General features: G+C 70.0%; 58 protein-coding genes and 1 riboswitch (2 of these 59 running past the window's edge). Of the genes, 31 read left to right on the top strand and 27 right to left on the bottom strand.

What is annotated here, in order from left to right; genetic code table 11:
• Positions 1-341, top strand: the 3' portion of a protein-coding gene (locus CRP27_RS11100) for a GNAT family N-acetyltransferase (RefSeq protein ID WP_097180716.1). Its footprint begins 184 nt before the window's first position; the window shows 341 of its 525 coding nt (coding positions 185-525); its start codon lies off the left edge, out of view; it ends in the stop codon at positions 339-341.
• Positions 342-372: 31 nt separating this feature from the next.
• Positions 373-840, top strand: a complete 468-nt coding sequence (locus CRP27_RS11095) for a phage tail protein (protein ID WP_097180715.1) — start codon at positions 373-375, stop codon at positions 838-840.
• Between the two features lie 18 nt (positions 841-858).
• Here CRP27_RS11095 and CRP27_RS18380 read toward each other — a convergent pair whose 3' ends face one another.
• On the bottom strand, positions 859-1,590 hold the full coding sequence (locus tag CRP27_RS18380) for a tyrosine-type recombinase/integrase (protein ID WP_255257547.1): 732 nt from the start codon (positions 1,588-1,590) through the stop codon (positions 859-861).
• Here CRP27_RS18380 and CRP27_RS11085 point away from each other — a divergent pair.
• The gene (locus CRP27_RS11085) at positions 1,571-2,503 is read left to right on the top strand and encodes a hypothetical protein (RefSeq protein ID WP_141399743.1); all 933 of its coding nucleotides are present in this window, start codon (positions 1,571-1,573) and stop codon (positions 2,501-2,503) included. The two genes, CRP27_RS18380 and CRP27_RS11085, sit on opposite strands and share 20 nt — an antisense overlap.
• A gap of 175 nt (positions 2,504-2,678) precedes the next feature.
• Positions 2,679-2,999: a hypothetical protein gene (locus tag CRP27_RS11080; protein ID WP_097180713.1), complete on the top strand. Its 321-nt coding sequence runs from the start codon at positions 2,679-2,681 to the stop codon at positions 2,997-2,999.
• 62 nt (positions 3,000-3,061) lie between these two features.
• On the opposite strand, the gene CRP27_RS11075 is transcribed toward CRP27_RS11080, so the two are convergent.
• Together CRP27_RS11075 and CRP27_RS11065 are read right to left on the bottom strand one after the other, a co-directional pair.
• Positions 3,062-3,550, bottom strand: a complete 489-nt coding sequence (locus tag CRP27_RS11075) for a hypothetical protein (RefSeq protein WP_097180712.1) — start codon at positions 3,548-3,550, stop codon at positions 3,062-3,064.
• A 725-nt stretch (positions 3,551-4,275) separates the two neighbouring features.
• A complete protein-coding gene (locus tag CRP27_RS11065; protein WP_097180710.1) occupies positions 4,276-4,593 on the bottom strand; it encodes a hypothetical protein in 318 nt (105 codons plus the stop codon).
• A 551-nt stretch (positions 4,594-5,144) separates the two neighbouring features.
• On the opposite strand from CRP27_RS11065, the gene CRP27_RS11060 reads away from it, so the two are divergent.
• A complete protein-coding gene (locus tag CRP27_RS11060; protein ID WP_097180709.1) occupies positions 5,145-6,629 on the top strand; it encodes a HEPN domain-containing protein in 1,485 nt (494 codons plus the stop codon).
• An 82-nt stretch (positions 6,630-6,711) separates the two neighbouring features.
• Here CRP27_RS11060 and CRP27_RS18250 read toward each other — a convergent pair whose 3' ends face one another.
• Together CRP27_RS18250 and CRP27_RS11055 are read right to left on the bottom strand one after the other, a co-directional pair.
• The gene (locus tag CRP27_RS18250; protein ID WP_176505560.1) at positions 6,712-6,855 is read right to left on the bottom strand and encodes a HepT-like ribonuclease domain-containing protein; all 144 of its coding nucleotides are present in this window, start codon (positions 6,853-6,855) and stop codon (positions 6,712-6,714) included.
• A 236-nt stretch (positions 6,856-7,091) separates the two neighbouring features.
• On the bottom strand, positions 7,092-7,556 hold the full coding sequence (locus CRP27_RS11055) for an XRE family transcriptional regulator (RefSeq protein ID WP_097180708.1): 465 nt from the start codon (positions 7,554-7,556) through the stop codon (positions 7,092-7,094).
• 106 nt (positions 7,557-7,662) lie between these two features.
• On the opposite strand from CRP27_RS11055, the gene CRP27_RS11050 reads away from it, so the two are divergent.
• Complete coding sequence (locus tag CRP27_RS11050; RefSeq protein WP_097180707.1) at positions 7,663-8,034, top strand: hypothetical protein; 372 nt, start codon at positions 7,663-7,665, stop codon at positions 8,032-8,034.
• Between the two features lie 55 nt (positions 8,035-8,089).
• Here the strand turns inward: CRP27_RS11050 and CRP27_RS11045 are convergent, their stop codons facing one another.
• Both CRP27_RS11045 and CRP27_RS11040 read right to left on the bottom strand, forming a co-directional pair.
• Entirely contained in the window at positions 8,090-8,377 is a 288-nt protein-coding gene (locus CRP27_RS11045) for a hypothetical protein (RefSeq protein ID WP_097180706.1), read from the bottom strand.
• 230 nt (positions 8,378-8,607) lie between these two features.
• The gene (locus CRP27_RS11040; protein ID WP_097180705.1) at positions 8,608-9,234 is read right to left on the bottom strand and encodes an HD domain-containing protein; all 627 of its coding nucleotides are present in this window, start codon (positions 9,232-9,234) and stop codon (positions 8,608-8,610) included.
• 251 nt (positions 9,235-9,485) lie between these two features.
• Between CRP27_RS11040 and CRP27_RS11035 the strand changes: the two genes are divergently transcribed.
• Entirely contained in the window at positions 9,486-11,126 is a 1,641-nt protein-coding gene (locus CRP27_RS11035) for a cell wall-binding repeat-containing protein (protein ID WP_176505559.1), read from the top strand.
• Positions 11,127-11,190: 64 nt separating this feature from the next.
• Here CRP27_RS11035 and CRP27_RS11030 read toward each other — a convergent pair whose 3' ends face one another.
• Entirely contained in the window at positions 11,191-11,967 is a 777-nt protein-coding gene (locus CRP27_RS11030) for an isocitrate lyase/phosphoenolpyruvate mutase family protein (protein WP_097180703.1), read from the bottom strand.
• Positions 11,968-12,079: 112 nt separating this feature from the next.
• Between CRP27_RS11030 and CRP27_RS11025 the strand changes: the two genes are divergently transcribed.
• Positions 12,080-13,267, top strand: coding sequence for a MalY/PatB family protein (locus CRP27_RS11025; RefSeq protein ID WP_255257546.1), 1,188 nt, complete (start codon positions 12,080-12,082; stop codon positions 13,265-13,267).
• A gap of 195 nt (positions 13,268-13,462) precedes the next feature.
• Here the strand turns inward: CRP27_RS11025 and CRP27_RS11020 are convergent, their stop codons facing one another.
• The 3 genes from CRP27_RS11020 to CRP27_RS11010 all read right to left on the bottom strand — a co-directional run bounded on the left by CRP27_RS11020 (position 13,463) and on the right by CRP27_RS11010 (position 14,729).
• On the bottom strand, positions 13,463-13,651 hold the full coding sequence (locus CRP27_RS11020) for a hypothetical protein (RefSeq protein WP_079238408.1): 189 nt from the start codon (positions 13,649-13,651) through the stop codon (positions 13,463-13,465).
• A 17-nt stretch (positions 13,652-13,668) separates the two neighbouring features.
• On the bottom strand, positions 13,669-14,124 hold the full coding sequence (locus tag CRP27_RS11015; protein ID WP_097180701.1) for a GNAT family N-acetyltransferase: 456 nt from the start codon (positions 14,122-14,124) through the stop codon (positions 13,669-13,671).
• A 104-nt stretch (positions 14,125-14,228) separates the two neighbouring features.
• Positions 14,229-14,729, bottom strand: a complete 501-nt coding sequence (locus CRP27_RS11010; RefSeq protein ID WP_097180700.1) for a GNAT family N-acetyltransferase — start codon at positions 14,727-14,729, stop codon at positions 14,229-14,231.
• A 68-nt stretch (positions 14,730-14,797) separates the two neighbouring features.
• Here CRP27_RS11010 and CRP27_RS11005 point away from each other — a divergent pair, with 68 nt between their 5' ends.
• The 3 genes from CRP27_RS11005 to CRP27_RS10995 are packed head-to-tail and all read left to right on the top strand — an operon-like array spanning position 14,798 to position 16,602.
• Positions 14,798-15,685, top strand: coding sequence for a LysR substrate-binding domain-containing protein (locus CRP27_RS11005; protein ID WP_097180699.1), 888 nt, complete (start codon positions 14,798-14,800; stop codon positions 15,683-15,685).
• Positions 15,686-15,727: 42 nt separating this feature from the next.
• Complete coding sequence (locus CRP27_RS11000; protein WP_097180698.1) at positions 15,728-15,895, top strand: CopG family transcriptional regulator; 168 nt, start codon at positions 15,728-15,730, stop codon at positions 15,893-15,895.
• Positions 15,892-16,602 (top strand): hypothetical protein, encoded by a 711-nt coding sequence (locus tag CRP27_RS10995; RefSeq protein WP_097180697.1) that lies wholly within the window; start codon positions 15,892-15,894, stop codon positions 16,600-16,602. Before CRP27_RS11000 ends, CRP27_RS10995 begins: the two co-directional genes overlap by 4 nt.
• 6 nt (positions 16,603-16,608) lie before the next feature.
• Here the strand turns inward: CRP27_RS10995 and CRP27_RS10990 are convergent, their stop codons facing one another.
• From CRP27_RS10990 to CRP27_RS10975, 4 genes are read right to left on the bottom strand one after another with little or no spacing between them, the layout of a single operon-like run.
• On the bottom strand, positions 16,609-16,863 hold the full coding sequence (locus tag CRP27_RS10990; protein ID WP_079238412.1) for a hypothetical protein: 255 nt from the start codon (positions 16,861-16,863) through the stop codon (positions 16,609-16,611).
• Positions 16,860-17,342 carry an FBP domain-containing protein gene (locus CRP27_RS10985; protein ID WP_079238413.1) on the bottom strand — a complete coding sequence of 161 codons (483 nt, stop codon included), beginning with the start codon at positions 17,340-17,342 and terminating at the stop codon, positions 16,860-16,862. Before CRP27_RS10985 ends, CRP27_RS10990 begins: the two co-directional genes overlap by 4 nt.
• 39 nt (positions 17,343-17,381) lie before the next feature.
• Positions 17,382-18,119, bottom strand: coding sequence for a M56 family metallopeptidase (locus CRP27_RS18375; protein WP_097180696.1), 738 nt, complete (start codon positions 18,117-18,119; stop codon positions 17,382-17,384).
• A 13-nt stretch (positions 18,120-18,132) separates the two neighbouring features.
• Entirely contained in the window at positions 18,133-18,507 is a 375-nt protein-coding gene (locus CRP27_RS10975; RefSeq protein WP_097180695.1) for a BlaI/MecI/CopY family transcriptional regulator, read from the bottom strand.
• A 193-nt stretch (positions 18,508-18,700) separates the two neighbouring features.
• A riboswitch (glycine riboswitch) is annotated at positions 18,701-18,806 on the top strand.
• A gap of 49 nt (positions 18,807-18,855) precedes the next feature.
• Here CRP27_RS10975 and gcvT point away from each other — a divergent pair.
• Genes gcvT through gcvP form a run of 3 tightly spaced genes read left to right on the top strand, consistent with a single transcriptional unit; the run spans position 18,856 to position 23,277 of the window.
• Positions 18,856-19,974, top strand: a complete 1,119-nt coding sequence (gene gcvT, locus CRP27_RS10970) for a glycine cleavage system aminomethyltransferase GcvT (RefSeq protein ID WP_097180694.1) — start codon at positions 18,856-18,858, stop codon at positions 19,972-19,974.
• Positions 19,975-19,978: 4 nt separating this feature from the next.
• On the top strand, positions 19,979-20,356 hold the full coding sequence (gene gcvH, locus CRP27_RS10965) for a glycine cleavage system protein GcvH (RefSeq protein ID WP_079238417.1): 378 nt from the start codon (positions 19,979-19,981) through the stop codon (positions 20,354-20,356).
• Positions 20,353-23,277, top strand: coding sequence for an aminomethyl-transferring glycine dehydrogenase (gene gcvP / locus CRP27_RS10960; RefSeq protein WP_097180693.1), 2,925 nt, complete (start codon positions 20,353-20,355; stop codon positions 23,275-23,277). The genes gcvH and gcvP overlap by 4 nt, the downstream gene beginning before the upstream one ends.
• An 82-nt stretch (positions 23,278-23,359) precedes the next feature.
• Here the strand turns inward: gcvP and CRP27_RS10955 are convergent, their stop codons facing one another.
• The gene (locus tag CRP27_RS10955; RefSeq protein ID WP_097180692.1) at positions 23,360-25,357 is read right to left on the bottom strand and encodes a S9 family peptidase; all 1,998 of its coding nucleotides are present in this window, start codon (positions 25,355-25,357) and stop codon (positions 23,360-23,362) included.
• Between the two features lie 319 nt (positions 25,358-25,676).
• Here CRP27_RS10955 and CRP27_RS10950 point away from each other — a divergent pair, with 319 nt between their 5' ends.
• The 3 genes from CRP27_RS10950 to CRP27_RS10940 all read left to right on the top strand — a co-directional run bounded on the left by CRP27_RS10950 (position 25,677) and on the right by CRP27_RS10940 (position 30,261).
• Positions 25,677-27,437 (top strand): ABC transporter family substrate-binding protein, encoded by a 1,761-nt coding sequence (locus CRP27_RS10950; protein ID WP_097180691.1) that lies wholly within the window; start codon positions 25,677-25,679, stop codon positions 27,435-27,437.
• A 237-nt stretch (positions 27,438-27,674) separates the two neighbouring features.
• Positions 27,675-29,198 carry an ABC transporter permease gene (locus CRP27_RS10945; protein ID WP_097180690.1) on the top strand — a complete coding sequence of 508 codons (1,524 nt, stop codon included), beginning with the start codon at positions 27,675-27,677 and terminating at the stop codon, positions 29,196-29,198.
• A gap of 46 nt (positions 29,199-29,244) precedes the next feature.
• Positions 29,245-30,261 (top strand): ABC transporter permease, encoded by a 1,017-nt coding sequence (locus tag CRP27_RS10940; protein ID WP_097180689.1) that lies wholly within the window; start codon positions 29,245-29,247, stop codon positions 30,259-30,261.
• A 14-nt stretch (positions 30,262-30,275) separates the two neighbouring features.
• Here CRP27_RS10940 and CRP27_RS10935 read toward each other — a convergent pair whose 3' ends face one another.
• Entirely contained in the window at positions 30,276-30,905 is a 630-nt protein-coding gene (locus CRP27_RS10935; RefSeq protein WP_097180688.1) for a PH domain-containing protein, read from the bottom strand.
• 116 nt (positions 30,906-31,021) lie between these two features.
• Here CRP27_RS10935 and CRP27_RS10930 point away from each other — a divergent pair, with 116 nt between their 5' ends.
• Positions 31,022-32,806 (top strand): ABC transporter ATP-binding protein, encoded by a 1,785-nt coding sequence (locus CRP27_RS10930; protein ID WP_097180687.1) that lies wholly within the window; start codon positions 31,022-31,024, stop codon positions 32,804-32,806.
• A gap of 527 nt (positions 32,807-33,333) precedes the next feature.
• Here CRP27_RS10930 and CRP27_RS10925 read toward each other — a convergent pair.
• The 3 genes from CRP27_RS10925 to CRP27_RS10915 all read right to left on the bottom strand — a co-directional run bounded on the left by CRP27_RS10925 (position 33,334) and on the right by CRP27_RS10915 (position 35,423).
• On the bottom strand, positions 33,334-33,882 hold the full coding sequence (locus tag CRP27_RS10925) for a hypothetical protein (RefSeq protein WP_097180686.1): 549 nt from the start codon (positions 33,880-33,882) through the stop codon (positions 33,334-33,336).
• A 244-nt stretch (positions 33,883-34,126) separates the two neighbouring features.
• Entirely contained in the window at positions 34,127-34,606 is a 480-nt protein-coding gene (locus CRP27_RS10920; RefSeq protein ID WP_097180685.1) for a peroxiredoxin, read from the bottom strand.
• Between the two features lie 67 nt (positions 34,607-34,673).
• Positions 34,674-35,423 carry a CPBP family intramembrane glutamic endopeptidase gene (locus CRP27_RS10915; protein WP_097180684.1) on the bottom strand — a complete coding sequence of 250 codons (750 nt, stop codon included), beginning with the start codon at positions 35,421-35,423 and terminating at the stop codon, positions 34,674-34,676.
• A gap of 119 nt (positions 35,424-35,542) precedes the next feature.
• Between CRP27_RS10915 and typA the strand changes: the two genes are divergently transcribed.
• The 7 genes from typA (at position 35,543) to CRP27_RS10880 (ending at position 43,567) form a co-directional block, all read left to right on the top strand.
• Positions 35,543-37,465 carry a translational GTPase TypA gene (typA, locus tag CRP27_RS10910; RefSeq protein ID WP_097180683.1) on the top strand — a complete coding sequence of 641 codons (1,923 nt, stop codon included), beginning with the start codon at positions 35,543-35,545 and terminating at the stop codon, positions 37,463-37,465.
• 55 nt (positions 37,466-37,520) lie between these two features.
• Positions 37,521-38,714 carry an amidohydrolase gene (locus CRP27_RS10905; protein WP_217990729.1) on the top strand — a complete coding sequence of 398 codons (1,194 nt, stop codon included), beginning with the start codon at positions 37,521-37,523 and terminating at the stop codon, positions 38,712-38,714.
• 113 nt (positions 38,715-38,827) lie between these two features.
• Positions 38,828-39,370: a hypothetical protein gene (locus tag CRP27_RS10900; RefSeq protein ID WP_097180681.1), complete on the top strand. Its 543-nt coding sequence runs from the start codon at positions 38,828-38,830 to the stop codon at positions 39,368-39,370.
• A gap of 26 nt (positions 39,371-39,396) precedes the next feature.
• Complete coding sequence (locus tag CRP27_RS10895) at positions 39,397-40,629, top strand: PIG-L family deacetylase (protein ID WP_097180680.1); 1,233 nt, start codon at positions 39,397-39,399, stop codon at positions 40,627-40,629.
• Between the two features lie 37 nt (positions 40,630-40,666).
• Positions 40,667-40,984, top strand: a complete 318-nt coding sequence (gene fdxA, locus CRP27_RS10890; protein ID WP_058728223.1) for a ferredoxin — start codon at positions 40,667-40,669, stop codon at positions 40,982-40,984.
• 14 nt (positions 40,985-40,998) lie between these two features.
• The gene (gene dapC, locus CRP27_RS10885; protein ID WP_097180679.1) at positions 40,999-42,117 is read left to right on the top strand and encodes a succinyldiaminopimelate transaminase; all 1,119 of its coding nucleotides are present in this window, start codon (positions 40,999-41,001) and stop codon (positions 42,115-42,117) included.
• Between the two features lie 151 nt (positions 42,118-42,268).
• Positions 42,269-43,567: a citrate synthase gene (locus CRP27_RS10880; RefSeq protein WP_097180678.1), complete on the top strand. Its 1,299-nt coding sequence runs from the start codon at positions 42,269-42,271 to the stop codon at positions 43,565-43,567.
• A gap of 128 nt (positions 43,568-43,695) precedes the next feature.
• Here the strand turns inward: CRP27_RS10880 and dapD are convergent, their stop codons facing one another.
• Entirely contained in the window at positions 43,696-44,664 is a 969-nt protein-coding gene (gene dapD, locus CRP27_RS10875) for a 2,3,4,5-tetrahydropyridine-2,6-dicarboxylate N-succinyltransferase (RefSeq protein ID WP_097180677.1), read from the bottom strand.
• A gap of 176 nt (positions 44,665-44,840) precedes the next feature.
• On the opposite strand from dapD, the gene dapE reads away from it, so the two are divergent.
• Together dapE and CRP27_RS10865 are read left to right on the top strand one after the other, a co-directional pair.
• Positions 44,841-45,923, top strand: a complete 1,083-nt coding sequence (gene dapE, locus CRP27_RS10870; protein ID WP_097180676.1) for a succinyl-diaminopimelate desuccinylase — start codon at positions 44,841-44,843, stop codon at positions 45,921-45,923.
• A complete protein-coding gene (locus CRP27_RS10865) occupies positions 45,908-47,152 on the top strand; it encodes a hypothetical protein (RefSeq protein ID WP_097180675.1) in 1,245 nt (414 codons plus the stop codon). The genes dapE and CRP27_RS10865 overlap by 16 nt, the downstream gene beginning before the upstream one ends.
• On the opposite strand, the gene CRP27_RS10860 is transcribed toward CRP27_RS10865, so the two are convergent.
• Entirely contained in the window at positions 47,131-48,306 is a 1,176-nt protein-coding gene (locus CRP27_RS10860) for an AI-2E family transporter (RefSeq protein WP_097180674.1), read from the bottom strand. The genes CRP27_RS10865 and CRP27_RS10860 overlap by 22 nt on opposite strands.
• A 127-nt stretch (positions 48,307-48,433) precedes the next feature.
• Here CRP27_RS10860 and CRP27_RS10855 point away from each other — a divergent pair, with 127 nt between their 5' ends.
• Entirely contained in the window at positions 48,434-48,604 is a 171-nt protein-coding gene (locus CRP27_RS10855) for a DUF3117 domain-containing protein (protein WP_017887054.1), read from the top strand.
• A 98-nt stretch (positions 48,605-48,702) separates the two neighbouring features.
• Positions 48,703-49,425, top strand: a complete 723-nt coding sequence (locus CRP27_RS10850) for an AAA family ATPase (RefSeq protein ID WP_097180673.1) — start codon at positions 48,703-48,705, stop codon at positions 49,423-49,425.
• Positions 49,426-49,429: 4 nt separating this feature from the next.
• Here CRP27_RS10850 and CRP27_RS10845 read toward each other — a convergent pair whose 3' ends face one another.
• Complete coding sequence (locus CRP27_RS10845; RefSeq protein ID WP_097180672.1) at positions 49,430-50,062, bottom strand: O-methyltransferase; 633 nt, start codon at positions 50,060-50,062, stop codon at positions 49,430-49,432.
• A gap of 64 nt (positions 50,063-50,126) precedes the next feature.
• Between CRP27_RS10845 and CRP27_RS10840 the strand changes: the two genes are divergently transcribed.
• Positions 50,127-50,495 (top strand): twin-arginine translocase TatA/TatE family subunit, encoded by a 369-nt coding sequence (locus tag CRP27_RS10840; RefSeq protein WP_079238437.1) that lies wholly within the window; start codon positions 50,127-50,129, stop codon positions 50,493-50,495.
• A gap of 92 nt (positions 50,496-50,587) precedes the next feature.
• Here the strand turns inward: CRP27_RS10840 and CRP27_RS18590 are convergent, their stop codons facing one another.
• From CRP27_RS18590 to CRP27_RS10820, 4 genes are all read right to left on the bottom strand, one after another.
• Positions 50,588-51,877 (bottom strand): carbohydrate-binding protein, encoded by a 1,290-nt coding sequence (locus CRP27_RS18590; protein WP_217990728.1) that lies wholly within the window; start codon positions 51,875-51,877, stop codon positions 50,588-50,590.
• A gap of 316 nt (positions 51,878-52,193) precedes the next feature.
• Entirely contained in the window at positions 52,194-53,354 is a 1,161-nt protein-coding gene (locus CRP27_RS10830) for an Mrp/NBP35 family ATP-binding protein (protein ID WP_097180670.1), read from the bottom strand.
• Complete coding sequence (locus CRP27_RS10825; protein WP_176505557.1) at positions 53,347-53,898, bottom strand: DUF1003 domain-containing protein; 552 nt, start codon at positions 53,896-53,898, stop codon at positions 53,347-53,349. Before CRP27_RS10825 ends, CRP27_RS10830 begins: the two co-directional genes overlap by 8 nt.
• The gene (locus tag CRP27_RS10820) at positions 53,882-55,201 is read right to left on the bottom strand and encodes a CBS domain-containing protein (RefSeq protein WP_097180669.1); all 1,320 of its coding nucleotides are present in this window, start codon (positions 55,199-55,201) and stop codon (positions 53,882-53,884) included. The genes CRP27_RS10825 and CRP27_RS10820 overlap by 17 nt, the downstream gene beginning before the upstream one ends.
• Before the next feature lie 84 nt (positions 55,202-55,285).
• Here CRP27_RS10820 and CRP27_RS10815 point away from each other — a divergent pair, with 84 nt between their 5' ends.
• Positions 55,286-55,438, top strand: partial view of a general stress protein gene (locus tag CRP27_RS10815; RefSeq protein ID WP_097180668.1) — the start only. 777 nt of this gene lie beyond the right edge of the window; 153 of the gene's 930 nt are visible here — the first part of the coding sequence; its start codon is at positions 55,286-55,288; the stop codon falls past the right edge of the window.

Here is a 55,438-nt window from a genome sequence, read left to right as displayed (position 1 = left end):
TCGCGGCCAGCTCGCTCCAGTCGGCGGGCGTTCCGGGTTCGTTGCGGCGGAACATGCCCGATCCGATCCCCGTCGTCCTCATCGGTCGGCTTGCGGTGGATCTGGCCTTCCAGGGTCTAGGGCTCGGCGCAAGTCTGCTGCAGGACGCGCTCGTCAAGAGCATCGAGGCCTCGAGGCTCGTCGGCGCGCGCGCTGTGATCGTGAACGCGATCGACGACGAGGCTGCTGCGTTCTACGAGCGATTCGGGTTCGCCGTGATCCCGGAGACATCGCGTTGCATGTACCTGCTGGTCGCGGACGCTGAAGCGACCATCGTCGCCGCGAATGCCACGGCGCGGTAGGTTCACGACGAGCGGAGCACCAGGAGGCCCCATGTCGTACGTCGTCGACTTCGTGAACGTGTCCACCACCGGGTTGGAGTCCTCGCCGGTCGCCGACGCCCTCGCGGGGCTCCGTGCCAACGAGGCCCGGTACTTCAAAAACAAGTACGACCACGTGTTCACGACCCATCCGGCCGCCGACGTCCCCGACCTGGTCGACTACGTCGGACGGGTGCTCCAGGAGGAGCGCGGTCTCGTGATCGCATCGCCGCCGCTCGAGGCGACCGAGGCCCTGGTGGACGGCGTCCGCTGGACGTACGTGTTCTACGAATCCGGGCTCGCGGTCAACGTGCTCTACACACTGGAGCCCGGCGGGAAGCGGGCGGTCGGCTTCAAGCTGTCCGACGGCATGGAGGTGCCGGACGAGCTCGCGGACAAGTTCAAGTTCGCGCGACAGAAGTCGAAGCTCGCCGGCACGATCCGGGGGTCGTTCTTCGTCGTCAAGGGCGAACACCCCTGAGTTGATGCGGATCGGGTCCTAGTTGGCCCGGTCAGTCCGCGAGGAGTCCGCAGAACGGAGAGACGAGCGCATGAGGTTGGCCGCGGCCGCGCGCGTGCGGTCCTCAGCGTCCGCCCACAGGTGGCTGTAGGTGCTCAGCGTCGTCGCGGCGTTCGCGTGTCCCAGGGCTCGCTGGACCGTCACGACGTCCGCTCCATTCGCAATGAGGCCCGATGCGTAGTAGTGCCTGAGGTCGTGCGGCGTGTGGCCTGCCGGGAAGGGTGAGGTCATCGTCCAGGTGACAGCACCGTCGGGATCCCGTGCGAACCCGGCCAACCTGTGGATCGACATCACGCCCGATGCGAACGGAAACCCGAAGAACACGCCGAACCGGTACAACCCGGACACGGCGAAGTGGGAGCCGATCACTGAGCAGAAGGTCCTGGACGCGGCCGCCATCGCTGCGCAGGCTGCAGCCGACGGGAAGCCCCTGATCCTGTTCTCGACCTCGGCACCCTCGGGTACCGCGCCGACGGGGTCGATCTGGTTTCTGTGGGACTCGGCGAAGAACGTCGCCGGGCAGTGGCTGCAGAAGGGCACGCTAGCCGCTCCGGTGTGGACGCCGCAGCAGATCCGGTCCGAGGTCATCGCGAACCTCGGCGTCGCGAAGCTCACCGCCGGGTCCGCGGCGATCGCGGACCCGGTGGCGCAGAAGATCGCCGCGTCGACGGCGAACTTCCAGACCGCGAACGTGTCGAACCTGTTCGTCACATCCGGCGCGACCATGTCGCAGGCAGTCATCGACTTCCTCTTCGCCAACGTCGTGCAGGCGAAGAAGATCACCGCAGGCATGATCGACGCGACCACTTTCACCGGCATCACTTTCACCGGCGCGATCGTGCAGACAGCGGCCACCGGAAAGCGAGTCGTGCTCTCCAACAACCGGATGAACTTCTACGGCGTGGACGGCTCGACAGCCGTCACCGCCGGCATCATCGAGGGCGTCCCGAACGGCGCGGGAGGCGGACTCGTCAGCATCGGTTCCGGCACCGGAGGTGACGTGTTCGCGCAATTCGGCAACCAGGCGTTGCCGACCGCGGGGAGCTGTACGTTCCGCGCGTATGGAGTCGCGTGGTTCGACGACGTCTACGCAGGCGCAGGGACGATGACCGCCCGCCTGTTCCGTGCACCCGCCACGAGCGATGCGAGCATGACCAGCACGTTCCACGCGTTCCAGATTGGGGACGACGCCGGGGCGAACCTGATCATGGACGACAACGAGCTCATGGTCCGGAACAACGGCGCGCCCACCTCGCTATACATCAACGGCGACGGTGGGAACGTCGGCCTCGGCGATTCGAGCAGCACGGTGTCCATCCCCGGGACGATCAACAACCCGTCCATTGCCGCGCACATGGCGGCCGGTACGACGAGCTCGAGTGCGACCGTCGCCGCCGGTGGCAACACGTCAGTCACGGTGACGCTGCCCTCCCGGGCGCTTCTCATCGGCCCCGGTGATCGTCTGCTCGGCCAGCAACGGCCGCTTCAACGCCACGCCGCAAGGAGGCAGCAGGACCGGTTTCACGATCTCGCTGACCAACCTCAGCTCAGGGTCCCGGAAGCCCGGACCGATCTTCTGGCAAGCGATGGATGCGGGGTGATCAACACATGGACGAAACACTGACCTTCACCACCGCCGACGTGACCTGTCGGACGGCAGGCTGCGAGAACGAGACCGTCACCATCCGACTGCAGGTCGTCGCGGACGCCGCGACCCGCTACGTCGTCTGCGGGCCCTGCGGAGACCGCATCGATGACGTTGAGTAGTGCTCAGGGCCCCTTCCAGCGAGGATCGACGCATGAGTGACTACGACAAGTACATGCGCGGCGAGGACGCCCCCGACCGCTTCCGGCTCATCATCGAGATGGACGTGGAGGTCACCGACTGGGAGAAGCTCCGGGACCGCGAGCTCGCTATGCAGACGGACGAGACCGGCGTCGAGACGGTCTCAGTACCGCCGACCCGGTTCTGGTCCAACGCTGCCTCGCTCATCAGCGGACGGCTCTGGGCCGGAGACAACTCGGGCGCGGAAGGGCTACGTATCCTCAGCAGCAGCACCATCCCCCGATTCCCCGACGAGAACGGCACAGTGCCCGAGTTCACACTCCCCGAGATGTGACCCGACAACAGCAGACCCCCTCGGGCTCCTTCCGGAGCACGAGGGGGTCTCGACGTTGCGACTTACTCCGGGCTGTTCCCGAAGACCTCGGCTAGCTGCTCGGGGGTCAGCACCTCCTGAGGAGGGAACTCGGCGTAGACCGCTTCCAACACAGCCTCCCCAGTCATCTTTCCCGCGTGCCAGAGCGGGATGACCTCCGCGACGACCGTCGCCATACGAGCGATTCGAGCAGGGTCCATCCTGACGATGGTGAGGCCGTACATCAGCGCATTGCTGACGTCCCGACTTCCCTTGCGCTCGAGTAGACGAATCTCCATCAGCAGCGCCGCTTCTCGCATCGTTGCGTCCCGGATTTGTTCGACGTTCTGAGTGGAGGCCGTCGCTGCGGTCAGCATTATCGCCAGGGCGTCGCGCGCAAGGAGCGCTTGAGTCCGCTTTCGGGCGTAGCGCCGGTCGGAGAGGTCGCGGAGCCAGGGGGCCACCGCGGAGCCAAGCAGCGACGCGGCCCCGCCGATTGCAGCGCCGAGCAATCCGGCCGTCGCGCTATCCATCAGGTCACGGTATCGCGATTGGTCACCGCATCCCGCCACACCCACGCGCAGTCCACAGCTTGACCGAACCCCCACTCGACGAGCACGGCCCGCTCGTATGGGCAATGACACGTGCCTCGACCTCGAGAGAGCGGCCGGGGAACGTGACCCCGGCGAGTACTGGGTCCGGCTCTGCAAGGTCGTAGACGGGGCCACCTTAGGCCACCTCGGGCAGGCTAAGCGGCTGCCCCAGCGACCAACGGTCTCGACGTCGCTTTGGCACAGTGAGAGCGTCGCGATGACCCTCCGACAGTTAGGAGGACCGCGGCGGCAGAAGCACCCGGAAGCTGTGCCTTCGCCGGAATGAGAACAGGCGTGTTTCCCAGGTCACGACTACGGCGTTCGCGGCGATCGTGACGGGGACGGTCATGAGCAGGATCCGGAAGTCCCCAGCCGCAACCGGCTCGTCGGGCCGATCCGTCACTGCGACCCGGAAGCGGCCCTCGGGTGCGAATCGTACGTTGTAGGCCGTGCGCGGCAGGTTCGAGCGAACCTCCCATGCAGCCTCCTCATGGTGCTTCGCTATCCACAGCAGCTGCAGGGCTTTTGTACGGCGGTCGACGGCAACCGCCCGCCAAGTGCCGACGACCCCGCCCACCGCGCCAATCCCACCTGTGACGTACCCCCACCAGTCCACAGTGACACCGTAGCCAAACTCACGTCGATAGTGCCGCTCGCTGCCGTTGTCAGCCGGACGAGCTCTCGGGGCGGTCGGCAGCAAGCCACTCGGCATACCTGAGCGCTTCGCGACTGTCGATCACGAACTTCTTCCCATGGAGACGACCGGCGTCGAGCTTCTCGTCGCGGATGTCGTTTCGGATGTACTGCCTGGAGAGGCCGGTGAGTTCGGCGACACCAGCAACGTCCCACAACATCCGTGCCGTGTCGCCGGATGCCGGCTCTGGGGCCGATTCTGTCTCCGCACCATCCGGGTGCCGATCGAAGAACCGCCCGAGCTCTTCGCGGACGATGCGACGAATGATGGTTTCGATGTCGTCGACCATCACTGCACGATAGGCGCAGTCCGCAGCGAGTCCGCAAAAGCCCCACAACAGGCCTCATCCCGACAACGCTGGACCGAGCCCACTTCCGCATGAAACCGGGCCTGCCACGCTGGACTCGAATCCACACGAAGCGCCGACCTCTTCGTCGTCAGGGGCGAGCATTGACTTGTCCCTGTTCTCGCTGCGCAAGCGCTTCGATCGACGCCATCGATCACCCCGAGTTGGCCTCGACGGAGGCCGGTAGTTTTGTCGCCCATGCATTCCGACTGTTTGCGGTAATCCCGTCGTCTGCACGATCGTCGTGCTTCCACGACGGACATCGTGGATGCGTCAGGAGTCGCAAGTCCCGGAGCGACGGTGCGCGCGGTCAGACAACCTTCCTCGTGAGCGCTAGCTGCTGAGGCAGGTATCTCGCCGGTGCCGAGTACTTCACCGGTTGCGACGGCGTCCGAACGGATCGTGCGCCGTGAGACGTTTGCGTTAGATTGACGCCAACCCGGCTGCTGAGGGAGCCGCCATACGGCGCGGGGGCGATCGAGGAGCGTGCGCGAATGACGGGAGATAACCCTCTTAACCTAGATGAGACGGCTGAGTGGGCAGGACTGTGGTGGCTGTCCGATAGGCCCCACGAACGGCTCCCTGGCGTGCTGCGCTACGACGGTAGTGGCGGGCTCTCACTCTCGCTCATCGGCGCATTCGAAGACAGGATTATGTCGCACCCCCGACCTGGAGTGACAGCCGTCCACGAAGGCCGTCAGACGTGGGATGTCATCCACGGTGTGGCTGAGCAGCGGGAAATCACGCTCCTCCAGTGCGTCCCCACGGGCGGGAAGCGGACAATGTTCGCTCGAGTCGAAAGTCCGGACAAGCAGATCGTAACTGCAACGTTCGCGGTGATCGGTGTGCACGCGAACGGAGAAGTCGACCCTGTCTTCTCCGCGATGGAAATCTCGATTGAGGACCTCGGGGTCTGGGCGTCGTCGTCCGTGTTCGAAGGCCACATGGGTACCAGTGACGGCAAGTTCGACGGCACCGGGACGATCTCCGCGAAGCCGGTCGAAAACGTCTCGGTCACCGTGGATGGCACCGAGTATCACCTTTCCCACACGCACACTTTGCCGTTCTTCGACCATCGAAAGGGATCGACGATCGGTCGTATGCGGGACACTGTCGCTATTCGAGTAATCCCTAGTGCACCTTCTTCCTTGGCTGGCGCGATGGAAGCCGCTCGCCAGCTGCAGGACCTGATCGCCGTCGCGATGCACCGCGCAGCCGGCTTGATCTGGCTCCGGCTGGCTGTTGCTGGCACCGCTTCCGTCCTGCCAGACGGCAGTCCCGCTCCGCGGCGGTACGCCCATGTGCTGTACTCGCCAGCGGCGTTAGGCAGGCACGACGCGAAGGCGGTCAATGAGCACCAAGCGTTCTTCACATGCGGCGTACTTCCGTTCGAGGAGGTCGTGCCTCGATGGTGCGAAGTACACGAACGCCTCCAGGCGTCCATCAACATGATCCTTGGACTCCGCTATGCACCGGCGCGTTTCGTCGAGAACAACCTTCTGACAGCAGTCGGCGCTGCCGAGGTACTGCATCGCGGCCTCCGCATAGACGAGAAGCCCTTCCCACAGGCTCAGTTCAGGACGATGCGAGAAGCGATGCTCTCACAGGTGCCCGCGGAACATCGCGACCGCTTCCGCAGGGCAGTCCGAAACGACCCCACACTACGTGATCGGCTCCTCGCACTCGCGGCGCGTCCCGATTCGCAGGCTATGGCTGTCCTCGTCCCGAATGCAGAGCTTTGGGCGAAGAGGACGACACAGGCTCGGAACGACCTTGCTCATGAGGGCACTACGCGGTCCCACTCGTCACTCGAGCTGGTCGCGGTCGTGAACGTGACCACCGCGGTCGTGATCCTCAACGTGCTGCATGAGATCGGACTCTCATCGGAACAACAACGCGAGATCGTGCGGAACCACCCACAACTGAGAGCGACCTCGCAAGCAGGCCGCCAGTGGTTCGGGCGCGGGAAAGCAGACTGACAGGCGACTCCTTCTGCGTGGCGCTGCTCGGGCCGTGCAACTCTGTGTCGTCCAAGACGAGTGTCGAACCCGCCCCGTCCGGTCAGCCGACGATCGCGATGATGACCGCCGGGATCCGGTGCTCGATGACGTCCCAGACGATCTCCTTCCGGGCCTTGCGGTAGTCGTGCGACAGGATGTTCCGTGTCCGGCGGACGGCGGTGAGCGACAGGCCTCGGGGGAGCATTGCTGCCCGTGCGTCAGGAAGCCGCCCGAGAAGGTCATCGAAATGGATGACGACGGCTTCCGCTGCTCGGTAAGTGAGGCTCCGGGGTGCGTCGAACGCCTCCCGACCGTGTTCGACGATCATCGAGCACTCGCCGAGCAGATCGAGGAACGCCGTTTCGAGCGCAGGCCACCGCTCGTCTTGGGCGACGTCGTCCGCGTCGACTCGGGGTCGAGGCGTGAACTGTGGTTTGGAGGTCACAGCGGGACCGCCTCGTCCAGCACGTGTCGGAAGTGCTCGTCGTCTTCGAGGTCGTCAGTGAGCAGGTCGACATCGAACCCGGTGATCGCTTCGACTTCGTGCGCGAACCCACCCAGATCGAACAGTGAAGCGCCAGGGGTCAGGGAGACGAGCAGGTCGATGTCGCTGTTCTCGTTGTCCTGACCTCGGATCGCGGACCCGAACACGCGAACGTTCGAGAGATGGAATCGTCTCGCTTCGTCACGGATGTCGTCGGCGTAGACCGCCAGCGGGATGCTCGGACGGGTGCGCGCCGCTGTCATGATGCGATCGAGCGACTCGGGACGCGGCTGCTTCCGCCCGCTCTCGTAGGCGGAGATCGTCGGCTGCTGCATGCCGGCGGCGGCGGCGAGGCTGCTCTGTGACATGCCGACGTCCTCGCGAGCAGCTCGGATGAGCTCGGCTGCGCGTTCGATCCGCATCGTCTACCTCCTATAGCTCCTGACTATAGTGCCGGATTGGCCACCGAACGCGCTTCTTGTGCCCACGTGCATCGCCGGTACCTACCGTCGGTTGCTAGGAGGAAACGTGAAGTACATCCACTACGACGGCACCCTGATCCTGACAGGGGACTTGATCGCCGACGCTGTCGCGGACTACGCAGCGGTCCTCGGAGCGAACGGCCGGACGGACACGGTCTCGATCCCGTCCGTCGGGGACGACGGATCGGTGACACGGACGACGGTGCTCGTCGGGCCGGCGAGCGAACTGACCGTGAGCACGGCGCCGGACGACGAACTCGAACCCGAGGACCACGGGTTCATCCGCAACCTGCGTGACGCCGCGGTCCGAGCCGGCGCGGAGCGACCACTCGACGTCGACGGCGGGCAGCGGTTCGTGGGGGCGGACGATCCGGACCTCCCCGACGATCCCGACGTGAGCGGGACGGCCCGACCCTGAGACGACGAATGCCGCCGAGCACTGCTCGGCGGCATTCGTGTGTGGAGCGTGGGGCTCAGGCAGCGAGTGCGAGGTCGCCTGTCCGGACGGACTGCGCCTGCACGAGCGTGCGGCTCGCTTCGCCGCGCCACGAGCGGCCGGGCACGGTCCAGCCGGCCTCGCCGTCGATGTCCACGCGGGACCCACGGGTGATGAAGCGACCGAGGTCGTCGGCCGGGATGCGGACGAGGTACTCGCGCTGCGAGCGCTCATCGCGCACACCGAACTCGGCGATGCGGTCGGGTGTGATGGTCGGCGCCGCGAGTGCGGTGCCGATGATGGTGATTCGTTCGTTGCTGGTCATGGTGTTGCGGTACTTCCTGGTCGTTCGGCGCCCAGGGCCTCGGTGTCGGCGGACGGCTGAGTCCGGCGCGACGCGTCGAGTGCGGGGCGCGCACGTCGAGCTTCGACGTGCAGCTCGTCCGTTCGGATCGAGCGGTGGTCTCGTGGGAATGCGATTCGGGTGAATCGGCTTCGAGACGGTTCGGTGTGCGCGAGTCAGATGGGTTCGCTGCAGTGCACCAAATAGGTACTTTAGCCGACGGTGGCCGGATTGTCCAGGAACGATGTCCAACGGGTCCCGCCGGCGGCGACGTTCCCCGAAGCGTCGAGTCGGGCAGCGGACGAGGACGGCTTGCGAGAGGCCTGCTCGTGGATCGACCCGTCGAAGGCCCGGGAGAAGTCGAGTCGGGGGACCGCATCGGTGACGGCACGCAGGTCGGACGCGTTCCACCGAGCGAACCCGACCCCGGAGACGTCGAGCGACGTCGCGACCTCGAGCAGGTGCCCCTCGGCGTCGAAAGCGGGGTCGACGGACGTCCACATGTGCCGTTCGATCACCTCGCCGACCCGGCGGGCCCGAGCGGCGCCCCAGCCCGCGCCGAGCGCGAACACGGAGCCGACGGCCCCTCCGGCGTCCTCGAACGGCACCGCGTGCGCGTCGAAGGTCGGGGTCACACCGAGGTCGTGCAGCATCGTCGCGACGAACAGCAGCTCACGATCGGGTTCGAGGTCGATCGTCGGTGCGAGCAGGGACGCCCACGCCCACGAGCGCAGGCAGTGGTTCACCAGCGCCGGCGAGGACCACGCCCGCACGACGTCGAGCGCTCGCGCGGCCACGGGCGAGGGCGGTGCGAGCAGTGCGTCCACGTCGAGGGCCATGGCACGACCGTAGCGGTCGAGGACACGGCCTGCGGCTGCCCCCTTCTGGGGGAGGGCGAACGTCCGGTGCCCCCGCTATCGTCGTCACGCGCATCGGGTCGAGGGAACGGCCGCCCGTCGTCGCAGGACCACGGCCTCCCGACAGGACGGTCATGCTCGTTCATCGCCGCGGCAGCACAGTCGCTCTCGTTCCCGTTCCCGGGCGCTCGCGCGCGGCAGCCCTCGTCCTCGCAGCAGGAGCCATCGTCGCGGTGATCGCCTCCGGGGTGTTCGGGACGACCTCGCCGGCCGCGGCGACCGGCAGCGGCACGGTCTCCGGCCGGATCACCGCGGACACCCTGCCGGTGGCGCACTCCATCGTGGAGCTCACCGCTGTCGGACGGGAGGCGCACGCCTGCTACCAGTGGTGCAGCGGGAGCCAGTTGTTCGCCACCACCGACGCGAACGGCCGCTACACGATCAAGAACGTGCCTCGGAAGACGTACACGGTCCTCGCTTCGGCTCCCACCGAGGACGTGACGAGCACCTACCTGGGCGGTGCTTCCACGATCGAGGCCGGCAAGCGGATCAGTGCCGGCGGGACCCTGACGGGCGTCGACATCAGCCTGGTCGCCTCCGCCACCCTCAGCGGCAGGGTGACCGCCGGGGACGCCGGCGCACAGCGGGGCACCGTCGACGTCCAGCTCTGGTCGCAGTACCAGGGGCACTGGCACCGGGTGACCGAGAGCGGGGGCTACGGCGGGTACGCGACCCCCGGGCCAGCGTCCGATCCCGGCCGGTGGACCGTCGGCGGCGTCATGCCCGGCGCCTACAAGCTCCGGTTCGCGAAGGACGACGGCGACAGGTCCGGAGTCGGGTCGACGTGGTGGGGCGGACGGAACATCACCGAGGCCACGACGTTCACCGTGCGGGCCGGCGACGACCTGAACGGGTTCGACGCCACCGTCCGCACGGCCACCCTCGGGAATGTCGACGCGTCGACGCTCCTCTCCGGTCCCGACCGCTGGGCCGTGAGCGCCGCCGTCACCGAGCGTGGCATCCGTGACGGTGTCTACAAGTCCGGCGGGACGGTCTTCGTCACGTCGGGGCAGAACTACCCCGACGCGCTCTCGGCCGCGCCCGCCGCCGCGCAGCAGCACGCCCCGCTGATGCTCACGGCGACCGGGTCACTGCCGTCGGCGACCCGTGCCGAGGTGATCAAGCTGCGGCCCACACGCATCGTCGTCGTCGGCGGAACCCCCTCGGTCTCGAACGCCGTCTGGAACCAGCTCCACTCCGCCGTGCCTGCCGCACGGTTGTCCCGCATCGACGGGCGAGACCGGTACGAGGTCTCGCGCAACCTCGACAACGCCTACTTCCCCGGTGTGCAGGCGGTCATGACGATGGCGGGCGGCCGGAACTTCCCCGACGCGCTCTCGGCCGCCACCGCTGACGGGATCGACCAGCAGCCCCTGCTGCTCGTCGACGGACGCGGGACGCCCGACGCGGCGACCGAACGGTTCCTCGACCAGAAGCAGGTCTCCTACGCCACGGTCGTCGGCGGACAGAACATGATCACCGACGACTACGCGACCGAGCTCTCCGGGCACAGCGGCGACGGCGGAACGGTGACACCCCTGCGTGGGACCACGCGGTACGACACCTCGCGGCTGATCGCCGAGCGGTCGGTCGGCAGCGCTTCGACGGCGTTCCTGGTGGACGGCCAGGACTTCCCGGATGCCCTCGCCGCGTCGGCGCTCGCCGCGAGTGAGGGTGCGCCGCTCATCACGACCCTGCCGACGTGCCTGCAGCACCCGAGCGCCGATGCGCTCGAACAGCTCGGCGTGACCCGGGTCGTCCGGGTGGGCGGACGGCTCAGCCCGTCGATGGCGCACCTCCCGATCTGCCGCTGACGCGCCACGGACGGACTGGAGGCGCGGTGCCAGCTGGCACCGCGCCTCCAGTCCGTCCGGTGGTTCAGTTCAGGGTCGGGGTGTCCTCCGGCACGACGCCACCGCCGTACAGGTCGGTCGCGAGGTCGCGGAGCGCGCGCAGCGCGACGCGCTGCGTCAGCGGGCCGTAGGAGATGCGGGCGACCCCGAGTGCCTCGTACTCGGCCGCGGGGAGGGCCCCCGGCAGGCCGATGACGGAGAGCTTCCCGCGGCCGAGTCCCTCGACGAGTCGCTCGACCACGTCACGCTGGATGGCTCCTGGCACGAAGACCAGCGCCGCGCCGTTGTCCAGGAAGGCCTTCCCGCGGGCGATCGCGTCGGCGATGCTCTCGTCGATCGGCCGGTCACCGCCGCGGGCGATGGCGTCGGTGCGGGCGTTCAGCTGGAAGTCGATGCCCTCGGCCCGCGCGGCGGCGGTGATGGCGGCCACGCGGGCGACGGCCTCGTCGAACGGGCGGAGGCGGTCCTCCACGTTCGCGCCCACGATCCCGGACCCGATCGCGCGGCGGATCGTCTCGGCTGGGTCCTCGTAGCCGTCGTCCAGGTCCGCGGTGACGGGCAGGTCGGTGGCGGCGGCGACGGTGGCTGCTCCGGCGAGTGCCAGGTCCAGCGGCATGCCGCCGTCGTCGTACCCGTGGCTCGCCGCGATCGAGTGCCCCGCGGTGGCGATGGCCTTCGTCTCGGGCAGGTCGCTGACGACCTTGGCGCTGATCGCGTCCCAGACGTTGACGACCCGGAGGATCTCGGGTGCTTCGTGCAGCTGCTTGAGTGTGGTCGCCTTGTCGGCGGTGCTCGTGCTCATGACGCCGACAGTAGGCCGACGGGGCGGCCCCCGGCCGTCACCCGCCCCGCAGACGACGCGAGATGACGTCCGGACTCGCGCCGCGCCTCCAGTCCGATGCATGCTGGGACGCATGGCGCACGACGAGGAGGACCCGGTCGGCACGCTCCGCGGGGTCCGCACGAGCATCAAGTGGACGCGCTACGCGCCCGACGTGCTGCCCCTGTTCGTCGCCGAGATGGACCACGAGGTCGCGCCGGCGATCCGGCAGGCGCTCATCGAGCGGGTGCAGCAGTCCGACCTCGGGTACCTCGACGGCCCCGGGCCGCTCGCGCCGGCGTTCGCCGCGTTCGCGAAGGAGCGCTGGGACTGGGACGTCGACCCGGCGCGCGTCTACCTGGCGACGGACGTCAGCGTCGGCATCGTCGAGTCGTTGCGGCTCGCGCTGCCGGACGGTGGCCGGGTCGCGATCACGCCGCCCGTGTACCCGCCGTTCTTCGAGCTCGTCGAGGAGGCCCGATGTCAGGTCGAGGAGGTCCCGCTGCTCGAGCAGTGGGGCGTCTACCGGCTCGACCTCGAGGGCCTCGAGCGCGCCTTCGCGAGCGGTGTCGGCGTGTTCCTGCTCTGCAACCCGCACAACCCCGTCGGTCTCGTGCACGACCGCGCCGACCTCCTGGCGCTCGCCGAGCTCGCCGCGCGCTACGACGTGCTCGTCATCAGCGACGAGATCCACGCGCCCCTGACCCACCCCGGCGTGCAGTTCACGCCGTTCGCCGCGATCGCCGAGCCCGTCGGGGCGCGCAGCGTGTGCGTGACGAGTGCGAGCAAGGGGTGGAACCTCGCGGGCGTGAAGTGCTCGATCATCGTCGCCGGGGACGCCCGCACCGCCACGCTGCTCGACACCCTGTGGGAGGAAGTCGCGTGTCGCACGAGCATCCTCGGACTGCACGCGAACCTCGCGGCGTTCACGCTGGCGACCGACTGGCTGGACGACGTGGTTGCCCGGATCGTCGCGAACGAACGGCTGCTCGGCTCCCTGCTCGCGGAACACCTGCCGGGCGTGGTGTACACCCGTCCCCGCGCCGGGTACCTCGCCTGGCTCGACTTCCGCGGCATCGGGCTCGGTGACGACCCGGCGGTGCCGCTCCGGGAGCACGCGTACGTCGCCCTCAACTCCGGCCTGGGGTTCGGGTCGCAGGGGCGCGGGTTCGCGCGCCTCAACCTGGCCTGCTCGCCGGACACGCTGCGCGAGGCGGTGCTGCGGATCGCGGCGGCCTACCCGTCGAGTGCGCAGGAGGGGCTGGTCTGGCACGTCGCGTGAGCAGCGGGTCGGTCCTGCGCCGTGGTGTCGCGGGGGCGCGGGGTCGTGGCGTCGCGGGGTCGCGGCGTCTGCGAGGCGCCGGAGTCTCGCCCACACGCCGCGGCGACGTCGAGACACCGCGTGATCCGGCGGTGTCTCGTGCGGGACGCGGTGTCTCGTGCGGGAGGCGGTGTCTCGCTCCGGCGCGACTCGGTGTCAGTCGTCGACGTACTGGTTGCGACCCACGACGCGGATGCGCAGGTCGTCGGTGCGGTCCATCGCGAGGAACTCCCGGGAGACGAACCCGACGGACGGCCACCGCGTGACCTCGGTCACCAGGATCCCGTCGATGAACACCTGCCACGCGCCGCGCTCTCGGACGGCCTGGACCTCGTACGTCGCCATGCCGCGAGCGTACCGGCTCAGCCGACCCGCTTCGCGTAGTAGCGCACCGTCGGGACCTCGCCCGAGGGCTTGCTCCAGTCCGCGGGACCACGACCGGTCATGCACCAGCCGCGGCGTTCGTAGAGGCGCCACGCCTCAGGTGTCTCCTCGGTGACGTCGAGTCGCATGTGCGTGCCGGGTGCTGCGGCCTCGGCGGCGGCGAGCAGCGCGTCGGCGATGCCCTTGCCGCGGTGCGCGGGATCGACGAACAGCCGGGTGACCTCGGCCATCCGACCGGGTGCCGGGACGGCGACGCCGACGTGGCCCACGACCTGCTCGTCGTGGATCGCGACCCAGGCGCCCAGGAGGCCGTCGGGGGAGATCCAGTCGCGCGGAGCGTCCGGCCAGGTGCTGGGGTAGCCGGTGCCGTGGACGCGCCAGAGCACCTCGACCAGGGGGTCGAGGTCGGTCTCGGCGCGCTCGTGGATCCGCATCTCGTCGGACGCTATCGGACGCCGGGGTCGGTCCGTCACGTTTCCGCGCGAACTGGTGCGTGCGCTGGCGCGTGTGGGCGCGGGTGAGCGCGGGTGGGCGCCGCTCAGCCGAGGTCGAGCGCCATGTGCACGTCGGCACGGGCGTACGGGCTCGGGGCGACCTCGTCGTGCCCGAGGTGCCGGAAGCCGAACGCCTCGTACAGGTGCACGGCGCTGGCGAGCTGGGCGTTGCTCTCGAGGACGACCCGGTGCGCGCCGAGAGCCCGGGCCCGGTCGAGTGCGACGGCGATGAGCTTCCGGCCGGTGCCGTGGCCCTGGTGTTCGGGGGAGACCGCCATCTTGACGAGTTCGAACACCCCGGGTGCGACCGGGGCGATGCCGACGCAGCCGATGACCGGACCGTCCTGGCCGAGTCGTGCGACGAACGCGGCGCCGCCGGGCTCGACGATCTGGCCGAGCGGGTCACCGAGGAGCTTGCGGTCCTCGTCCTCCAGCGTGAAGAACCGGCTGATCCAGGCTTCGTTGAGGACCCGGAAGGCCTCGGCATCGGCGGTCGAGGCGATGTCGGTGATGGTGAGGGCGTCGGCGGTGGTCGCATCGGGCATGGGTCCATCCTCGACGGCCCGTCGAGCGGCGTCCAATACTCGTTCGCGTCGATCGATACGCTGTGTGCATGGATCGCGCACCAGACGTCGACCTCCGCCAGCTGCGGGCGTTCCTCGCCGTGGCCGACGAACTGCACTTCGGGCGGGCCGCCGCGCGCCTCCGGATCGCCCAGCCCGCACTGTCGCAGCAGATCCGCCGGACGGAGCGCGAACTCGGCGTCGACCTGTTCGCGCGGACGAGTCGCAGCGTCGCGCTCACCCCGGCCGGACGCGTGCTGCAGGGTCGGGCGAGGTCGCTCCTGGACCAGGCCAGCCGGGACCTCGACGAGACGGTGCGCGTGGGTCGGGGCGAGGCCGGTCGGCTCGACGTCGGGTTCGTCGTCTCGGCGCTGCCGCTCGGCCCGATCGAACGGGTGCAGGTGTTCCGGGAGCGCTACCCGCTCGTACGCGTCGAACTCACCGAGGGGTACTCGTCCACGCTGCTCGCGCGGATCGTCCGCGGCGAGCTCGACCTGGCGATCGTGCGGGACCCCGATCCCGACCCGGCCGTGCGCTTCCTGCCGTTCCGCAGCGAGCGGTTCGTCGCCGCCGTCCCGCGCGGGCACCGGCTCGCCGATCGGACGTCGATCCGTGGACCCGAGCTGCTCGACGACCCGTTCGTGTTCTTCCCGGCAGCGGCCGGTTCGGTCGCGACGGAGCGCAACCTGGCGCCGGTCGTCTCCGGGGCGCGCCGACCCACCGTCGTGCAGGAGGCCACGACCTGGGCCACCGTGCTGCACCTCGTCGGTGCGGGCCTCGGGGTGACGGTCGCCCCGGAGAGCGCCACGCTGGCAGCGCCGGACTCGGTCGTCCTGCTGCCGCTCGAGGCCGACGGCCACCGGAGCGAGCTCGTCTGGGCGGCCCGTGCCGACGACGACCGCGAGATCCTGCGGAACTTCGTCGCCGCCACCGAGTGAGGGCCTCGTGACAACTCGGCGCCGTCGCGCTAGATTGCTAGCATGGTAGCCAAGGCGAACAACCCGAAGGTGCAGTTCAACGTGTACCTCCCCGCCGATCTGGTGCGTGACCTCAAGCACCGTGCGATCGACGAAGGGGTCTCGCTCTCCGCGCTCGTCGAGCGCATCGCTGCCGCGTACGTGTCCGAATCCGAAGGGGGAACCCGATGACGATCACCGTGCAGCAGATCCAGTACACGACCGACCCGCCCGCGTGGCACGCACTCGCCCGTGGCCTCGGTCTCCAGCCGTTGCCGGGCGGTGACGACGTGTGGTCCGAGTTCGCCGGGGACGGGGTCCTCGCGGTCCACCGGGTCGACACCGTCGCCGAGGAACGGACCGAGATCGTCCTGCTCACCGACTCCGCGGTCGCGCTCGACGACCTCGAGCGCACCCTGGTCGACACCGGTTCGACGGTCCGCCGGACCGTCCTCGACGACATCGGTCCGCTGCTCGTGGTCGACGACCCGCTCCCGATGTCCGCGACGACGTCGACGTCCGCGACCGGGAGCACCTCGTCGCCGCTGACGGTGATGCCGATCTGGTACGGCGCCGACCTCGCGACCCAGGCAGGGGTCGCCGAGGCGGTGGGACTCCGTCGCCGGCTCACGTCGGACAGCGGCGTGTGGATCGACTTCACCGCGGCAGGCGGCGGCGCGCTGGCGTTGCACCGGGCAGACCAGCACGGCGTCGAGCTGTCGTTCGAGTACTCCGGGGACCTCGACGCCCCCGCGACGCGCCTCACCGAGGCCGGGTTCGAGCCGAGGATCATCGACGAGGCCTACAACCGGACCCTGCGCGTCGCTCGGCCCGACGGGTCCGACCTCTGGGTCAACGGTGTCCAGCAGGACCTCTACGGGTACACGCGGTCGAGCTGACCCGGATCAGCCGAGGGGCAGCACCGGGGCGCGCTGGTCGCCCAGCTCGTCGGTGCGCCACGGCCGGGCGCCGCGGAGGGTCAACCCGAGCTGCACGAGCACGAAGCCGACGTGCGGTTCGACGTCCGGGTCCCACGGTCCTTCGACGCCGAGTCCGAAGGCGCCGAGTTCGTCGTCGGCCTCGTCGCGCAGCGTGAGCCGCCACCGGCCGTCCCCGAGTTCCTCGACGACGGCCCACCGCGCGGTGCTGAACCGGCTCATGCGGTCCTGGCGATGTCCTCGGTGAAGTTCCGGACCCGCTGCAGCAGCGCCTCGCCCCGCATCGCGATCGTCGCCGGCGGGTTGAGGTGCGGCGGCGCCGTGCGGATCAGCATCGAGCAGCCGAGGTCCTCGCAGATGTAGGAGCCGATCGTGTTGCCGTTCCGCCCGGACTCGCCGCCGCGTGCGGCCGAGAACAGGCGCACCTGCGTCGCGGGCTGCGGGGAGTGACAGAAGGAGCACATCGCGGCGATGCCGGGACGCAGGGAACCCCCGGCGGAGCGCACGACGATGCCCACGGGGCGCTCGTCGATCCAGGAGACGATGTAGCCACGGCGGGCGGCCTGGGGGTCGCGCCAGCCGAGGAACTCGCGCTCGTCCCAGAGCATCTCGTGCAGGCCCGGGATGGGCAGCTGGGCGAGTTCGTCCGGGGTGGCGTTGACGAACGACGAACGGATGTCTGCTTCGGTCAGTGGCTTCACGGTGCAATCACCATATGCCTCACCCCCGACGTCGGGTGGTCAGGACAGCCTGGAGGCACGGATCGCCCCGAGCGCGCTCGTCCCGTCCGCCACCAGGACAGCCCGGCGCAGCGCGTCCCGCCCGACGCGGCGGGCCGCCGCGTCGTCGGCCGCGAACTCGACGAGGACGCGCGTCGACCGCGCCATGGCGCGTGCTCCCGGGATCCACGGGACCGCACGCTCGATCGATTCGGCGATCCCGACCGCGACCGCGTGGCGCTGGGTCAGGTGCGCTCGCTCGTGGGCGACCACTGCCTCCAGTTCGTCCGTCCGCAGTCGGTCCGCGAGCCCGGTGCTCACCAGCACCCCGCCTTCCCTGCCGGGGACGGCGCACGCCAGTGCGTGCTCGGCCTCGACGACCGCGACCGGTGTGCCGTCGATCTCGCGGTGGGGTGCCGCGCCGGAGCGCATGGCCTCGCGGACGGCGTCGTGCTCCGGGCCGGGGCGGACGCGCACCGCGATGACGAAGGCGAGCACCGCGAGCAGCGCGACGCCGATGTTGAGGCCGTGGGTGGGGGAGTCGCCGAGCCGGAAGGGGTCGGTGATCGGCCGGTTCGCGAGGACCACGAGGGCGATGCCGGCGACGAAGCCGACCACGCCGAGGAGCACGGCGACCGACCACGCCACGAGGGCGGTGCGGGGGCGGTCGATCGTCCACGCCGAGCGGGTCAGGAACCGGGGCGCGAGGACCACGACCGCGAGGGCGAGCGCGATGAGGACGACTCCGGTGACGACCACGGCTGGGGGTCCGTCAGGAGCGGGCTCGGGCGTCGAGGGCGCGGCGGAGGACGTCGAGGTCGTCGGAGGCGAGCGACCCCGTGAACTGCAGGAGGGCGGCTTCGCGGTCGGTCGCCGCTGCGAGGGCGTTCGACATGAGGGAAGCGGTCTGCTCCTCCCTGCTGTTCGTCGCGCGGAAGGTCAGCGGGGCGTCGTCGTGGTGCTGCCGCTCCACCTGGCCCTTGCGCCCGAGCCGGTCGAGCACGGTGAGCACGGTCGTCAGCGCCGGGCGGGGTTCCGGGAAGGCGTCGAGCACCTGCCGAGCACTCAACCCGGTCTCGGCGGACCAGAGCGCGTCGAGCACCGCCTGCTCGAGCTGCCCACGGGGGCGCGATCGCTGTCCTGCCACCCGGGCATTCTACGAGATGTCGAAGCACGGCACGCGACACATGCCCGTAACGCGGGCTGGGTATGCTCGTGCGCGGACAACTGAACACCGGCCGCTCATCCGTCGCGGGAGACGTCGTGCGGTGCCCCTGGCACCGGATCGACACCGAAGGAGCAATCGCCCCGCCAATCTCTCAGGTCCAACACCGCAGCGGACAGGCCACTCTGAAAAGCAGACGCTCGGTCGTCTCGCCCACGGTGAAAGCCGCCGGACCTCACGGGCCGCGGTGAAACTCTCAGGCACATGACAGAGGGGGAGTTCCACCCGACGACGGTCGTCGGGCCCTGCCGATGCCAGGAGAACTCCGCCATGAGTCCGTCCCCACTGCGCTCCTCCCCGCTGGAACCCGCGCACGAAGCCGCCGGTGCGGCCTTCACCGACTTCGCCGGCTACCGCATGCCGGTGCGCTACTCGTCCGACCTCGCGGAGCACCACGCGGTGCGTGACGCAGCGGGGGTGTTCGACCTCTCGCACATGGCGGAGATCGGCGTCACCGGCGCCGGGGCCGTCCCGTTCCTCGACCACGCGCTCGCGGGGTCGTTCGGTGCGATGACCGTCGGACGGGCGAAGTACTCGCTGCTCCTGGCGGAGGACGGCGGGATCCTCGACGACCTCGTGGTCTACCGCACCGACGAGGACGTCTTCCTCGTCGTCGCGAACGCGTCCAACCGCCAGGTGGCGGTCGACGCCCTGACGGCCCGTGCCGACGGCTTCGACGTCGTGGTCTCCGACGACTCGGACAGCACCGCGCTCGTCGCGATCCAGGGACCCGCGGCCGCGGGGACGCTCGACGCCCTCGTCGTCGCCGACCGCCTGCAGCCGGAGTCCCCGCTCGACGAGCTCCGGTACTACCGGGCCCTGCACGCCGTGTTCGACGGGTCCGACGTCCTCGTCGCCCGCACCGGCTACACCGGCGAGGACGGCTTCGAGGTCTACTGCGACCCGTCGGTGGCGACCGCGCTCTGGGACGCCATGCTCGAGGCCGGAGCCGACCGTGGCGTCGTCCCCGCCGGACTCGCCGCCCGCGACACCCTGCGGCTCGAGGCGGGCATGCCGCTCTACGGACACGAGCTCGGCACCGACGTGCGCCCGGCACAGGCGGGGCTCGGGCGGGTCGTCGCCCAGGACGGTGACTTCGTCGGGGCCGACGGCGTGGCGCCCGCCACCGACGCGCGGGTGCTCGTGGGTCTCGTGACCGAGGGGCGTCGTGCGCCGCGGGCCGGGTACGACGTGGTGCACGAGGGCGTCGTCGTCGGCACCGTCACCTCCGGAGCGCTCTCGCCGACGCTCGGCCACCCGGTCGCGATGGCGTTCGTCGACCCGGCGCTCGCCACCGAGGGACAACTCCTCCACATCGACGTCCGCGGCACGGCCATCCCCAGCACCGTCACCGCGTTCCCCTTCTACCGCCGCCCTCAGAAAGGCTGATCTCGTGACCGACCAGACCGCACTCCAGTACACCGCTGACCACGAGTGGCTCCTCGTCGAGGGCGACACCGTCACCGTCGGCATCACCGACCACGCCGCCGAGCAGCTCGGTGACGTCGTCTACGTCGAGCTCCCCGCCGTGGGCACCGCGACGACCGCCGGCGAGCAGATCGGCGAGATCGAGTCGACCAAGAGCGTCGGTGAGTTGTTCGCCCCGATCGAGGGCGAGGTCGTCGCCGTGAACGACGCCGTCGTCGACGCGCCGGACACCGTCAACCAGGACCCGTTCGGCGCCGGCTGGCTCGTGAAGATCAAGGTCGACGGCACCTCGTTCCCCGAGGACCTCATGGACCACGACGCGTACCGGGCGTCCATCGCATGACCGGCGACCTCCAGAACCTCCAGACGTCCTTCGCCGACCGGCACATCGGCACCACGCCGGCCGACCAGCAGACGATGCTCGACGCCGTCGGGCACCCGTCGCTCGACGCCCTCGTCCGTGCGGCGATCCCGGAGTCGATCCACGCCGACCCGGTGACGCACTCGTCCATCCCGGCAGCCGTCGGCGAGACCGAGGCGCTCGCCGAACTCCGCGCGAAGGCCGGGCGCAACACCGTCCGCCGCGCCATGATCGGCCTCGGCTACCACGGCACCCACACGCCGGCGGTGATCCAGCGGAACGTGCTCGAGAACCCCAGTTGGTACACGGCCTACACGCCGTACCAGCCCGAGATCTCCCAGGGCCGGCTCGAAGCGCTCATCAACTTCCAGACGATGGTCTCCGACCTGACGGGCATGGCCACGGCCGGCGCCTCGATGCTCGACGAGGGCACGGCCGTGGTCGAGGGCATGCTCCTCGCCCGCCGCGCCTCCAAGGTCAAGGGCGACGCGTTCCTCGTCGACACCGACCTCCTCCCGCAGACCCGTGCGCTGCTCGACCACCGGGCCGAGGCCGTCGGGATCACGCTGCGCGAGTTCGAGGCCGCTGCCGGACCGAGCGACGAGCAGCTCGACGGCGCCTTCGGCGTCATCCTGCAGTACCCGGGTGCCTCCGGCCGGATCGTGGACCCGTCCAGCACCATCGAGCGCGTCCACGCCGGCGGTGGCATCGCGGTCGTCGCGGCGGACCTCCTCGCGATGACGCTCCTCGCCAGCCCGGGTGACCTCGGCGCCGACGTCGCCGTCGGCACGAGCCAGCGCTTCGGCGTCCCGCTCGGCTTCGGCGGCCCGCACGCCGGGTACCTCGCCGTGCGGGCGGGGCTCGAGCGGCAGCTGCCCGGTCGCCTGGTCGGGGTGTCCTTCGACGCCGACGGCGCGATGGCCTACCGCCTCAGCCTGCAGACCCGCGAACAGCACATCCGCCGCGAGAAGGCGACGAGCAACATCTGCACCGCGCAGGTCCTGCTCGCCGTGATGGCCTCGATGTACGCCGTCTACCACGGGCCCGAGGGGCTGCGCTTCATCGCGGACCGGGTCGCCCGGACGACGTCGGCGCTCGCCGCGGTCGCCCGTGACGCCGGCCTCCAGGTGGTGCACGACGCGTTCTTCGACACGCTCACCCTGCGGGCCACCGGTCGCGCCGGGGCCCTCGTCGCAGCAGCGCAGGACGCCGACTTCCTGCTGCACCAGGTGGACGAGGACGTGTTCCAGCTCTCGGTCGACGAGACCACCACGCCCGATGACGTCGCCCGCCTGGCGGGCGTGTTCGGGGCGGTGGACGTGACCGTCCCGGCGACGGAGGTCGCCGTGCGTGACGCCGCCACGGGCCTCCCGTCCGCCCTCGAGCGCCGGAGCGAGTACCTGGCGCACCCGGTGTTCAGCGCGCACCGCAGCGAGACCCGCATGATGCGGTACCTCAAGCACCTCGCCGACAAGGACTACGCGCTCGACCGCGGCATGATCCCGCTCGGCAGCTGCACGATGAAGCTCAACGCGGCGACCGAGATGGCGGCCGTGACGTGGCCGGAGTTCGCGAACGTGCACCCGTTCGCGCCGCGCGAGGACGTCGAGGGCTACCTCGACATGATCGGCGACCTCGAGACCTGGCTGGCCGAGGTCACCGGGTACGACACCGTCTCGCTGCAGCCGAACGCCGGCAGCCAGGGTGAGCTCGCCGGGCTCCTCGCGATCCGCGGCTACCACCGGTCCCGCGGCGACGAGTCCCGGACGGTCTGCCTCATCCCGTCGAGCGCGCACGGCACGAACGCGGCGTCCGCCGTCCTCGCGGGCATGAAGGTCGTCGTCGTGGCCTGCGACGAGAACGGCAACGTCGACCTCGACGACCTCCGTGCGAAGACGGCGCAGCACGGCGAGCAGCTCGCCGCACTGATGATCACGTACCCGTCCACGCACGGTGTCTACGAGCACGACATCCGCGAGGTCTGCGACGCCGTGCACGACTCCGGCGGCCAGGTCTACGTCGACGGGGCGAACCTCAACGCCCTGCTCGGCCACGCCCGGTTCGGTGACTTCGGCGGCGACGTGTCGCACCTCAACCTGCACAAGACGTTCTGCATCCCGCACGGTGGCGGCGGACCCGGCGTCGGGCCGGTGGCCGCGAAGTCGCACCTCGCGCCGTTCCTGCCCGGACACCCGTTCGCGCAGCAGGCCGACCGGCGCACGGGCGCGACGAGTGCCGATGCCGACGACCGCCTGGCGCACGCCGGCGGCCCCGTCAGCGCGGCACCGTACGGCAGCCCGAGCATCCTGCCGATCACCTGGACCTACGTCCGGATGATGGGGCTCGAGGGGCTCACCCGTGCGACCGAGGCCGCCGTCCTCGGGGCGAACTACATCGCCGCACGCCTGCGCGACGCGTTCCCGGTGCTCTACACGGGCGAGGACGGCCTCGTCGCGCACGAGTGCATCCTCGACCTCCGTCCGCTGCGTGACACGACCGGCATCACCGTGGACGACGTCGCGAAGCGCCTGGTCGACTACGGCTTCCACGCGCCGACGATGTCGTTCCCCGTCGCGGGCACGCTCATGGTCGAACCGACCGAGAGCGAGGACCTCGCCGAGCTCGACCGGTTCGTCGACGCGATGCTCGCCATCCGGGCAGAGGCGTCGGCGGTCGAACGGGGCGAGTGGCCGGCGGACGACAACCCGCTCGTGCACGCCCCGCACACGGCGGCGTCGGTGATCTCGGGGGAGTGGGCGCACGCCTACACCCGCGAGCAGGCCGTCTACCCGCTGCCGGGGATCAGTGCGCGGAAGTACTGGCCGCCGGTCCGCCGCATCGACCAGGCGTACGGCGACCGCAACCTGGTCTGCGCCTGCCCACCGGTGGAGGCGTTCGCGTAGCGACCCGCGTCCTCGACGCACCAGCAGGACGACGGGAGGCCCGTGGCGGATCCGCCACGGGCCTCCCGTTCGTCCGTCCCGGCTACGCGACCGGCGTGACGGGCAGGTGCTGCGCCCACCACGCGAGGACGTGCTCGAACCGCTGCACCCGGTGCCAGGGGCGACCGGACCGCGAGAGCTCGTGGCCCTCACCCGGGAACACCAGGAACGAGGCGTCGACGCCCGCGCGCTTGAGCGCCACGAACTGGCGGTGGCCCTGCTCGATCGGGCAGCGCCAGTCCTCTTCCGAGTGCGCGACCATGAACGGGATCGTGACCTGGTGCGCGTACGACAGCGGGCTGCGTCGGCGCTGCTCCTCCGGGTCCGCGCCGACGTAGGCGTCCGCGAAGAACCAACCGATGTCGGAGCTGCCGGCGAACGAGTCCCACGCGTTCACGGCGCGCTCGCTCCAGGCGGCGACGAAGCGCTCGCCGTGGTGCGCCGCGACCCAGCTCGTCATGAAGCCGCCGTACGAGCCGCCCATGATGCCGACGCGGCTCGCGTCGAGGTCGGGCCGCTCGAGTGCCGCGTCGAGCAGGGCGAGCACGTCGTCCACGTCGACGGTCCCCATCGCGCCGATCACCGCGCGGCCGTGCTCGAGGCCGTAGCCGCCGGAACCGCGCGGGTTGCCGATGACGACCGCGTAGCCGGCGCTGGCGTAGACCTGCGCCTCGTCGAAGAACGCCCAGGTGTCCTGGCCGAACGGGCCGCCGTGCACCACCCGGAGCACGGGGTGCGGGCCGTCGCCCTCGGGTAGGACCACCCAGCCGTGCACGGGGGTGCCGTCGGGGGAGGTGCCGGTGAGCTCCTCGATGCGGCGGACGCCAGGGGCCGCAGCGTCGGTGCGGAGCGGGGCGGCGTAGTCGGTGAGGACGGTGGCGTCGGTTCCTTCGGTTCCGACGGTTCCTTCGCCTCCGTCGGTGAGGTCGACCACGTGGACCTCGCCGGGGGACGCCGGCGTGCCGGCGGTCGCGACGAGCACGTCCCCGTCGACGTCGAAGCCCGACACGACCACGTGGCCACCGAGCACCGTCGGGAGCTCGTCGAGCTGCAGCGGTGCGTTGGTGCCGGTCGGGACCCGGCGGATCCCGACGGTGCCGCGGTCGAGGACGGCGATCAGGACGTCGTCGCCGTGCACCACCGGCGTCCCCGTGACGTCGACGGTCTCGCGTGCGGTCAGGCGGACCGGGTCGCTGCCGTGCGCCGCGGCCCAGAGGCCCTCGGGCTCGCCGACCAGGCGGCCGTCGAGGTGGGACGCGCCGGTGTAGTAGACGGTGCCGTCCGGGGTCGCCGTGGTGGAGCTGACCGAGCCCTCGGTGCGGATGGCGAGGGCGATCGTCCCGTCGGTCGCATCGACGCGGTAGAGGTCGTCGTCGTGCGTCTCTCGGGCTCCGAGGTCGCGCGGTGCGACGACGAGCAGCGCGCTGCCGTCCGGGTACCAGGCCGGCGCGGAGACGGAGCAGGGGGCACTCGTCAGCGCGGAGTCGACGAGCGGGGCGTCGCGGTCGGTGACGTCCACCACCACCAGCTGCTGCGGCTTGTCGAGCAGGTACCCGGTGCCGTTGACGTGGAAGTCCAGTCGGGTGATGAGGCGCGGGGCCTCGGCGTTCGGTGCCGGTCGGCGGTCGCTGCCCGACACGGCCGAGCCGTAGCGGCCCGGCTCGGGGAAGCGTGCCGTGACGGCGATGCGCGTGGAGTCGGGGGACCAGACGGGCGTCCCGGCGCCGAGGGGCAGCGCGGTGACGACACGGGCCTCGCCGCCGTCGACCGGCGCGACGGCGACCTGGGGGCGGTCGTCCCCGTCGTTGCGGAGGAAGGCCAGCCACCGGCCGTCGGGGGAGAGCACGGGTGACGCGTCGTGGTCACCGGCGGACCAGCGGACGGCTCCGTCGGCGGTCACCCGCTCGATCGTGCTGCGGTAGGCGTCCTGCTCGAGGTCCGGGCGCGAGACGGCGACGAAGGCCGCTCCTCCGCTCCGTGGATCGCCGCTGACGGTGGGGGAGGACGGGACGTGGAGGTGGGGGATGTCGTTCGCGAGCACGTGTTCACGCTACGGCCAGACTCGGTCCGACGTCCCCGGAACCTGCCGCGAGACGTTCCCCGAGCGTTCATCGACTCCGGGGTGCATTGCAAGACTGTTCAGAATCCATTGCAACGTCAAGCGCACGCGTTGCGTATGGCACCGTAGTGGCGCAAATATTCACAGTCTCACGCAACGATCTGCCGCGCACGTTTCCGGTGTGTAACAACTTCTCCGGAGATTTTGAGGGCCCTCCGACACGCACCTATGGTTCTTGCGAACGCGCCGTGGAGGCATGCCTCCTGCACGTTCGATCACATTCCATCAGGAGGATCACAGAGTGAACATCACCAAGAAGCGGGGACGCCAGCTGCTCGGCGTCGTCGCCCTGGCCGGGGCGGCAGCAATCGCCCTCGCCGGCTGCACCACCTCTCCGAGTGCCAACGAGTCCGGTTCGGCGTCGAACAAGACCATCACCATCGCGCAGGTGAACGAGGTCACGTCGTTCAACTTCAACACCCCCCAGGGCAACCTGGACATGAACGGCATGCTCAACTACATGACGCAGCCGCAGTTCGTGACCCTGGGTTCGGACTACAAGATCACGCCGAACACCGACCTCGGCACGGTCAAGAAGCTCAGCGACGACCCGCTCAAGGTCAAGTACACGCTGAACAAGGACGCGAAGTGGTCCGACGGCAAGGCCATCACCTCTGACGACCTCCTCCTCGGCTGGGCGCAGGCCTCGGGGTACTACGACTCCGACACCCAGGACGCCGACGGCAAGGTGACGAGCGGTACCCAGTACTTCTCGCTCGCCGCCGCGTCGCCGTTCCAGACGGACTACCCGACCGACATCACCAAGTCGTCGATCACCCTCACGTACAAGAAGCCGTACGTCGACTGGAACCTCGTCAACCCGATCCAGTTCCCGGCGCACGTCGTCGCGGAAGAGGCGGGCACGACCACCGACGACCTGCTCAAGGCGCTCAAGGACACCCCGGCCGGTGACACCGCGAACCCGGCCCCGGCGAACTCGACGCTGAAGAAGGTCGCCGACTTCATCAACACGGGCTACGACAAGACCAGCCTGCCGAGCGACAAGAAGCTGCTCGTCTCGGGTGGCCCGCTGATGGTGTCCGCCTGGACCCCGAAGCAGTCGATGACCTTCGTGCCGAACCCGGAGTACACCGGCGACCACAAGGTGAACTTCGGCAAGCTCGTCGTCCGCTTCATCGGTGACGCCAACGCCCAGGTCACGGCCCTCCAGAACGGCGAGGTCGACGCGATCCAGCCGCAGGCGTCCGCCGACACCGTCAAGGCCCTCGACGCCGCCTCCGGCGTCAAGGTCATCGACGGCGCACAGGTCGCCTACGACCACCTCGACCTGAACTTCGGCTCGTCCGTGTTCAAGGACGAGAACGTCCGCAAGGCCTTCCTCCTCACGATCCCGCGTGAGCAGATCCTCAAGTCGATCGTCACCCCGATCCAGAAGGACGCCAAGGTCCTCGACTCGCAGCTCTACCTGCCGGGCCAGGACGGCTACGACGAGGCCGTGAAGTCGAACGACTCCGACGAGTACTCGAAGGTCGACATCGACCAGGCGAAGAAGCTCCTGAACGGTGCCACCCCGACCGTCAAGATCCTCTACAACACCGAGAACCCGAACCGCGTGGACACGTTCCAGGCGATCCAGTCCTCGGCTGCCAAGGCCGGCATCAAGGTCGTCGACGGCGGCTCGCCCGACTGGTCCTCGCTCCTCGCGGGCGGCGACTACGACGCGTCGATCTTCGGTTGGGTCAACCCGGGTGCCGGCAACGCCGCGATCCCGCAGCTCTTCCAGACCAACAACGAGGGCAACTACAACAAGTTCGCCAACGAAGAGGCCTCGAAGCTCGCTGTCGAGACGCAGACGACGCTGGACGAGTCGAAGCTCGACGAGATGAAGCAGCAGATCGACAAGATCGCCTTCGACCAGGCCTACGGCCTGCCGCTGTTCCAGAGCCCGGGGCTGTTCGCCACGAGCTCGCAGCTGAAGGGTGTCAAGTACTTCGGCGGCCAGACGGGCATCGTCTGGAACGTCTGGGACTGGACCAAGTGATCCTGACCGGTCGCTGATCAGCACCACACACGAGGGGGCGCCGGACTCGACGAGTCCGGCGCCCTCCCGTGAGCCGGGACCCTGCCCGGCCCCCACCCTCCGCCGGAGACCCCGGCACCCACCGCCGCACGCAGTCGACGAAGACCGCGTGGCGGGACCCAGTACTCTTGCTGCTCGGGCCGCCCGATCGGACGACCAGCAGTACGATCCACCACACCGGAGAGGCACCCATCGCCCATGGTGAGTTTCATCGCGAGACGGATCCTCGTCTCGGTCCTCATCCTCATCGCTGCATCGTTCATCATGTACAACCTGGCGGCGATCGCGGGAAACCCCCTGCAGGACCTCCAGAGCAGCAACTCGCCGAACCGTGACCAGCTCATCGCTGCACGGACCGCGGCGCAGCACCTCGACGTCATCCCGCCGCTCCGCTGGGGCATCTGGATCACGGGCGTCGGCAAGTGCGTCATCGGTCAGTGCGACCTCGGCACCACGTTCAACAACCAGCCGGTCGCCGAGCTCCTGCCGCAGGCCGTCGGTTCGACGATCCAGCTGGTGACGTTCTCGTTCATCCTGGCGATCATCTTCGGTATCGGCCTCGGCGTCGTCACCGCCCTCCGCGTCTACTCGGGCTTCGACTACTCGATCACGCTGGTCAGCTTCTTCCTGTACTCGCTGCCGTCCTTCCTGATGGCCGTGCTGCTGAAGTCGTTCATCGCGCTCGACTACAACAACTTCCTCGTCGACCCGAAGATCCCACCGGTCAACCTCGTGGTCATCGCGATCGTGGTCGGTCTGGTCATCCAGCTCGTCGTCGGCGGCATCCTGAAGCGTCGGCTCGTCGTCGGTGCGATCAGCGCCGTCGTGACCGCCGGCATGCTCCTGCTCATGCAGGCGACCGGGTGGTTCACCGACCCGTCGCTCGGCCCGGTCTTCGTGATCCTGTTCAGCGCCGGCATCGGCCTGGCGATGGTCGCGCTGCTCGCCGGGACGAAGAACCGTCGGGCATGGCTCGTCGCGGGCATCAACGTGCTCGTCGCGATCATCTGCTACTTCGCGCTGCAGGGCCTGCTCAACGTGTCGTCCGGAGCGACGATCTTCATCCTCGCGGTGGTCACCGTCCTGGTCGGGCTGGCGTCCGGCTGGTTCGTCGGCGGCCACGACCGCGGCCTGATGATGCGCATCGGTGCGCTGACCGCCTTCCTGAGCGCCGGCGTCATCCTGCTCGACCGCTTCATGCGCTCGTGGATCGACTACACGCAGAACTACGTGTCCCGTCCGATCGCGACCGTCGGATCGCAGACGCCCGGGCTCACCGGTGACTTCTGGATCAACGGGATCGACACGTACACGCACCTGCTGCTCCCGACGATCTCGCTCCTGCTCATCAGCTTCGCGAGCTACACGCGGTACTCCCGCTCGGGCATGCTCGAGGTCCTCGACCAGGACTACGTCCGCACCGCCCGCGCGAAGGGCCTGCCGGAGCGCACCGTCATCGTGCGCCACGCGCTCCGCAACATGCTGATCCCGATCGCGACCCTCGTGGCGACGGACATCGGCGCGCTGCTCGGTGGCGCGATCATCACCGAGCGCGTCTTCGCGATCTCCGGCATGGGCAGCCTGTTCAACAGCGGGTTGTCGATCACCGACGTGAACCCGGTGATGGGGTACTTCCTCGTCATCGCGATCACCGCGATCGCGTTCAACTTCCTCGCCGACCTCGCCTACTCGGCCCTCGACCCGCGGGTGCGTGTCCGATGACCGCGACGACCGGACCGACGACCCTGCACCCCCAGGAGGGAACCCGATGAGCACCATCCAGGGCGGCGCACCGCTCGAACCCAACATCGGCGACGGCACGGGCGTCGGGAACACCCCGGACTCCCACGAGAAGCAGCTCGGCGAGAGCCAGGGACGGATCATCCTCCGTCGCTTCCTCGCCAACCGCCTCGCGGTCATCGCCCTGATCGTGTACGTCCTCGTGCTGCTCTTCGCCGTGTCCGCGGTCGGCCTCGGTCCGATCCCGGGCTGGTGGCACTACTCGTACAAGGCGCTCGAGGACCTGCAGAACGGTGGCGCTCCGACGTCGGACCACCCGTTCGGTCAGGACCGCATCGGCAAGGACTACTTCGCCCTGACGATGCGCGGCATCCAGAACTCGGTGCTCGTCATGATCGTGATCGGCGTCTTCGCGACGATCATCGGCGTCGTGGTCGGCGCCATCGCGGGCTACTTCCGCGGCACGGTCGACGCCGTGCTCATGCGCATCACCGACATCTTCATCGTCATCCCGGCGATCGTCATCGGCGCCGTGGTCGGCAAGACGGCCAACGGTCTCGGTGCGTGGGGCCTGGCGCTCCTGCTCGGCCTGGTGTCCTGGATGGTCATCGCCCGTCTGGTGCGTGCCGAGTTCCTGTCGCTCCGCGAACGCGAGTTCGTCGAGGCGGCCCGGGTCGCCGGTGCCTCGGACGGCCGGATCATCTTCCGGCACATCCTGCCGAACGCGATCGGCGTGATCATCGTCTCCGCGACCCTGCTCATCGCCTCCGCGATCCTGCTCGAGACGGCCCTGAGCTACCTCGGCTACGGCATCAAGGCGCCGGACTCGTCGCTCGGCCTGCTCATCAGCCAGAACCAGTCGGCGTTCCAGACGCGTCCGTACCTGTTCTGGTGGCCGGCATCGTTCATCGTGCTGCTCGCGCTCTGCGTGAACTTCATCGGTGACGGCCTGCGCGACGCGTTCGACCCGCGCTCGAAGCGGTTCAGCCTCCGCAAGACGCGTGAGCCGGAGAACACGTCCGGCTCGGAGATGATCAGCGCGTGACGTCCCCCCGGGTCCTAGCGAGCCGCGATGGCGAACCAGCCACCGACGGCCGTCGCCGCGAGCAGCACGATCGACGCCCAGTGCAGCGTGACCGGCACGCGCACGGTGTCCGCCGTGCCGAGCTCGATGGCGCCGCGCTCGCGCAGGTCGTCCCAGCGGTGGCGGATCAGGTACGCCGCGTCGCCGGACGCCGTGGACAGCAGGTCGCCCGCGCGGCGGTTGCCGTCCCCGGCGTCGGGCACGACGTTGCCGTGACGCTGGTTCTGCCGGCGGGCCAGCGCGACGCCGGCCCGGCCGGGGGCCGGGGCCGCCCAGACGGCGACCTTGCGGTTCGGCGTGACGAGCGTCAGGGCGAAGCGCGTGTCGACGTGCACGAGCGCCGCCCAGGGCACCCGCACGGTGTGGAAGACGTTGACGACCTCGATGCCGTCGTCGCCGACCGTCAGTCGCGGACGCCAGAGCGCCACCCAGCCGAGCAGGACGCCGAAGGCCGTCGGCACGATGGCGAGGGCGCGGTCCTGCCAGGTCGTGTCGTTCAGCACCGTCGTGACGAAGAGCAGGGCGACGATCAGCCACAGGGCGATCGCGAGTCCGCGGTTGAACTGGGACACGAACACATCGCGCGTCGTCGGGGTGGCAGGCATGCCTCCATCGTCGCAGGTCGGAGCCGTCGCTCCGGACGCCTGCAGCCCCGGCGTCAGCGTTCCACCATCACCACCCACGCGGTCGCCACGAGCGGCCGGGAAAGGACCGGACGTCGTTGAGCACGCCCGCCTCCGCGGCCACCACCCCGGCCGCCACCAGCACCCCCGTCGTCAAGGTCTCCGAGCTCGACGTCGACTTCGCGGTCGACGACGTCTGGACCCCCGCCGTCAAGAAGCTCTCCTACGAGATCCGCTCCGGTGAGGTCCTCGCGCTCGTGGGCGAGTCCGGTTCCGGCAAGTCCGTGAGCTCGATGTCGATCCTCGGCCTGCTGCCGCGGAACGCCCGCGTGAACGGGTCGATCGAGTTCAACGGCACCGAGCTCCTCGGCCTCCGCTCGGCCCAGCTGCGCGAGTACCGCGGCAAGGAGATCGCGGTGATCTTCCAGGAGCCGATGACGGCCCTCAACCCGGTCTTCACCGTCGGGTCGCAGATCGTCGAGACGCTCCGCATCCACTACGGCATCTCGCCGAGCGAGGCGAAGACCCGCGCCATCGAGCTCCTCACCCTGGTGGAGATGCCGGACCCGCAGAAGGCGTTCGACTCGTACCCGCACCAGCTCTCGGGCGGCCAGCGGCAGCGCGCCATGATCGCGCAGTCGATCTCCTGTGACCCGAAGCTCCTCATCGCCGACGAGCCCACGACCGCCCTCGACGTGACCGTGCAGGCCGAGATCCTCGACCTCATCCGCGACCTCGCCGGCAAGCTCGGCAGCGCGGTCCTGCTCATCACCCACGACATGGGCGTGGTCGCGGACCTCGCCGACCGCATCGTGGTCATGAAGCAGGGCGTGGCCGTCGAGACCGGCAGCGTGCGAGACGTCTTCGCCGCCCCGCAGCACGAGTACACGCAGACCCTGCTCGACGCCGTGCCCCGGCTCGGCCAGGCGGGTGACGTCGTGATCGACCTCACCGAGACGCTCGAGTCCGTCGTCGAGCAGGAGCACCAGGACACGTCCGTGCAGGTGGGGGAGACCCTGCTGCACACCGATGTCGTCCAGACGCTCGGCCCGGCGGTGCTCGAGTTCAAGGACGTCGTCATCGAGTACCCGGGTCGCGGGCGCGTCAAGGCCTTCCGGGCCATCGACGGCGTCGACCTGACGGTGCACGAGGGCGAGGTCGTCGGCCTGGTGGGCGAGTCCGGCTCCGGCAAGTCGACCCTCGGCCGCGCGGCGATCGGCCTCCTGCCGATCACGTCGGGTGGCCTGGAGGTCACGGGCGTCGACCTCTCGAAGCCGACCCGGTCGCTCGTCCGCCAGGTGCACCAGAACGCGGGCATCGTGTTCCAGGACCCGTCGTCGTCGCTCAACCCGCGCATGACGATCGGCCAGTCCATCGGTGAGCCGCTGCTGCTCGGCAAGGGCATGAAGGGCCGCGAGCTCGAGCGCGAGGTCGAGAACCTGCTCGAGGCGGTCCGTCTCCCCACCGCGTACTCGACCCGCTTCCCGCACGAGCTCTCCGGTGGGCAGAAGCAGCGCATCGGCATCGCCCGCGCGCTCGCCCTGCGCCCGAAGCTGCTCATCGCGGACGAGCCGACGTCGGCCCTCGACGTGTCGGTGCAGGCCACCGTCCTCGAGCTGCTCAAGGACCTGCAGCGCGAGTTCGCCTTCGCCTGCCTGTTCGTGACGCACGACCTCGCGGTCATCGACGTCCTCGCCGACCGGATCGCGGTGCTCCACCACGGCCACCTCGCCGAGGTCGGCACCCGCGACCAGATCCTCCGCGACCCGCAGGACCCGTACACGCAGCGACTCATCGCCGCGGTGCCCCTGCCGGACCCGGACGTCCAGCGCGAGCGTCGCGAGCTGCGCCGGCAGATCCTCGCCGCCGGCTCGGACGAGTAGCCGCCGCGGACCCCGAACGACATCCCCGACGTCCCAGGACGTCGGGGATGTCGTTGCTCGTGCGCGCGTTCTTTCCCAGAACGGGTGCGGTGGGAAGCGGAAACGGGCGTACCGGGTCGGAAGGAACGGCCAGGTACGCCCGGAGCCGCCAGGTACGCCCGGATCCGTCAGGTACGCGGGGCGCGGCAGCGGCCTGGAGGCGCGGTGCGGGTCCGCCGCGCGCGTTCCTTCCCAGAACGGATGCGGTGGGAAGCGGAAACGGGCGTACCGGGTCGGAAGGAACGGCCAGGTACGCCCGAAACGGTCAGGTACGCCCGGATCCGTCAGGTACGCGGACGCTGCGGCAGCGGTCTGGAGGCGCTGTGCGGGTCCGCCGAGTGTGTTCTTTCCCAGAGCGGGTGCGGTGGGAAGCGGAAACGGGCGTACCGGGTCGGAAGGAACGGCCAGGTACGCCCGAAACCGCCAGGCACGCGGACGCAGCGGCAGCGGCCTGGAGGCACGGCGCCGGTCCGCCCTGCCCGCTGCGGTCAGAGCTGCGCAGCCGCGATGGTCGCGGCGACGCCGAGCACGATCATCGCGACGACGGTCCAGCCGTGCACGCGGTGGGTGATCGGCGCAGCCGTCACCGTCGCCGGGGGTGGGCCGTCCTGCGGCGGCGGGGCGGGCACGAAGGCCCGCATGCGCTCGGCCGCAGCGTCGACGTCGAGGCGATCCGCGCCTCCCGGCTGCCCCTCGACCACGGCGCTGAGCCGTGCCGACCTGCGGGTCGCGAGCCAGGTGCGGCGGACGCCTTCGCTCGAGACGACCTCGATGCCGTACTTGGTGCGGACCTCGGTGACCCGGCGCCAGGCGTAGGTGCTCGTGCGTCGGACGTCGACGATGCGCAGGTGCTCCGGGGTGAGCTCGTAGCGCGGGCGCCACAGCACGGCCCAGGCGACGAACGCGACGAAGATGCTCGGGACGGGTGCGAGCCAGGGACTCCCACCGCCGACCAGCGCGAGCGGGACGAGGGCGACGGACGCGACCCAGAGGACGACGGCGAGCGTGCGCATGCCGGGGGCGAGGATCGTGGTCACGCCGACGAGCGTACGAGACGCGGTGACGAGATGCCTCCCCGGAGACGTCCGGGGAGCGGGTGTGACACACCGGCGCGTATCTCCGGACGACCCGATTCTCCGGGGAGGCAGATCCTGCGTGGACCTCTCGTCCCAGCAATGTTCCTCGGCCCCCAGTTCGGGTGTCAATACCCCACGGGAATTGTTTTCGGAAATCGACACGCTGATCCTGCGGGAATTGAATGCACGTGCATCGAGGGTGCGCTCACGCGACGAGGAGCTCGATCTGCGCCCGGATCGTCTCGGCCTTCGGGAACCGGAGACCGACCAGTCCGACGTGTCGCCAGCGGATCACCCCGTCGGGGCCGATGACGAACACGGACCGGCGGAGGCCGATGCCCGGGGCCTGCACGCCGTAGGCGCGGATGACCTCACCGGAGGTGTCGCTGAGCAGCGGGAAGGTGAGCGAGGAGCCGCGGGCGAAGTCCTCGTGGGAGTCGAGCGCCTGCGGGCTGACACCCCACACGACGGCGCCGAGGTCGCCGAAGTCGTCGAGCTCCTCCTGGTAGCTGCAGAGCTGCGCCGTGCAGACGGGCGAGGCGTCGCCCGGGTAGAAGGCGAGCACGAGGGTCCGGCCGATCTCGGCGGACAGCGAGTACTCGTCGTCGATGCGGGTCCCGTCCCGGACGATCATGCCGGGCAGGGAGAAGCCCGGCGCCGGATCGCCGATCTCGGGGATGCTCATGTGCTCACGGTAGGGCCGAGCGATCGGTGCGTCGCCGCGCCGCGCTGTGGGTTCGCTGTGGGTCCGGTCAGCGGAAGAGCTGCGGGAACGCGTGGGCGACCCACGGGTACCCGACGAACACGACGGCGTCGAGCAGGCAGTGCGTGATGACGAGGGGGAGCAGGCGTCCCCGCTTCGTGTAGATCCAGCCGAAGACGACCCCCATCACGGCGTTGCCGACGAACGCGCCGAAGCCCTGGTACAGGTGGTAGCTGCCGCGCAGGACGGCGGTCGACAGGATGACCTGCCACCGCCCCCACCCGAGGCCCCCGAGTCGTTCGTACAGGTACCCGACGACGATCACCTCCTCCTGCAGCCCGGAGCGGATCGCCGAGAGCATCAGGACGGGGATCGTCCACCAGTACGAGTCCAGCGCCGCCGGATTGACGTTCACGGTGATGCCGAGCGCCCGGCCGACGAAGTACAGCGCCAGGCCGGGGACCCCGATGCACAGGGCGATCAGCGCCGCGCCGCCGAGGTCGGGTCGCACGCGGAACCGGTCGATGCCCAGCCGTGCGAGGTGCGGGCGTGTGGTGCTCCAGAGCAGGTAGCACACGAGCGCGACCGGAGCCAGGTCCACGGCGATGCCGACCAGCTGTCGCGCGAAGTCGACGTACTGCACGGTCGTCGTCGACGTGTTGAGGGCCGTCGACTGGTCCCCGAGGGCGGTCGTCTGGGACAGGTCGTCGATGATCTGGAGCACCGAGTAGAGGGCACTGCCGCCCAACGAGAGCATGAGGACGATCGTGATCTCGGTCCACGTTCGCCGTCGGCTCATCGGCTGTACTCCTGTCGGTTGCGAACTACCGGTAGACTGGCGTGTCGGGCGTTCTGCCCGCGGGCGTGGCGCCGATGCTGCCGGCCCGACTCTTCCCAAGAAATTGAAGGATGTCCTGTATGGCGCTCGCCACCCGGTCCGACCTGCGCAACGTCGCCATCGTGGCACACGTCGACCACGGCAAGACCACGCTCGTCGACGCGATGCTCACGCAGACCAACTCGTTCGACGCCCACTTCGAGGGCGAAGACCGGATGATGGACTCGAACGACCTCGAGCGCGAGAAGGGCATCACCATCCTCGCGAAGAACACGTCGGTGCTCTACAACGGCAAGCACGCGACGGAGTTCGGCTCGGACGGCCCGATCACGATCAACGTGATCGACACCCCGGGTCACGCCGACTTCGGTGGTGAGGTCGAGCGCGGCCTCTCCATGGTCGACGGTGTCGTGCTGCTCGTCGACGCGTCCGAGGGCCCGCTGCCCCAGACCCGCTTCGTGCTCCGCAAGGCGCTCGCGGCGAAGCTCCCGGTGATCCTGCTCGTCAACAAGACGGACCGCCCCGACTCCCGCATCGACGAGGTCGTCTCCGAGTCGCAGGACCTGCTCCTCGGGCTCGCCTCCGACCTGTCGGACGAGGTCGACGACCTCGACCTCGACGCCATCCTCGACGTCCCCGTGGTGTACGCCTCGGGTCGTGCGGGTGCCGCCAGCCGCAACAAGCCGGCCGACGGCTCGCTGCCGGACAACGACGACCTCGAGCCGCTGTTCGAGGCGATCCTGCAGCACGTCCCCGCCCCGAAGTACGACGACGAGCACCCCCTGCAGGCGCACGTCACGAACCTCGACGCGTCGCCGTTCCTCGGTCGCCTCGCGCTGCTCCGCATCTTCCACGGCACCATGAAGAAGGGCCAGACGGTCGCGTGGGTCAAGCACGACGGCACCGTCGCGAACGCCCGCATCACCGAGCTCCTCGTCACCAAGGCGCTCGAGCGCTACCCGGCCGAGTCGGCGGGCCCCGGTGACATCGTCGCCGTCGCCGGCTTCGACACGATCACCATCGGTGAGACCCTGACCGACCCCGAGGACGTCCGTCCGCTGCCGACCATCACGGTCGACGACCCGGCGATCTCGATGACGATCGGCACGAACACCAGCCCGCTCGTGGGCAAGGTCAAGGGTCACAAGCTCACGGCGCGCATGGTCAAGGACCGCCTCGACCGCGAGCTCATCGGCAACGTCTCGCTCAAGGTCCTCGACATCGGTCGCCCGGACGCGTGGGAGGTCCAGGGCCGCGGCGAGCTCGCGCTGGCCATCCTCGTCGAGCAGATGCGTCGCGAGGGCTTCGAGCTCACCGTCGGCAAGCCGCAGGTCGTCACCAAGCGTGACGAGAACGGCAAGCTCCAGGAGCCGTACGAGCACATGACGATCGACACGCCGGAGGAGCACCTCGGCGCGATCACGCAGCTCATGGCCGCGCGCAAGGGTCGCATGGAGAACATGACGAACCACGGCACCGGCTGGATCCGCATGGAGTTCATCGTGCCGTCGCGTGGCCTGATCGGCTTCCGCACCGCGTTCCTCACCGAGACCCGCGGCACCGGCATCGCCAACGCGATCTCGCACGGCTACGCCGAGTGGGCCGGCCCGATCCAGACCCGCATCAACGGCTCGATCGTCTCCGACCGTTCCGGTGTCGTCACGCCGTTCGCCATCACGAACCTCCAGGAGCGGATGACGTTCTTCGTCAACCCCACCGAGGAGGTCTACGAGGGCATGGTCATCGGCGAGAACTCGCGCGCCGACGACATGGACGTCAACATCACGAAGGAGAAGAAGCTCACGAACATGCGTTCGGCGAACGCCGACTCCTTCGAGTCGATGACGCCGTCGCGCCAGCTCTCGCTCGAGGAGTGCCTCGAGTTCGCTCGTGAGGACGAGTGCGTCGAGGTCACCCCCGACGCCGTGCGCATCCGGAAGGTGGAGCTCGACGCGCAGGCTCGCCAGCGCGCCTACGCCCGCCTGAAGCGCCAGGACGCGTGAGCGGAAGCGACGCACGCTGACCACCGAGAGGAGGTCGGGGGCTACGGTGGTTGCCGTGACTCTCGACCTCCTCTCGCTGTACCAGGACCTCCACGCACACCCCGAGCTCGGCTTCCAGGAGTACCGCACGGCGGGCATCGTCGCCGCGAAGCTCGAGGAGATCGGCGGGATCGAGGTGACCACGGGCGTCGGCCAGACCGGCGTCGTGGGCGTGCTGTCGAACGGCGAGGGCCCCGTGGTGTGGCTCCGCGCCGACATGGACGGCCTGCCGGTGCAGGAGCGGACCGGACTGTCCTACGCGAGCGAACACCGCGGCACCGACGAAGAGGGCAACGACGTCCCGACGATGCACGCCTGCGGCCACGACATCCACGTGACGTGGCTGCTCGGCACCCTCGAGCGCCTCGCCGCCACCACCGCCGACTGGCACGGCACGGTCGTCGCCGTGTTCCAGCCCGCTGAAGAGGTCATCTCCGGCGCCCGGTCGATGGTCGAGGACGGTCTCGTCGACCGGTTCCCGAAGCCCGACGTCGTCCTCGGGCAGCACTCCGCGCCGGCGCCGGTCGGCATCGTCGCGGTGGGCAGCGGCCCGGTCATGGCCTCGAGCGACCGCCTCACGGTGACGTTGAACGGCCGGGGCGCGCACGGCTCGGCCCCGCAGGCGTCCCTCGACCCGATCGTCACGGCCGCGTCCGCCGTGGTCCGCCTGCAGACGGTGGTCTCGCGCGAGGTCTCGCCGAGCGACGCCGGCGTCGTCACCGTGGGCAGCTTCCACTCCGGCACCCGCGCGAACATCATCCCGGACCAGGCCGTCATCGAAATCTCGACGCGTGCCCGCAACGAGGAGACCCGCGCCCGGATCATCGCCTCGATCGAGCGGATCGTCCGTGCCGAGAGCGAGGCGGGCGGGCTGCCCGAGCCGACCGTCGTGCGCTCGCCCGGCGCCGAGGTCACGGTGAACGACCCCGAGCAGGCGCAGGTCGTGCTCGACGCGATCCGTGCCGAGGTGCCCGGTGCCCGTGACCTCGAGATCGGGCTCGCGATGGCCTCCGAGGACGTCGGACAGCTCGCGACGGCCAGCGGCGCACCCCTCGTCTACTGGTTCACGGGCATCACCGACCCGGAGCTCTTCCGCCGCGGCGAGGACATCCCGAGCAACCACTCACCGTTCTACGCGCCGCAGGCCGAGACGGCGATCCCGGTGGGTGTCGACGCCCTCGTGGCGGCGACGCGCGCGTACGTCGCCTGACGCGGGCGGTTCCGCACAGGCCGATTTGGAGGCGCGGCGCGACCCCGTCACGCACGTGACGTTCCCAGGGGACTCACGCCGTGCCTCCCGGCTGGCCCTTTAAGGTGCTGCGCATGCGCACCCCCACACGCACCCTCATCGCCGCCGTCGCCGCCGGCATCGCCCTCGCCGGCCTGGCGGGCTGCTCGTCCGACGCCGTCAAGCAGGCGACGGACCTCGGGTCCTCGGTGGCGTCGAGCGTCGCCGACGGGGTCAAGGGGATCGACGGCAAGGCGATCCAGGACGGCATGGCCTCGGTCGCCGGCGGGATCGACGGTGCGCTCGACACGGCGCTCAAGGGCACCGACGTCACCTCCGACGGCAAGGTGCCGGACGGCTTCCCGACGAAGGACGTCCCGCTCGTCGACGGCACCGTCCTCGGGGGCGGCGCGGGGCCGAACGGTTCCGGCTGGGTCGCCCAGGTGCGAGCGTCGTCGGTGGACGACTTCGCCACCGCCGACCAGCAGCTGACCGACGCCGGGTTCACCGAGTCGGCGAAGCGTGTGGACTCCTCGAGCGCGTTCGGGATGTTCCGCAGCGACGCGTACCGGGTCGTCCTGACCTTCTCGGACGGCGCGGACGGCGTGACCGCGACGTACATCGTGACGCCCCGCTAGTCGCCCAGCCCGTACGCTGGGACCCGATGTCGAAGGTCGCTGCCACCCGCCCCGAACGCGTGCTGTTCGTGCACGCCCACCCCGACGACGAGACGCTCTCGTCGGGCGGGACGATCGCCACGCTGCTCGAACTGGGCGCCGAGGTCACCGTGCTCACCGCGACGCGGGGTGAACGCGGCGAGATGCTCACGCCGCAGCTCGCGCCGTTGTTCGGTGACGGCCCCCGGGTCGCCGCGCACCGCGAGACCGAGATCGCCGGCGCGCTGGCCGCCCTCGGGGGACCGGCGCACCTGTGGCTCGGCGGTCCGGGCGCCCGCCCGACCGACCTGCCGGAGCGGCGGTACACCGACTCCGGGATGCAGTGGGGGCCGGACGGCCGTGCGATCGCAGCCGACGACGCCCCGGCCGATTCACTGACGGCGGCGGACCTCGGCGAGGTCGTCGACGACATCCGGGCCGCGATCCGGTCCACCGCGGCCGACGCCGTGGTCAGCTACGCCGACGACGGCGGGTACGGCCATCCGGACCACGTCCGCGTGCACCACGCCGCCCGGTACGCCGCCACGGCCGAGGAACTGCCCTTCTCGATGATCGTCGACCCGACGACGACGGAGGCCGACGTCACGGTGGACGTCCTGCCCGTCCGAGCGAAGCTCCGTGCCGCCGTCGAGCAGTACCGCTCGCAGGTGACCGTCGACCCGGTGGACCCCGCCGACCCGACCGCGCTGTCGTGGGTGATGCCGCACGGCGTCCGTCACCACGCCCCCGCGGTGGAGGCGTTCCGGCACGCCGACGCCCCCGCGGCACCCGCGCCGCAGACCTACGCCGAGATGTCCGGTCAGGGGAGGGTGACCGCGGTCGTGGTCGCCCTCGTGCTCGGACTCGTGGCCGGTGGCCTCGGCACGGTCACCCACCAGCAGACCCTCGGCGCGTTCCCGATCGGCATGGTCCTCACCTCGCTGATCGTGATCGGCCTGACCGTCGGCATCCGGCTCGTCTACCGGTCGCGGGCGATGGTCGCGGCGGTCGGGCTCGGGATCATCCTGGCGACCCAGGTGCTCGTGTCCGTCGGCGGGCAGAGCTCGCCGCTCGTGCTCGCGAACACCGCGGGGTACGTGTGGACGTTCGGGCCGGCGGTGGTCGCTGCCCTCGTGCTGGCGTGGCCGGACCTGTCCGGGCTGCGGTCCGGTACGCGCGCGAGTGCCGGTACCGAAGCCGGCACCGGCTCGCGGTCAGGGGATCCCGCACGCCGCGAGTAGACTCGACAACGCTCAGTCCGAAGGGAGCACCCCAGCCGTGACGTACGTGATCGCCCAGCCCTGTGTCGACGTCAAGGACCGCGCCTGCATCGACGAATGCCCGGTCGACTGCATCTACGAGGGCGACCGGTCGCTGTACATCCACCCCGACGAGTGCGTCGACTGCGGTGCGTGCGAGCCGGTCTGCCCGGTCGAGGCGATCTACTACGAGGACGACCTCCCCGACGAGTGGGCCGACTACTACAAGGCCAACGTCGAGTTCTTCGAGGAGGTCGGCTCGCCCGGCGGTGCCGCGAAGGTCGGTGTGATCCACAAGGACCACCCGGTCGTCATGGCAGAACCGCCCCGCGGCTGAACCGGAGCACGCACGTGGCGCTCGACCTCCCCGACTTCCCCTGGGACCAGCTGGTCCCGTTCAAGCAGCAGGCCGCAGCCTACGAGGGCGGCATCGTCGACCTCAGCGTCGGCTCGCCCGTCGACCCGACGCCCGCGGTCGTCCGGACGGCGCTGGCCGAGGCGACCGACGCGCACGCCTACCCGCAGGTGGCCGGAACGCCCGCCCTGCGCGAGGCGATCGCCGCCTGGTACGGCCGCCGCCAGGGTGTGACGCTGGCGCCCGACCAGGTGCTGCCGACGATCGGCTCGAAGGAGTTCATCGCCGGACTTGCGCTCTGGCTCGGCATCGGGCGCGGTGACACCGTGGTCTTCCCCGCGGCCGCCTACCCGACCTACGAGCTCGGTGCGGCGCTGGTCGGCGCGACCGCCCTGGCGTCCGACGACCCCGCGGCGTGGCCGGACTCGACGAAGCTCGTCTGGCTCAACTCGCCGGGCAACCCCGACGGCCGCGTGCTCTCGATCGAGGACCTCCGGGTCGCCGTGGCCCGCGCCCGGGAGCTCGGCGCCGTGATCGTCGGCGACGAGTGCTACGCAGAACTCGGGTGGGTCGCGCCGTACGACACCACGCCGACCCCGACGATCCTGGACCCCCGCGTGGTGGGCGACTCGCTCGACGGCGTCCTGAGCGTGTACTCGCTGTCGAAGCAGTCGAACCTCGCCGGCTACCGTGCGGCCTTCGTCGCCGGTGACGGAGCGATCCTCGCCGACGTCCTCGCCGTCCGGAAGCACACCGGCATGATGCCGCCGCTCCCGGTGCAGGACGCCATGATCGTCGCGCTCGCCGACGAGACCCACGTGCAGCAGCAGAAGGCGCGCTACCGGGCTCGCCGGAACATGCTCCGACGGGCACTCGAGGGCGCCGGGTTCCGGATCGACCACAGCGAGGCCGGCCTGTACCTCTGGGCCACGCGCGGCGAACCCGCACTGGACACCGTGGCGTGGCTGGCCGAGCGCGGCATCCTGGTCGCCCCTGGCACCTTCTACGGCTCGGCGGGGGCGGAGCACGTGCGCGTGGCGCTCACGGCGACCGACGAGCGCATCGCCGCAGCCGCCCAACGCTTGGCGAGCGCCCAGCGTCTGGCGTCCGCGTGAGGCTTTCGCCCAGCGCGCAATCCGTGGTTCCCACCAAGTCCTGAGGCTCGATGTGTGCACGACCGACAGTGGGCGCGATTAGGCTGTCATCGTGACTGACACTGCCAATGACGCTCAGAAGACGGCCACACCGCCCACCACGCCCGTCCCCGTGAGTCCCGCCGCCGAGCAGACGACGGAGACCGCGACGCTGACGTACCCGGGCGGCACGGCGGAGTTCCCGATCCTGCCGAGCGTCGACGGTGCGTCCACCATCGACATCTCGACGTTCAAGAAGCAGACCGGGATGAACACGCTCGACTACGGGTTCGTGAACACCGGATCGACGAAGAGCGCCATCACCTACATCGACGGCGACCAGGGCATCCTGCGGTACCGCGGCTACCCGATCGACCAGGTCGCCTCGAACTGCACCTTCCTCGAGGTCGCCTGGCTCCTCATCTACGGCGAGCTGCCGACCGAGGCCGAGCTGGCCGACTTCGACGCCCGCATCCGTCGGCACACGCTGCTGCACGAGGACCTCCGTCGCCTGTTCGACGCCCTCCCGCACTCGGCGCACCCGATGTCCGTCCTCTCCAGCGCCGTCAGTGCCCTGTCGACGTACTACGAGGACGACATGGACGTCGACGATCCGGAGAAGGTCGAGCTGCAGACGGTCCGTCTGCTCGCCAAGCTCCCGGTCATCGCCGCGTACGCCCACAAGAAGGCCATCGGACAGGCCTTCCTGTACCCGGACAACTCGCTGTCGTTCGTCGACAACTTCCTGCGCCTGAACTTCGGCACCATGGCCGAGACCTACGTGCCGAACCCGGTGCTGTCCAAGGCGCTCGAGCGACTGCTGATCCTGCACGAGGACCACGAGCAGAACGCCTCCACGGCGACCGTCCGCCTGGTCGGGTCGACGAAGGCGAACATGTTCGCCTCGATCTCCGCGGGCATCAACGCCCTGTACGGCCCGCTGCACGGCGGTGCGAACGAGGCCGTCCTCGAGATGCTCCAGCAGATCAAGGACTCCGGCGAGCCCGTGCAGCGCTTCGTCGAGCGGGTGAAGAACAAGGAGCGCGGGGTGAAGCTCATGGGCTTCGGACACCGCGTCTACAAGAACTACGACCCGCGCGCCAAGCTCGTCAAGGAGTCCGCGCACGAGGTGCTCGAGGCGCTGGGCGTGCAGGACGACCTGCTCGACATCGCGATGGAGCTCGAGGGCATCGCACTCGAGGACGAGTACTTCGTCAGCCGCAAGCTCTACCCGAACGTCGACTTCTACACCGGCATCATCTACAAGGCGATGGGCTTCCCGCCGCGGATGTTCACGGTCCTGTTCGCCATCGGGCGGCTGCCCGGCTGGATCGCCCAGTGGCGCGAGCTGAACAACGATCCGTTGAACAAGATCGGCCGCCCGCAGCAGCTGTACGTCGGACACCCGGAGCGCGACCTCCCCGCGCGCTGACGCGCGGCGCGCTGCGCGCTTGGTGAGCAGAAGTGGTCGGGTCCCGAGACAGGACCCGACCACTGCTGCTCACGGTGTGCGGACTGGAGGCGCGGGGCGGCCTGGCGCCGTGCCTCCGGTCCGGCGCGTCACGCGTGGAGCGCGGTGTTGAGCTGGATGCCCTCGCCCGTGCGCTGGAGCGCCTCGACCGCGCCCGTGACCGAGTTGCGGCGGAAGAGGATGTTCGGGGTGCCGGAGAGCTCCGCGGCCTTGACGGTCTTCGGGGTGCCGTCCGGGTTCGGTGCCGCACCGACCAGGACGACCTTCGTACCGGCCGTCACGTAGAGACCGGCCTCGACCACGGAGTCGTCGCCGAGGGAGATGCCGAGCCCGGCGTTCGCCCCGAGGAGCGCACGTTCGCCGAGGGACACGCGATGGGTCCCGCCGCCGGACAGCGTGCCCATGATGGACGCGCCGCCGCCGATGTCGGTGCCGTTCCCGACGACGACGCCCTGCGAGACACGGCCCTCGATCATGGCGTCCCCGAGGGTGCCGGCGTTGAAGTTCACGAAGCCCTCGTGCATGACCGTCGTGCCCGGGGCGAGGTGCGCGCCGAGTCGGACCCGGTTCGCGTCGCCGATGCGGACGCGGTCCGGGACGACGTAGTCGACCAGGCGCGGGAACTTGTCGATGGCGTGCACGGCGATGCCCGAGCGCTGCAGGCCAGGACGCAGACGCGTGAGGGCGTCGGGGTGCACGGGGCCGGCGTTCGTCCACGCGACGATCGGCAGGTGCGCGAAGACGCCGTCGAGGTTGATCTCGTTCGGGCGCACGCGCAGGTGGCTGAGGAGGTGCAGGCGCAGGTACGCGTCCTCGGTGCTGGTCGGCGCCGCGTCGATGGTGACCTCGGTCGTGACGGCCTCGGTGCGGACGTCGCGGCGGGGGTCGTCCCCGACGTGCGCCTGCAGCTCGGCGGGGAAGGCCGCGTCGGTCGGCAGGGGGCCGAGGTGGGTCTCGGGGTACCAGGTGTCCAGCGTCGTGCCGTCGGCGGCGATCGTCGCGAGGCCGTGGCCCCAGGCGGTGGTCGGGCGGTCGGTGGCAGCGGTCGTGTCGGTCACGGGTCCAAGCGTACCGACGCGCGGTCCGCGGCCACCGTCCGGCCGGACGGCCTGTGGAGAACGCACCACGCGCCTCCAGGCCGGTCTGGAGGCACGCCACCTGTGGACGGACAGCGGACCTTCCACAGGTGGCCGACTCGGCGGAGCCCGCAAGGGTCGGCCGGTAGGCTTCCCGCATGCCGGAGCAGCTCGACCTCACCGCCTCGTCCATCGACATCACCCGTGCCATCTGCGACATCGAGTCGGTGTCCGGCAACGAGGGACCGCTCGCCGACGCGATCGAAGCGGCGCTCGCACCGCTCGCGCACCTCGAGGTGGTCCGCGACGGCGACGCGATCGTCGCCCGCACGAACCTCGGCCGGGACCGCCGCGTCGTCATCGCGGGGCACATCGACACCGTGCCGCTGAACGACAACCTGCCGACCGAGTTCCGCACCGCCGACGACGGCACCGAGATCCTCTGGGGTCGCGGCACCGTCGACATGAAGGCCGGTGTCGCCGTGCAGCTGAAGCTCGCGTACGACCTCGCCGCGCCGAGCGTCGACGTGACCTGGGTGTTCTACGACCACGAGGAGGTGAGCGACTCGCTCAACGGCCTCGGTCGTCTTGCCCGGACGCGTCCCGAACTCCTCGCGGGCGACTTCGCCATCCTGGGGGAGCCCTCCGGTGCGCAGATCGAGGGCGGCTGCAACGGCAACCTCCGCGCCGAGATCCGCACCTTCGGCAAGCGGTCGCACAGTGCCCGGAGCTGGATCGGCGACAACGCGATCCACAAGGCGGCGCCGATCCTGGCCACCCTCGCCGCGTACGAGCCCCGCACCGTCACGGTCGACGGGCTCGAGTACCGCGAGGGCCTCAACGCCGTCGGCATCTCCGGTGGCATCGCCGGCAACGTCATCCCCGACGAGGCAATGGTGCACGTGAACTACCGGTTCGCCCCCTCACGCAGTGCGGACGAGGCCGTCGCCCACATCCGCGAGCTCTTCGACGGCTACGACGTGCAGATCGTCGACCTCGCCGCCGGTGCCCGTCCGGGGCTCGACGCTGCGCTCGCGCAGGACTTCGTCGCCGCTGTCGGCGGCCCCGCGCCCCGCCCGAAGTACGGCTGGACCGACGTCGCCCGCTTCTCCGCCCTCGGGGTGCCCGCCGTCAACTACGGTCCGGGCGAGCCGGTGTTCGCGCACCACGACGACGAGCAGGTCCCCGTCGACCAGATCACCTCGGTCGAGGACGGTCTGCGTCGGTGGCTGACGGCCTGACGACGGCCGGGTCCACCCGGCTGAGCCCTGCCCGCGCCCGGTGGCACGCCCGCTACCGGGTGGTGCCGTGGTGGGTGCGGATCACGGTCGTCTACGTGCTCGCGCGGGTCGTCACGGGTGTGATGCTCTCGGCGTTCGCGAGCGTCCAGGCCGCGAACTCCTTCACGGTGCAGCGCCCGGGGCTGCTGTCGTTCTCGTCGATCTGGGACGGCGCCTGGTACCGCGTGATCGCGGCGAGCGCGTACCCGTCGACACTGCCGGTGGACGCCGCCGGGCACGTGACGGAGAACGCGTGGGCGTTCATGCCCGCGTACCCGTTCCTGGTGCGCGGGCTCATGGCGTTGACCGGAGCCTCCTTCGAGCTCGTCGCGGTGTCGGTCTCGCTCCTGTTCGGCTGGGGTGCCGCGCTCGTCTTCCGACGGCTGATGGGCAAGTTCCTCGACCCGGCGCGGGCGACGTTCGCCACCGTGCTGTTCTGCGTCGCGCCCGTGGCCGTGATGTTCCAGGTCGCGTACGCGGAGTCGATGGGGATGTTCCTGCTCCTCGTCGCCCTCGTCCTGATGGTGGAACGCCGCTGGTGGACGATGCTCCCCGTCGTGCTGCTGCTCGGGATGACCCGGCCGACGGGACTCGCCTTCGCGTTCCTGGTCGTGCTGTTCCTCGGCGCCTGGTTCGTCCGCCCGGCGTGGGTCCGTGAGCCCGAACCGCTGACCGTCCGGCGGTTCCTGCCGCCCGCCGTCGTGGCGGTCGTCTCCGGGCTCGTCGGGCTCGCGTGGCCGGCGATCGCCTGGGCGGTCACCGGGGTGCCGAAGGCCTACACCGACACCGAACTCGCGTGGCGCTCGTCCTACATCGGCTGGAAGGAGCTCGTGCCGTTCGCCCCGTGGATCCAGGGGTTCGGGTGGTGGTTCCGGCAGCCGGCCGGCGGGATCCTGCTCGCCGTGGTGGTCGTCGGGTTCGCCGCGTTCGTGTTCATGCCGGCGGCGCGGCGGATCGGTCTCGAGCTGCGGCTCTGGGGCGTCGCCTACGTCGTCTACCTGATGGCGGTGTTCTTCCCGCAGTCGAGCACCTGGCGCATCCTGCTGCCGATCGCGCCGCTGCTCGGGATCGTCGCACTGCCGCGGTCACGGGTGTACCGCGTGGCGGTCGTCGTCGTGTGCCTCGCCCTCCAGTGGGTGTGGCTGTACTACTGCTGGTGGGTGGACGGCTACGACTGGACGCCGCCGTGATCGGTGTTCGGCCCGGCTGGCAGCGCTGACGGCGCCGAGTCCTCCGGGCGCCACGCTGCCGCGGCCGTGACCATGGAGTTGACGGTGGCGATGAACGGCACCGCGAAGAACGCCCCGACCACGCCGGCGATCGTGGTGCCCGCCGTCACACCGAGCACGACGCCGAGCGGGTGGACCTTGACCGCGCTGCCGGTGAGGAACGGGTGCAGCACGTGGCTCTCCAGCTGCTGCACGAGCACGACGATGCCGAGCATCACGAGCGCCGGCACCCAGCCGTTGAACACCAGGGCGACCAGGACCGCGACCGTCCCGGCGACGATCGCGCCCACCACGGGCACGAACGCTCCGAGGAACACGATCACGCCGATCGGGATCGCCAACGGGACCTGCAGGACGAGCGCGCCGATCACGACACCGAGGGCATCGGTGACGGCGACGACGAGTTGGACCCGGATGAAGCTCGTGAGCGTCTTCCAGCCGGCCTGCCCGGCGATCTCGAGCCGCGGGTGGGCACGGCGGGGGAACAGCCGCACGACCCAGGCCCAGATCCGCTGTCCGTCGATGAGCACGAAGAGCGTCGTGAACACGATGATGAAGAGGCCTTCGAGAGCGTGCACGGCACCGGACCCGGCTTCCTGGAACCCGGACAGGATCGACGACGCGTGCGACTGCAGGTAGCTCGTGCCCTCGGACACCCACCGGTTCAGCTCCGACGCGGTGATGCCGAACGGCTGGCTGTCCAGCAAGGACTGCAGCGACCGCACCGTGTGGTGGAGTCGCTGCTCGAGCGACGGCAGGTCGTAGCGGATCTGGGCCGTCACGACGAGCGCGATCGCACCGATGACCAGCACGATCGCCACGAAGCACGACAGCACCGCCAACCACTTCGGCCAGCGGTGCCGCTGCAGGAAGGCGGACATCGGCGCGAGCAGTGCGCAGAGCAGCAGGGCGACCAGGAACGGCACCACGATGTCCTGCAGCAGGACCACCAGGGCGACGACCACGGCCAGCGCCGCGCCGACGACGAGCAGGCGCCAGGAGAACGCGCCGGCGACGCGCATGCCGATCGGGACGGCCTCGTCCGCAGGGTCGACGGCGGCCCTGCCAGCCCGGTCGATCGGCTTCGGACGGCGCGTGGAGCGGATGTTCGGCACGCGCCAAGGTTAGGAATCCGAGCCGCGAGAACGACCCGATTCGCCACCCCCAACCTGGGCGGTTTCGCAGTTCCCCCATCGATACGAGATAATGAGCGGGCATGTACTGCGCGAAAGGGGACATCTGATGGCAGCCATGAAGCCGAGGACCGGTGACGGGCCGATGGAGGCTGTTAAGGAGGGTCGACTCATCATCGTGCGGGTTCCGCTCGAAGGTGGAGGCCGCCTGGTCGTCTCGGTCAACGATGCCGAGGCAAAGGAACTCCACGACGCACTCGCTGAGGTCGTCTCGGCCTAGTACGTCGAAGCACCGAACGGGGAAGCCCGGAGCGCGTACGCTCCGGGCTTCCTCGCGTCCCGGGCCACCCTGTCGGTGCCGTCCGGCAGGATGGGCGGGTGCCACGGACCCGCCTGCCGATCCGCCGCGTCGAGGAGTACGCGCCGGACCCCCTGGTGCGCGATCAGTGGCCCGCGACCCTCGCGCCCGTTCGGCAACTGCTCGACGACGGCCTCGACCTCGACCCCGTGACGGTGTTCGTCGGCGACAACGGCGTCGGCAAGTCGACACTGGTCGAGGCGATCGCACTCGCGTTCGGGATGGGTCCGGAGGGCGGGTCGACGATGTCCGGCCACACCACCCGCGCGACCGAGTCGCAGCTCTGGGAACACCTCGTGCTCGTGCGGGAGCCGGGCGCTGCGAAGGGTGGGTTCTTCCTGCGCGCCGAGACGATGCACGGACTCTTCACGTTCCTCGAGGAACACCCCGGCCCCCGACCCGAGCCGGTCTTCCACGAGCGCAGCCACGGTGAGTCGTTCCTGGACTTCGTGATCGACCGCTCGCAGTGGCCCGGGCTCTGGATCCTCGACGAACCCGAGTCGGCGTTGTCGTTCTCCGGCTGCCTGGCCCTCATCGGCCTGCTGCAGTCCATCGTCGAGAGCGGCACCGGCCAGGTCGTGCTGTCGACGCACTCCCCGGTGCTCGCGGCGTTCCCCGGGGCCACCATCCACGAGGTCGGGGAGTGGGGCATCCGCCGCGCCACCTGGGGCGAGCTGGACCTGGTGCGGAACCAACGGGCGTTCCTGGAGTCGCCGGAGCGCTACCTGCGCCACCTCGGCTGAGCGACTACGCCGACACCTTCGTCATCTGCAGCAGCCCGTCGCCCGCCGGCGACAACGCGCTGATGACCGCACCCGAGGTCGACACCTCGGTCAGCAACAGTCGGAAGTCGGTGGTCGCCCGGTCCCGCTTCACCGGGTCGGCGACCCGGCCACGCCAGAGCGCATGCGGCACCAGGACGGTCCCACCGACGCGCGCGAGCCGCAGCCCGTGCTCGACGTACTCGATGACGTGCTCGGGGTCGGCGTCGACGAGGACGACGTCGTACGAGGCCTCGTTCATGCGCGGCAGCACCTGGTTCGCGCGGCCGGGGATGAGCCGGATGCGGGCGGGTGCGGTGCCGGCGGCGATGTAGGCGTCGCGGGCGTACTGCTGGTGGTCGACCTCGACGTCGATCGTGGTGAGGGTCGCGGTGGGCGCACCGCCGAGCAGGTACAGCCCGGAGACGCCGAGTCCGGTGCCGATCTCGATGATGCTCGTCGCCCGCGATGCGGCGGCGACGACGCCGATCTGCGCACCGATGGCGGGGGAGATCGCCTCCACCCCGAGCTCGAGGGAGTGCTCACGAGCACGGGCGATCACCTCGGACTCCGAGACGATGTCCTCGGCGAACTTCCAGTTCGACTCTTTCTCTGACACGCACACTCCGTTCGGATGACAACTCTACGGGTGCGGCGCAGTGCGGACGGGTTACGCTCGTACCGTGTTCGACGGCTTCGAGAAGTTCCTGGTGATCGGGATCATCGGCGTCCTCCTGCTCGGACCGCAGCGGCTGCCGATGTACGCCCAGAAGCTCGCCGAGTTCGTCAAGGCCGTCCGTCGCTTCGCCGACACCGCGAAGGACCGGATGCGCGAGGAGATGGGCCCCGAGTTCGACGAGGTCGACTGGCAGAAGCTCGACCCGCGGCAGTACGACCCACGTCGGATCATCCGCGATGCGCTGCTCGACTCCGGCGGCAGTGCGGCGGCCGTGCAGACCGCGCAAGTCACCGCCTCCAACGTGCGCGCGACGGCACCGGTGGTGCCCCTCGCCATCGGCGAGGCCGCGCCGTTCGACGCCGAAGCAACCTGACGAGGGCGACCCACGCCCGTCACGTGACCGCATGACGGACTGGAGGCGCGGTGCCAGCTGGCACCGCGCCTCCAGGCATTCCGTGGTGGCGACTACTTCAGGTCGGCGATGAAGCGGTCCGTCCAGGCCAGGGCCGGCGCGCCCGGGACCGAGCTGCAGGTGGACATCGCCGTGGTCGAGGAGCACGGGGTGTCGCGGTCGAGGGACCAGTAGTGGATCCCGGCGAGTCCGTTCGCCTTGGCGTAGGCGGACAGGGTGTCGACGTCGGCGAGGGTGAAGACCTCGTCGGTGGCGTCGTTCACGCCGATCATCGGGGTGACCTCGATCTTCGACGGTGCGATGCCGTACGTGTGCTCGAGGTTCGTCACGGCCTGGATCGAGGACTTGCCCATCTCGCAGGTCGAGCCGGACAGGACGCAGTTCGCGGTCGTCGCCCGGCCGAAGTCCATCGTCATGAGGTTGACGGTGTAGTTCGTCAGCGTCGACGCCTTGATCGCCTTGACCGTGGCGTCACCGGTGCTGTTCAGGCCGCCGAAGCTCCCGTCGCTGGCGGCGAGGGTCGCGAGGGTGAAGGAGAAGCGGAGGCCCGGGTACTTCGACTGGGCGAGGGCCGCGGCGTTCACGAGGTTCTGCACGTCGGCGGCGGACTGCCCGCTCTCGATGTCGAAGTCGACGCCGATCATGTGCGGGGTGGCGTACCGGGCGATGAAGCTCTGCAGCGCCGTGCCGGAACACTTGAACGACCCCGCTGCGCCACCGGTGCTCACGATGTAGTTCACGCCCGCGGCGTCGAGCTTCGGGATGTTGGCGCTCGCGAACGCGTCCGCGGCGACACCGCCCCAGTTCTCGCTGCCGCAGGTGCCGGTCGCGAAGGCGAGGGTGATCGCCTTGAGGCCGGGCTCCCGGGTGGACACGAGGCTGTTGCTCGACCCGACCACCGGGATGCGCGTGCCGGTGACCGCGGTGTTCATGACGTTCGTGTTCCAGTCGAGGTTCACGGTGACGTCCTTGTACGGGCTGAACACCAGGCCGCTGGCGGTGCCCCCGCTGCCGCCCGTGCCCGGGGTCGTGGTGCCCCCGCCGGGGGTGGTCGTGCCGCCTCCACCCGTGCCGGTGCAGGCGCCGGTGGAGGTCCACGGCTGCCCGCTCCCCGTCGCCCCCGAGTGCGTCGCGGGCTCGTCGCCCTGCGTCCACCAGTTCGCGGTGTAGTTCGTGCCGTTCTCGCTGACCGTGGCGCCGCCGGTGTAGGCGGTGCCGGCGCTCCAGGCCGTGGCACACGACGGGGTCGCGGCCAGTGCTGGTGCTGCGGCGAGTGATCCCCCTGCGATCGTCGCCACGACGGCGGCCACAAGGCCGATCCGTACCCGGGTGTTCTGCTGCACGCGGTTCTCCTGTCCTCGGCCGGACGTCGTCGTCCGACGGATGGGACCCCTGCGACCTGATTTCGCAGGAGCATTGTGGAATACCCCTGCATATTGCTCTCGGGTGGAACGACCTGTCCATGAAAGGACGTACAGGTGTGCGTGCAGTGGACCGGCCGCGGTGTGTCGGTGCGTCGAGACGCCGCAAGCGCTCCGAGACGCGCTCGACGCGTCGAGACACCGCCGGAACCGGCGGCGTCTCGGGAGCGGGACGGTGTCTCGTGCGAGCGCCGGAGTCTCGACCCGACGAGACGCCCGCGTGTTCATGCACCCGACTCTACGACAGCGTCAGCCCGAGCTTCCGGCCGGCGAGGCCTCGGCCCATCGTCGTGATCCGCTCCGCGATCGCTGCCAGTGCCGACGCTGCCGGGTCGTCGGGTGCGCCGAGGACCACCGGCACCCCGGCGTCCCCGCCCTCGCGCAGCGGCACGGACAACGGCACGCTCCCGAGCACCGGCACGGGGGAGTCCTGGTCGCGCGACAGCCGACGAGCCGTCTCCGCCCCGCCGCCCTCGCCGAACAGGTGCAGCACGCTGCCGTCGGGCTGCACGAGCCCCGCCATGTTCTCGATGACGCCGACCACGCGCTGCCCGGTCTGCCGCGCGACGATCCCGCTCCGTTCGGCCACGTCGGCGGCGGCCGCCTGCGGGGTGGTCACCACGAGGACCTCGGCGTGCGGGAGCAGCTGGCCGACCGAGATCGCCACGTCGCCGGTGCCGGGCGGCAGGTCGAGCAGCAGGACGTCGAGGTCCCCGAACCAGACGTCGGTGAGGAACTGCGACACGGTCCGGTGCAGCATCGGCCCGCGCCAGGACACTGCGGTCGAGGCGTCGTCGACGAACATCCCGATCGACACGACCTTCACGTCGTGGGCCACCGGCGGCAGGATCATGCTGTCCACCCGGGTGGGGCGCGGTGCGACGCCGTTCGCGTCGGTGAGGCCCATCAGCCCGGGGATGCTGAAGCCGTGCACGTCGACGTCGACGATGCCCACCCGCTGGCCACGTGCAGCGAGCGCGACGGCCAGGTTCGCGGTGACCGTCGACTTCCCGACGCCGCCCTTGCCGCTCGTGACGGCGATCACCCGCGTGAGCGAGTCCGGTGTGAACTGCACACCCTTCGGCCGGCCGGCGCGGAGCCGTTCGGTCAGCGCGGCGCGGGTCGCCGGGGCCATGACCGACACGTCGACCGCCACGGCGGACACGCCGTCCACGGAACCGGCGGCGGCGCGCACGTCGCGCTCGATGGTGTCGGCGGCGGGGCACCCCACGATCGTGAGCTGCAGGTCGACGCGCACCGTGCCTCCCGGCTGCACGTCGACACCACGGATCATGTCGAGCTCCGTGACGGGCCGGCGGATCTCGGGGTCGATCACGCGGCCGAGCGCAGCGAGGACGGCGGAGCCGAGCCGTTCGTCGGGGGAGACGGCCTCAGCCACGGGCGGTGCTGCCGGACTCGTCCGCGAAGCCGGCGTCCTCCGTGTCGCGGCGGTCGAGCTCCTCGAGCAGCGACCGGATCTCGGCGCGGATGAAGTCCTTCGACGCCATGTCCCGCATCGCGAGACGCAGGGCCACGACCTCGCGTGCCAGGTACTCGGTGTCCGCCAGGTTCCGCTCGGCCCGCTGCCGGTCCTGCTCGAACTGCACGCGGTCGCGGTCGTCCTGTCGGTTCTGGGCGAGCAGGATCAGGGGTGCCGCGTACGACGCCTGCAGGGAGAGCACGAGGGTGAGGGCCGTGAAGCCGATCGCCGCCGAGTCGAACTGCCACGACTTCGGGGCGAGCGTGTTGTAGCCCATCCAGACGACGCAGAACAGGGTCAGGCCGACGAGGAACCACGGCGTGCCCATGGCACGAGCGATGCCCTCGGTGGCGCGGCCGAACGTGTCACCGCGGCCTGAGCGCCGTCGGGACGGGAGGACACGCGTGCGCATGCCCTTCGGAGCGTCGAGCCGCTCCTGGCGGTTCTCATCCGTTCGGGCCACGGGTGGTCCTCCTTCCCGTCGTCACGGGCGTCTTGCGCGGGCGTTGGCGTGGGAGCGGTGAGTGTTCCCCCTCGCCCTGACTTCGCCAGTCGTCCGGCAGGACGTGGTCGAGGACATCGTCGATCGTCACCACCCCGACGAGTCGGTGGGCGTCGTCGACCACGGGGACGGACAGCAGGTTGTAGGTCGCCATGATGCGGGTGACCTCGGCGGCGCTCGCGTCGACCCGGACCGGTTCGGTCTGCTGGTCGATGAGGGTGCCGAGCCGCTCGTTCGGCGGGTAGCGCAGCATGCGCTGGAAGTGCACGAGGCCGAGGAACCGGCCGGTGGGCGGCTCGTACGGCGGCAGCGTGACGCAGACCGCGGCGCCGAGCACGGGGGCGAGTTCGTGGCGCCGCACGAGCGCGAGCCCCTCGGCCACCGTGGCGTCCGCGGAGACGATGACCGGCTCGGTCGTCATGAGGCCACCCGCGGTGTCCGGCTCGTACTCGAGGAGCATGCGGACGTCCTGCGCCTCCTCCGGCTCCATGAGCTCGAGGAGCGCCTCGCTCCGTTCGTCGGAGAACTGAGCGAGCACGTCGGCCGCGTCGTCGGGCTGCATGTGGTCGAGGACGTCGGCGGCGCGGGAGTCGGTGAGTCGGGTGAGGATCTCGATCCGCTCCTGGTCGGGCATCTCCTCGAGCACGTCGGCGAGACGGTCGTCGGGGAGTTCCTCGGCGACCTCGAACCGTCGTTCCTCGGGCAGGTCGAGCAGCGTCGACGCGAGGTCGGCGGGCAGCAGGTCGGAGTACGCGGCGATGACGTGCTCGGCGGACTGGGCCTCGCCGGGGAGCTCGTCCTCGGTGACCTCGTTCCAGGTCGCGAACGTCGTCGGGCCCTTGCCGAACGGCGACGGCGTGGTCTTCGGCTTGCGGAGGAAGAGCTGCGACACCTCCCAGTCGCCCTGCCCGCGGTCCTCGATCGCGACGTCCTCGATGGTGGCGCGGATGCGCTCCTTCTTGATGAGGACCTTGCGACCGAGCATCTCGGCGATCACGCGCACCTCGCCACCGCGCTGCTCGAAGCGGCGCATGTTGACGATGCCCGTGGTGATGACCTGTCCGGCGCCGATCGAGGTGATCCGGCCGATGCTCACGAAGATGCGGCGTTTGCCCGGCACCTCGACGATGAGTCCGACGACGTGCGGGGCGTCGACACGGCGGTACACGACGAGGACGTCGCGCACCCTGCCGACGCGGTCGCCCGCGGGGTCGAAGACGGAGCACCCGGCGAGGCGGGCGACGAAGACCTTCGTGGCGCTCACCCGACCCAGCGTAGTCGGTGTGCATGGGGGTTCTTCCCTGTGTGTGCACGTGCGATTGCAAGGTGTTCGGTGAATGATGGCTGGGTGAGCAATCAGAGCCCCTTCGCCGGCAGGACCGCCCAGGCCTTCCCGACGCTGCCCAAGGGCGACGTCCTCGGCACCTACGACAGCTACCCCGACGCCCAGCGCGTCGTGGCGAAGCTCGCCGAGGCCGACTTCCCCGTCAACCAGCTCTCG

This window comes from Curtobacterium sp. 314Chir4.1, assembly GCF_900215175.1.
GTDB lineage: Bacteria > Actinomycetota > Actinomycetes > Actinomycetales > Microbacteriaceae > Curtobacterium > Curtobacterium pusillum_A.
This window is presented reverse-complemented; position numbering and strand designations above follow the sequence as displayed.

What these genes read in the sequence shown, in the direction of transcription:
- CRP27_RS11095 (WP_097180715.1), top strand. Translation starts at nt 373, where the DNA reads ATGTCGTACGTCGTCGACTTCGTGAACGTGTCCACCACCGGGTTGGAG.
- CRP27_RS11080 (WP_097180713.1), top strand. Translation starts at nt 2,679, where the DNA reads ATGAGTGACTACGACAAGTACATGCGCGGCGAGGACGCCCCCGACCGC.
- CRP27_RS11075 (WP_097180712.1), bottom strand. Translation starts at nt 3,550, where the DNA reads ATGGATAGCGCGACGGCCGGATTGCTCGGCGCTGCAATCGGCGGGGCC.
- CRP27_RS11065 (WP_097180710.1), bottom strand. Translation starts at nt 4,593, where the DNA reads ATGGTCGACGACATCGAAACCATCATTCGTCGCATCGTCCGCGAAGAG.
- CRP27_RS11060 (WP_097180709.1), top strand. Translation starts at nt 5,145, where the DNA reads ATGACGGGAGATAACCCTCTTAACCTAGATGAGACGGCTGAGTGGGCA.
- CRP27_RS18250 (WP_176505560.1), bottom strand. Translation starts at nt 6,855, where the DNA reads ATGCTCCCCCGAGGCCTGTCGCTCACCGCCGTCCGCCGGACACGGAAC.
- CRP27_RS11055 (WP_097180708.1), bottom strand. Translation starts at nt 7,556, where the DNA reads ATGCGGATCGAACGCGCAGCCGAGCTCATCCGAGCTGCTCGCGAGGAC.
- CRP27_RS11045 (WP_097180706.1), bottom strand. Translation starts at nt 8,377, where the DNA reads ATGACCAGCAACGAACGAATCACCATCATCGGCACCGCACTCGCGGCG.
- CRP27_RS11040 (WP_097180705.1), bottom strand. Translation starts at nt 9,234, where the DNA reads ATGGCCCTCGACGTGGACGCACTGCTCGCACCGCCCTCGCCCGTGGCC.
- CRP27_RS11030 (WP_097180703.1), bottom strand. Translation starts at nt 11,967, where the DNA reads ATGAGCACGAGCACCGCCGACAAGGCGACCACACTCAAGCAGCTGCAC.
- CRP27_RS11025 (WP_255257546.1), top strand. Translation starts at nt 12,080, where the DNA reads ATGGCGCACGACGAGGAGGACCCGGTCGGCACGCTCCGCGGGGTCCGC.
- CRP27_RS11020 (WP_079238408.1), bottom strand. Translation starts at nt 13,651, where the DNA reads ATGGCGACGTACGAGGTCCAGGCCGTCCGAGAGCGCGGCGCGTGGCAG.
- CRP27_RS11015 (WP_097180701.1), bottom strand. Translation starts at nt 14,124, where the DNA reads ATGCGGATCCACGAGCGCGCCGAGACCGACCTCGACCCCCTGGTCGAG.
- CRP27_RS11010 (WP_097180700.1), bottom strand. Translation starts at nt 14,729, where the DNA reads ATGCCCGATGCGACCACCGCCGACGCCCTCACCATCACCGACATCGCC.
- CRP27_RS11005 (WP_097180699.1), top strand. Translation starts at nt 14,798, where the DNA reads ATGGATCGCGCACCAGACGTCGACCTCCGCCAGCTGCGGGCGTTCCTC.
- CRP27_RS11000 (WP_097180698.1), top strand. Translation starts at nt 15,728, where the DNA reads ATGGTAGCCAAGGCGAACAACCCGAAGGTGCAGTTCAACGTGTACCTC.
- CRP27_RS10995 (WP_097180697.1), top strand. Translation starts at nt 15,892, where the DNA reads ATGACGATCACCGTGCAGCAGATCCAGTACACGACCGACCCGCCCGCG.
- CRP27_RS10990 (WP_079238412.1), bottom strand. Translation starts at nt 16,863, where the DNA reads ATGAGCCGGTTCAGCACCGCGCGGTGGGCCGTCGTCGAGGAACTCGGG.
- gcvT (WP_097180694.1), top strand. Translation starts at nt 18,856, where the DNA reads ATGAGTCCGTCCCCACTGCGCTCCTCCCCGCTGGAACCCGCGCACGAA.
- gcvP (WP_097180693.1), top strand. Translation starts at nt 20,353, where the DNA reads ATGACCGGCGACCTCCAGAACCTCCAGACGTCCTTCGCCGACCGGCAC.
- CRP27_RS10945 (WP_097180690.1), top strand. Translation starts at nt 27,675, where the DNA reads ATGGTGAGTTTCATCGCGAGACGGATCCTCGTCTCGGTCCTCATCCTC.
- CRP27_RS10940 (WP_097180689.1), top strand. Translation starts at nt 29,245, where the DNA reads ATGAGCACCATCCAGGGCGGCGCACCGCTCGAACCCAACATCGGCGAC.
- CRP27_RS10935 (WP_097180688.1), bottom strand. Translation starts at nt 30,905, where the DNA reads ATGCCTGCCACCCCGACGACGCGCGATGTGTTCGTGTCCCAGTTCAAC.
- CRP27_RS10920 (WP_097180685.1), bottom strand. Translation starts at nt 34,606, where the DNA reads ATGAGCATCCCCGAGATCGGCGATCCGGCGCCGGGCTTCTCCCTGCCC.
- CRP27_RS10915 (WP_097180684.1), bottom strand. Translation starts at nt 35,423, where the DNA reads ATGAGCCGACGGCGAACGTGGACCGAGATCACGATCGTCCTCATGCTC.
- typA (WP_097180683.1), top strand. Translation starts at nt 35,543, where the DNA reads ATGGCGCTCGCCACCCGGTCCGACCTGCGCAACGTCGCCATCGTGGCA.
- CRP27_RS10900 (WP_097180681.1), top strand. Translation starts at nt 38,828, where the DNA reads ATGCGCACCCCCACACGCACCCTCATCGCCGCCGTCGCCGCCGGCATC.
- CRP27_RS10895 (WP_097180680.1), top strand. Translation starts at nt 39,397, where the DNA reads ATGTCGAAGGTCGCTGCCACCCGCCCCGAACGCGTGCTGTTCGTGCAC.
- dapE (WP_097180676.1), top strand. Translation starts at nt 44,841, where the DNA reads ATGCCGGAGCAGCTCGACCTCACCGCCTCGTCCATCGACATCACCCGT.
- CRP27_RS10855 (WP_017887054.1), top strand. Translation starts at nt 48,434, where the DNA reads ATGGCAGCCATGAAGCCGAGGACCGGTGACGGGCCGATGGAGGCTGTT.